The 57626-nt window shown below is 58.4% G+C and carries 52 protein-coding genes and 1 tRNA gene (1 of these 53 running past the window's edge); 31 read left to right on the top strand and 22 right to left on the bottom strand.

All coding sequences use genetic code 11. The annotated features are described in order from the left end of the window. A partial coding sequence (locus G1C95_RS12770; RefSeq protein ID WP_169171528.1) for an IS3 family transposase occupies positions 1–88 on the top strand: 88 nt, incomplete at its 5' end. 208 nt (positions 89–296) lie between these two features. Continuing rightward, positions 297–548 (top strand): hypothetical protein, encoded by a 252-nt coding sequence (locus G1C95_RS03210; protein WP_169171461.1) that lies wholly within the window; start codon positions 297–299, stop codon positions 546–548. A 135-nt stretch (positions 549–683) separates the two neighbouring features. Here G1C95_RS03210 and G1C95_RS03205 read toward each other — a convergent pair whose 3' ends face one another. Continuing rightward, positions 684–839: a hypothetical protein gene (locus tag G1C95_RS03205; RefSeq protein ID WP_169171460.1), complete on the bottom strand. Its 156-nt coding sequence runs from the start codon at positions 837–839 to the stop codon at positions 684–686. A 1248-nt stretch (positions 840–2087) separates the two neighbouring features. Between G1C95_RS03205 and G1C95_RS03200 the strand changes: the two genes are divergently transcribed. Both G1C95_RS03200 and G1C95_RS03195 read left to right on the top strand, forming a co-directional pair. Further along, entirely contained in the window at positions 2088–2345 is a 258-nt protein-coding gene (locus tag G1C95_RS03200) for a DUF4160 domain-containing protein (protein ID WP_169171459.1), read from the top strand. A 9-nt stretch (positions 2346–2354) separates the two neighbouring features. Next, entirely contained in the window at positions 2355–2600 is a 246-nt protein-coding gene (locus tag G1C95_RS03195; RefSeq protein ID WP_169171458.1) for a DUF2442 domain-containing protein, read from the top strand. 282 nt (positions 2601–2882) lie between these two features. On the opposite strand, the gene G1C95_RS03190 is transcribed toward G1C95_RS03195, so the two are convergent. Next, a tRNA-Ser gene (locus G1C95_RS03190) sits at positions 2883–2967 on the bottom strand. 318 nt (positions 2968–3285) lie between these two features. On the opposite strand from G1C95_RS03190, the gene G1C95_RS03185 reads away from it, so the two are divergent. From G1C95_RS03185 to G1C95_RS03155, 7 genes are all read left to right on the top strand, one after another. After that, a complete protein-coding gene (locus G1C95_RS03185; RefSeq protein ID WP_205832664.1) occupies positions 3286–5118 on the top strand; it encodes an FTR1 family iron permease in 1833 nt (610 codons plus the stop codon). A 92-nt stretch (positions 5119–5210) separates the two neighbouring features. After that, positions 5211–5876, top strand: a complete 666-nt coding sequence (locus G1C95_RS03180; protein ID WP_335341399.1) for an iron transporter — start codon at positions 5211–5213, stop codon at positions 5874–5876. A 333-nt stretch (positions 5877–6209) separates the two neighbouring features. Beyond that, a complete protein-coding gene (locus G1C95_RS03175; protein ID WP_169171526.1) occupies positions 6210–7481 on the top strand; it encodes a Fe-S-containing protein in 1272 nt (423 codons plus the stop codon). 9 nt (positions 7482–7490) lie between these two features. After that, positions 7491–8843 carry an ABC transporter permease gene (locus tag G1C95_RS03170; RefSeq protein ID WP_169171456.1) on the top strand — a complete coding sequence of 451 codons (1353 nt, stop codon included), beginning with the start codon at positions 7491–7493 and terminating at the stop codon, positions 8841–8843. Between the two features lie 123 nt (positions 8844–8966). Next, positions 8967–10196, top strand: a complete 1230-nt coding sequence (locus G1C95_RS03165; RefSeq protein ID WP_169171455.1) for an ABC transporter permease — start codon at positions 8967–8969, stop codon at positions 10194–10196. 2 nt (positions 10197–10198) lie between these two features. Next, positions 10199–10993, top strand: coding sequence for an ABC transporter ATP-binding protein (locus G1C95_RS03160; RefSeq protein WP_169171454.1), 795 nt, complete (start codon positions 10199–10201; stop codon positions 10991–10993). An 8-nt stretch (positions 10994–11001) separates the two neighbouring features. Further along, complete coding sequence (locus tag G1C95_RS03155) at positions 11002–11562, top strand: FMN-binding protein (RefSeq protein WP_169171525.1); 561 nt, start codon at positions 11002–11004, stop codon at positions 11560–11562. Positions 11563–11663: 101 nt separating this feature from the next. On the opposite strand, the gene G1C95_RS03150 is transcribed toward G1C95_RS03155, so the two are convergent. From G1C95_RS03150 to G1C95_RS03135, 4 genes are all read right to left on the bottom strand, one after another. Continuing rightward, a complete protein-coding gene (locus G1C95_RS03150) occupies positions 11664–13853 on the bottom strand; it encodes a YhgE/Pip domain-containing protein (RefSeq protein ID WP_169171453.1) in 2190 nt (729 codons plus the stop codon). A gap of 1 nt (position 13854) precedes the next feature. Next, the gene (locus G1C95_RS03145) at positions 13855–16488 is read right to left on the bottom strand and encodes a YhgE/Pip domain-containing protein (RefSeq protein ID WP_169171452.1); all 2634 of its coding nucleotides are present in this window, start codon (positions 16486–16488) and stop codon (positions 13855–13857) included. Positions 16489–16727: 239 nt separating this feature from the next. Then, positions 16728–17387: a hypothetical protein gene (locus G1C95_RS03140; RefSeq protein ID WP_169171451.1), complete on the bottom strand. Its 660-nt coding sequence runs from the start codon at positions 17385–17387 to the stop codon at positions 16728–16730. 92 nt (positions 17388–17479) lie between these two features. Next, entirely contained in the window at positions 17480–19132 is a 1653-nt protein-coding gene (locus tag G1C95_RS03135) for an adhesin (protein ID WP_240947381.1), read from the bottom strand. A gap of 284 nt (positions 19133–19416) precedes the next feature. Between G1C95_RS03135 and G1C95_RS03130 the strand changes: the two genes are divergently transcribed. Continuing rightward, positions 19417–20637, top strand: coding sequence for a putative ABC transporter permease (locus tag G1C95_RS03130; protein WP_240947380.1), 1221 nt, complete (start codon positions 19417–19419; stop codon positions 20635–20637). A gap of 165 nt (positions 20638–20802) precedes the next feature. Here the strand turns inward: G1C95_RS03130 and G1C95_RS03125 are convergent, their stop codons facing one another. After that, positions 20803–21993 carry a pyridoxal phosphate-dependent aminotransferase gene (locus G1C95_RS03125; protein ID WP_169171449.1) on the bottom strand — a complete coding sequence of 397 codons (1191 nt, stop codon included), beginning with the start codon at positions 21991–21993 and terminating at the stop codon, positions 20803–20805. Positions 21994–22121: 128 nt separating this feature from the next. Between G1C95_RS03125 and G1C95_RS03120 the strand changes: the two genes are divergently transcribed. Further along, positions 22122–22406: an Lrp/AsnC family transcriptional regulator gene (locus G1C95_RS03120; protein WP_240947379.1), complete on the top strand. Its 285-nt coding sequence runs from the start codon at positions 22122–22124 to the stop codon at positions 22404–22406. Between the two features lie 47 nt (positions 22407–22453). On the opposite strand, the gene G1C95_RS03115 is transcribed toward G1C95_RS03120, so the two are convergent. The 6 genes from G1C95_RS03115 to G1C95_RS03090 all read right to left on the bottom strand — a co-directional run bounded on the left by G1C95_RS03115 (position 22454) and on the right by G1C95_RS03090 (position 28847). Further along, a complete protein-coding gene (locus tag G1C95_RS03115; RefSeq protein WP_169171448.1) occupies positions 22454–23476 on the bottom strand; it encodes a hypothetical protein in 1023 nt (340 codons plus the stop codon). Positions 23477–23519: 43 nt separating this feature from the next. Beyond that, positions 23520–24638: a peptidoglycan-binding domain-containing protein gene (locus G1C95_RS03110; RefSeq protein WP_169171447.1), complete on the bottom strand. Its 1119-nt coding sequence runs from the start codon at positions 24636–24638 to the stop codon at positions 23520–23522. Positions 24639–24655: 17 nt separating this feature from the next. Further along, entirely contained in the window at positions 24656–25408 is a 753-nt protein-coding gene (locus tag G1C95_RS03105) for a hypothetical protein (protein WP_169171446.1), read from the bottom strand. Positions 25409–26009: 601 nt separating this feature from the next. After that, on the bottom strand, positions 26010–26654 hold the full coding sequence (locus G1C95_RS03100; protein ID WP_169171445.1) for a hypothetical protein: 645 nt from the start codon (positions 26652–26654) through the stop codon (positions 26010–26012). A 373-nt stretch (positions 26655–27027) separates the two neighbouring features. Beyond that, positions 27028–28173: a sensor histidine kinase gene (locus tag G1C95_RS03095; protein ID WP_169171444.1), complete on the bottom strand. Its 1146-nt coding sequence runs from the start codon at positions 28171–28173 to the stop codon at positions 27028–27030. An 11-nt stretch (positions 28174–28184) separates the two neighbouring features. Continuing rightward, positions 28185–28847, bottom strand: a complete 663-nt coding sequence (locus G1C95_RS03090) for a response regulator transcription factor (RefSeq protein ID WP_169171443.1) — start codon at positions 28845–28847, stop codon at positions 28185–28187. Positions 28848–28949: 102 nt separating this feature from the next. Between G1C95_RS03090 and G1C95_RS03085 the strand changes: the two genes are divergently transcribed. Continuing rightward, complete coding sequence (locus G1C95_RS03085) at positions 28950–29393, top strand: hypothetical protein (RefSeq protein ID WP_169171442.1); 444 nt, start codon at positions 28950–28952, stop codon at positions 29391–29393. Positions 29394–29758: 365 nt separating this feature from the next. Here G1C95_RS03085 and G1C95_RS03080 read toward each other — a convergent pair whose 3' ends face one another. Next, entirely contained in the window at positions 29759–30040 is a 282-nt protein-coding gene (locus G1C95_RS03080) for a helix-turn-helix domain-containing protein (protein ID WP_169171441.1), read from the bottom strand. A 112-nt stretch (positions 30041–30152) separates the two neighbouring features. On the opposite strand from G1C95_RS03080, the gene G1C95_RS03075 reads away from it, so the two are divergent. Further along, on the top strand, positions 30153–33404 hold the full coding sequence (locus G1C95_RS03075) for a CAP domain-containing protein (RefSeq protein ID WP_169171440.1): 3252 nt from the start codon (positions 30153–30155) through the stop codon (positions 33402–33404). A gap of 208 nt (positions 33405–33612) precedes the next feature. Here G1C95_RS03075 and G1C95_RS03070 read toward each other — a convergent pair whose 3' ends face one another. The 4 genes from G1C95_RS03070 to G1C95_RS03055 all read right to left on the bottom strand — a co-directional run bounded on the left by G1C95_RS03070 (position 33613) and on the right by G1C95_RS03055 (position 36454). Continuing rightward, positions 33613–34899, bottom strand: coding sequence for a rep family protein (locus tag G1C95_RS03070; protein ID WP_169171439.1), 1287 nt, complete (start codon positions 34897–34899; stop codon positions 33613–33615). A gap of 247 nt (positions 34900–35146) precedes the next feature. After that, a complete protein-coding gene (locus G1C95_RS03065; protein ID WP_169171438.1) occupies positions 35147–35704 on the bottom strand; it encodes a hypothetical protein in 558 nt (185 codons plus the stop codon). 23 nt (positions 35705–35727) lie between these two features. Further along, positions 35728–36180: a hypothetical protein gene (locus tag G1C95_RS03060; RefSeq protein WP_169171437.1), complete on the bottom strand. Its 453-nt coding sequence runs from the start codon at positions 36178–36180 to the stop codon at positions 35728–35730. Between the two features lie 13 nt (positions 36181–36193). Further along, complete coding sequence (locus tag G1C95_RS03055) at positions 36194–36454, bottom strand: helix-turn-helix domain-containing protein (RefSeq protein WP_169171436.1); 261 nt, start codon at positions 36452–36454, stop codon at positions 36194–36196. 179 nt (positions 36455–36633) lie between these two features. Here G1C95_RS03055 and G1C95_RS03050 point away from each other — a divergent pair, with 179 nt between their 5' ends. After that, positions 36634–37407, top strand: a complete 774-nt coding sequence (locus G1C95_RS03050; RefSeq protein WP_169171435.1) for a helix-turn-helix domain-containing protein — start codon at positions 36634–36636, stop codon at positions 37405–37407. Here G1C95_RS03050 and G1C95_RS03045 read toward each other — a convergent pair. Beyond that, positions 37361–38689, bottom strand: a complete 1329-nt coding sequence (locus tag G1C95_RS03045) for a tyrosine-type recombinase/integrase (protein WP_169171434.1) — start codon at positions 38687–38689, stop codon at positions 37361–37363. The two genes, G1C95_RS03050 and G1C95_RS03045, sit on opposite strands and share 47 nt — an antisense overlap. Before the next feature lie 498 nt (positions 38690–39187). Between G1C95_RS03045 and G1C95_RS03040 the strand changes: the two genes are divergently transcribed. The 7 genes from G1C95_RS03040 to G1C95_RS03010 all read left to right on the top strand — a co-directional run bounded on the left by G1C95_RS03040 (position 39188) and on the right by G1C95_RS03010 (position 46584). Further along, positions 39188–40081: a tyrosine-type recombinase/integrase gene (locus G1C95_RS03040; protein ID WP_169171433.1), complete on the top strand. Its 894-nt coding sequence runs from the start codon at positions 39188–39190 to the stop codon at positions 40079–40081. 214 nt (positions 40082–40295) lie between these two features. After that, a complete protein-coding gene (locus G1C95_RS03035) occupies positions 40296–41273 on the top strand; it encodes a tyrosine-type recombinase/integrase (protein ID WP_169171432.1) in 978 nt (325 codons plus the stop codon). Positions 41274–41471: 198 nt separating this feature from the next. Continuing rightward, the gene (locus G1C95_RS03030; protein WP_169171431.1) at positions 41472–43535 is read left to right on the top strand and encodes a hypothetical protein; all 2064 of its coding nucleotides are present in this window, start codon (positions 41472–41474) and stop codon (positions 43533–43535) included. 3 nt (positions 43536–43538) lie between these two features. Then, a complete protein-coding gene (locus tag G1C95_RS03025) occupies positions 43539–44201 on the top strand; it encodes an ATP-binding cassette domain-containing protein (protein ID WP_169171430.1) in 663 nt (220 codons plus the stop codon). Positions 44202–44339: 138 nt separating this feature from the next. Continuing rightward, on the top strand, positions 44340–44864 hold the full coding sequence (locus tag G1C95_RS03020; protein WP_236036894.1) for a hypothetical protein: 525 nt from the start codon (positions 44340–44342) through the stop codon (positions 44862–44864). Then, a complete protein-coding gene (locus tag G1C95_RS03015) occupies positions 44861–45802 on the top strand; it encodes an ABC transporter ATP-binding protein (protein ID WP_169171429.1) in 942 nt (313 codons plus the stop codon). Before G1C95_RS03020 ends, G1C95_RS03015 begins: the two co-directional genes overlap by 4 nt. Continuing rightward, positions 45799–46584: a hypothetical protein gene (locus tag G1C95_RS03010; RefSeq protein WP_169171428.1), complete on the top strand. Its 786-nt coding sequence runs from the start codon at positions 45799–45801 to the stop codon at positions 46582–46584. Before G1C95_RS03015 ends, G1C95_RS03010 begins: the two co-directional genes overlap by 4 nt. A gap of 441 nt (positions 46585–47025) precedes the next feature. On the opposite strand, the gene G1C95_RS03005 is transcribed toward G1C95_RS03010, so the two are convergent. Then, positions 47026–48222: a histidine kinase gene (locus G1C95_RS03005; protein WP_236036893.1), complete on the bottom strand. Its 1197-nt coding sequence runs from the start codon at positions 48220–48222 to the stop codon at positions 47026–47028. After that, on the bottom strand, positions 48198–48956 hold the full coding sequence (locus G1C95_RS03000) for a response regulator (protein WP_240947378.1): 759 nt from the start codon (positions 48954–48956) through the stop codon (positions 48198–48200). Before G1C95_RS03000 ends, G1C95_RS03005 begins: the two co-directional genes overlap by 25 nt. 265 nt (positions 48957–49221) lie before the next feature. On the opposite strand from G1C95_RS03000, the gene G1C95_RS02995 reads away from it, so the two are divergent. From G1C95_RS02995 to G1C95_RS02970, 6 genes are all read left to right on the top strand, one after another. Continuing rightward, entirely contained in the window at positions 49222–50109 is an 888-nt protein-coding gene (locus G1C95_RS02995; protein ID WP_169171427.1) for an ABC transporter permease, read from the top strand. Beyond that, complete coding sequence (locus G1C95_RS02990; RefSeq protein ID WP_169171426.1) at positions 50106–51176, top strand: hypothetical protein; 1071 nt, start codon at positions 50106–50108, stop codon at positions 51174–51176. Before G1C95_RS02995 ends, G1C95_RS02990 begins: the two co-directional genes overlap by 4 nt. Before the next feature lie 14 nt (positions 51177–51190). Continuing rightward, positions 51191–51865 carry an ABC transporter ATP-binding protein gene (locus G1C95_RS02985; protein WP_169171425.1) on the top strand — a complete coding sequence of 225 codons (675 nt, stop codon included), beginning with the start codon at positions 51191–51193 and terminating at the stop codon, positions 51863–51865. Between the two features lie 97 nt (positions 51866–51962). Beyond that, on the top strand, positions 51963–52337 hold the full coding sequence (locus tag G1C95_RS02980; protein WP_169171424.1) for a hypothetical protein: 375 nt from the start codon (positions 51963–51965) through the stop codon (positions 52335–52337). 246 nt (positions 52338–52583) lie between these two features. Beyond that, on the top strand, positions 52584–53717 hold the full coding sequence (locus tag G1C95_RS02975) for a glycosyltransferase family 2 protein (protein WP_169171423.1): 1134 nt from the start codon (positions 52584–52586) through the stop codon (positions 53715–53717). Then, positions 53714–55420 (top strand): glycosyltransferase family 39 protein, encoded by a 1707-nt coding sequence (locus tag G1C95_RS02970; protein ID WP_169171422.1) that lies wholly within the window; start codon positions 53714–53716, stop codon positions 55418–55420. Before G1C95_RS02975 ends, G1C95_RS02970 begins: the two co-directional genes overlap by 4 nt. Before the next feature lie 160 nt (positions 55421–55580). Here G1C95_RS02970 and G1C95_RS02965 read toward each other — a convergent pair whose 3' ends face one another. Continuing rightward, positions 55581–56012, bottom strand: coding sequence for a hypothetical protein (locus tag G1C95_RS02965; RefSeq protein ID WP_169171421.1), 432 nt, complete (start codon positions 56010–56012; stop codon positions 55581–55583). Between the two features lie 255 nt (positions 56013–56267). On the opposite strand from G1C95_RS02965, the gene G1C95_RS02960 reads away from it, so the two are divergent. Together G1C95_RS02960 and G1C95_RS02955 are read left to right on the top strand one after the other, a co-directional pair. Further along, positions 56268–56663 carry a MobC family plasmid mobilization relaxosome protein gene (locus G1C95_RS02960; RefSeq protein ID WP_169171420.1) on the top strand — a complete coding sequence of 132 codons (396 nt, stop codon included), beginning with the start codon at positions 56268–56270 and terminating at the stop codon, positions 56661–56663. Continuing rightward, a protein-coding gene (locus tag G1C95_RS02955; RefSeq protein WP_169171419.1) for a relaxase/mobilization nuclease domain-containing protein crosses the window boundary here: on the top strand, positions 56645–57626 show its 5' portion. Its footprint extends 452 nt past the window's final position; only the first 982 of its 1434 coding nucleotides appear in the window; the start codon lies at positions 56645–56647; its stop codon lies beyond the right edge, outside the window. The genes G1C95_RS02960 and G1C95_RS02955 overlap by 19 nt, the downstream gene beginning before the upstream one ends.

Genomic DNA, 57626 nt, shown 5'->3' with positions numbered 1-57626 from the left:
CGTCCACTGGAACACGAAAAGGAGGCAGGTTAAACTGAAGGGACTGACCCCGGAGGAATTCCGGAATCAGTCCCTACATGCGGCCTAGGCCGCTTATTAGCCCGTCCAAGAACTGGGATGCAGTTCACAATGCCGGGCCTTTTTCATCGGCTTTCGCCGACTGACCCGCCATATCAAAGCAGGAATGCCGCATGTAACGACATTGCGTACCCGCATAGCAGCAGCTTCCCCGTGAACTCGGTGTGCGATGGTAGTCGTGGTTTGTGTGTTTTATGCTCTGCAAGGCGTCTGGCTGTATGCAGGTTCTTGAGTATGGGGAATATGCTTCCGGCATGATGGTTGGGGAGTGTGGAGGCATTCTGATGAACAAGAATGTGAAGAGTGCGGTGGTTGGCGCGGTGCTGTTTGTTGTGCTGTTTATGGTTGCCAAGTGTGTAGTGGATGGTGTCGGAAGCGCATTCAGTGTGCCGAATGTTATCGGTGCGGTGGTCTCCGGTCTGATCTATTTCGCGCTGATGTTCATGTGGGGCACCAACCCCAAACAGTAAACGGCCGGATTTCAGCGTCCACCTACACGTGCTATTGGTAATTGCCACGAACGCTCGTCGCCGCAACCTCATATCAGGTTTCAGGCTGCGGGGTGCGACACCCATAAAAGAGTGCCACACCCTTTTAGTGAAACGCTACACGAGCAGCCTCAGCAGCTGGTAGAGCTGCCACAGTCCGCGCACATTGAAGCGCGTCCCGTCAACCGTGGCGAACGCCTCGCCATCGCCCACATGGACGATCACACTGCGTCCGTTCACGGTCAGGCTCCCGTGCATCGTGATATGATTCATATCGCAACCTTAGTGATTGGGGCGCAAGCCGACAATCACGCGAAGGCCCGGTATTGCAAGTGCCGGGCCTTTTGCTTATCGGCTCACGCCGGTAAACGGCCCGTCATATCAACGGGGATGCCGCATGTGACGGTATCGCATATCAGCATAGCAACAGTCTTCCCGCGCTCACGGGTGAAGCGTGACGCAATTCAGTCGTTTAGTTCCTGTGGCCCACGATTTGGCCTATAATCTACGCTTCAATAACCAATGGGGCGTGCTACGAGAGCGCCGCCCCATCTGGTAGGACCCTTGATAGGAAATCAAGGCCTTTTGTTCAGGTAATGACTGAACGTACAGTGCGGGGGATGACGTATGTCAAATGACAGGAGCCACCAGACACACATTTTGGCCTATAACCCCAATAATCGCACTGAGGTTGCACCGCGTGGGTTAGCTTGAAAAACAGAAATCCCGAAAACTGCATGATTTCAACAGTTTCCGGGATCATCTTCCGGGCGGAGGATACGAGATGCTAACCTCAACTACTGTTAACCCTTACTGTCGTAAGGCTTTTGGGCTTGTCAAAATTTCTGCGCGCCCGATAAAACACCCGATAACTCCCGTGTCTCAGCGTGTCGTAACGGTACTGGAGCCTACCCACACATATTACTAATGAATGTTGCGAGCGCTCGCCGACTTTCGCTCTATATATTGGAGGAAAATCTTGAACTATCTGCGAGTTTGCGATTCGCTTCGCTGGCGGTGCCGCGAAGGCTATTGAGGATTCGTCCCCTGCCTCTGTGGGAATGCCACTGTCGTGGCATGCAGGGTGACGTTCATTTGGATAATGCGATATCCGGGTCTGGCGTGTGGCTGGAGCGACCTGATGATTTATATTGGCGGTGGTTGGCACAGAATGTGGTGCGTCGTTTGACCTGGAAGAGTCGGTGGCACTATTGGCAGCGGCCTATGTGTGTATCATGCGGAGTCTGGATTCATTGGTTTTCCTTGTTCCGGTGCGGTTTTGGGGTGCTGTTCGCGGGTGTGTTACGGTTAGCTCAAAAAATGCCGGGCGTGGCATTCACGTCTGAAACCATTGGGCGAGCGGCCCCGCGAAACCCTCCGGGGGAGATCCCCTAGCCCTCGTGCTCAGTATGTCGAACGCCTATTGAATAGGTTGTGTGTGCCCTGTGGCGCTTCGGGTCTCTTTACGGGACGTGGGGCGCACGATTAGTTTATTGGCTCTACATGAAAGGAGATCGCGTCATGCCGACTATTAGCATGTTTTTCGGCATCATCATTTCGATGAACTATGATGACCACAATCCGCCGCATATTCATGCGCGCTATCAGGATTATGAAGCGTCCTTCACGCTTGACGGCGAGTTGGACAAGGGTGATATGCCGAGCAAGCAGCGTAAGCTTGTCGCGGCTTGGATTGTGTTGCACGCCGAGGAGCTTGAGGCCAATTGGTCTCTTGCGTCCAATGGTGAGGCACCGTTTAAGATTGAGCCTTTGAGGTAGGTGGTTGTCATGGCTGGCGTGCTTGTGAAGGTTACCGAGTGTGAGCCGTTGCCGGATTATCGGTTGCGTGTGAAGTGCTCCGACGGTGCGGTTGGCGTGTTCGACATGTCGGGTTATTTGAATCGCGGCGTGTTTCGCGCGTTGCGTTCGCCGGGCGTGTTCAATAGCGTTCGGCTTGTGTTCGGCGTGCCGACATGGCCGGGTGATATCGATATCGCGGCCGAACGCGTGCGTTCGGATATGATGCCACTCTGACGACATATGAAAGGGCAATGAAAGAACGCGGCTGGAGATTAGGCCCTCTATCCGCGTTTGAACTGCCTCCCATTTCTCGTGTCCAAGGAACGGGAGGCAGTTCACAATGCCGGGCCCTTTTGTTTTTGGCTGCTACGCCGAACGGTCCGCCATATCAATGGGGATGCCGCACGTGACGGCATCGCCACGTATCGCACCGAGGTTGCATCGCGTGGGTTAGCTTGAGAAACAGAAATCCCGGAAACCGCATGATTTCAACGGTTTCCGGGATTATCTTCCGGGCGGAGGATACGAGATTCGAACTCGTGAGGCTGTTACACCAACACGCTTTCCAAGCGTGCGCCATAGACCACTAGGCGAATCCTCCATGCGTAACGTTGCTCACCCGAAGGTGTGCTCCGTAGGCAACTCGAATAACCTACCACAGGTGGAGGATTTTCGCATGTTCGGCGTGGCGCGCCACTGCGCATACCGCAAAATGCGAATGCAAACGCGTGCCGCATTACGGGATATGAAGCAGTAATGTTCGCATATTGAGACATTCCAACGACTAAATGCCACGGTTTTCCGGGCAAATCGATCACGCAATACCGCAGATCGATGAAAAAAACAAGACTGTTGTTCCATAAATTTTTTCTCTACCGTGGAATTCCGGTTGTGTCCCAGGTGAGAGAGAGGAAATGGGATGTCTGCACGCGTGTCATCACGGAGCCATCAGTCACTTGTTCGTGCACTGATGGTGTTGGCCGCGTTCATCGTTACGTTGATGACGGTGGCGGCGCTCGCCATTGCGCCGACCTCGTTCGGCCCGTCCGCTGCATCTGTTGCATTCGCTGACGAAGCCAGCAGTTCCGAAAGCACCGACACTGCCACCGATTACGACACATGGACCGCCGTCGCGGACGCGATCAACAGCCAGCTGACTGACGCCCAGCAGCTCTACAACGACGGTAACCGCTCCGGTGCCGCTTCCGGCTTCTCCAAAGCGCAGAACATTACTTGGAACGCCTCGAACTTCTCGAAGGTCGTCTCCGACACCATTGGTCAGGATAAGTACACTGCCCAGCTCCAGCAGTTCCAGCAGCTCACCCGTTTGGCCTACAACCAAGACAAGACCGCTGATATTCAATCCACTGTGGATGCCTTGACCGCCGATCTGACGGCAAGTGCGCAAACGCTCGATGCCACCGCCGACCTTGCCAAGCCGCGCGACTACGCCAAGGCCCGCACCGAAAAAACGCAGGCCGAGCGCAAGGTACTCGATGCCAATAAGGTGAACAAGGCCACTGGCAAGGGCGACAAAACGTGGACCGACGTGGCCAATGAAATGGTGCCGATCCTTGAGCAGGCGCTCAAGGACTCTCAAGCTGGCGACGGCCGCAAAGGCGCGGACGGTGTCAATAACGCCTACTACCAGTATTACGAAAAGCTCGGTTTCGAGAAGAACGTGATGAACGCCATCGGCGGCGATCGTGTCTCCAAAGTGGAATCCACGTTCAAGAAGGCGCGCTACGCCATGGTGGACGGCAACAACGATGAAGCCGCACAGCATGTCGCGGATCTGAAGACCATGCTCGTCGAGGACGGCAACACGCTCGACGGCGGTGCCGGAGACAACGTGAACGGTTTCACCAAGTTCGTCACCAGCTCCATCGGTCAGGCCTTCCTTGTACTCATCCGCGAAGGTTTGGAAGCGCTGCTGGTGGTCGCCGCCATCATCGCCTACCTGATTAAGTCCGGCAACAAGCGCTTCGTCAAGTGGATCTACGTGGGTGTGCTCGCCGGTCTCGCCGGCTCCGGCGTAATCGCCGTGATCTTCATGCTCGCATTCGGCGGCTCCGGCCCAGTGCAGGAAACCATGGAAGGCGTGTGCGCGCTCGTGGCTATGGCCATGCTGCTGTGGACCAGCAACTGGATGCTGAACAAAAGCTCCGTCGAATCGTGGAACCGCTACATTCGCACCAAAACCGAGGCTGCTGTGGCCGCCGCTTCCGAGAAGACTACCGGCGATGCCACCACATCGGCTGCAACAACCGCTTTCGGTACGGTGGTTTCGCTCGCGCTGCTAAGCTTCCTTGCCGTGTTCCGCGAAGGTGCTGAAACCGTGATCTTCTACGAGTCGATTTATTCGATGAGCCAGGATGCGCACGGCATGTGGATCGGTGGCCTTGCCGCCGCCGCGGTGCTGGTGGTCGTATTCCTGCTTATCCGCTTCACCTCGGTGAAGATTCCGATCGGCCCGTTCTTCCTCGTCACCTCGATTCTGATGTCGGTGCTGGTCGTGATCTTCGCGGGCGGCGGCGTGCATTCGCTGATCGAAGGCGACGTGCTGCCAGGCCTCTACCTTGACGGCATGCCCACCAACGATTGGCTCGGCATCTACCCCTACACCGAAACTTTGGTGGCCCAGGCTCTGGCAGCCGTGGCGGTAATCGCGCTGTTCGCAGTCGGATTCGTCAAGCAGCGTCGTGCCAAAGCCAAGGTTGAGGCTACGACCAAGGCTGAAGCCAACGCATAATCCGCAAGGTACCAGCCCCACGCTGGAACCCTGCATAACTCCAAGATTTGGTGTTCATTGCAACACCCATAGAAAAACAAGAAAAAGGAACCATTATGAAGAAGAACAAGCTCGCCGCTCTGCTGGCGATGATTGCCGCCGGCTCCATGGCCTTCACGCTGTCCGCTTGCGGCAACACCAACAACGCTTCTGATGATACGAAGTCCGACAACAGCACCTCCGAGACCAAGACCGATGACAGCGGCTCCGATGATTCCGCCGATTCTGGTGCCGCCTTCGAAGAGATCCCGATCCCGGGCGCCGATGGCAAGGAAGATCAGCACGTCGGCCCGCTGAACGTGGCCGCCGTCTACTTCCAGCCTGTGGATATGGAGCCGGCTGGCATGGGTCTGTCCGCCGCTGAATCCAACCTGCACTTGGAAGCCGATATCCACGCCCTGGCAGACAACAACCTCGGCTACGCCGAAGGCGACTTCATTCCGAAGCTGACCGTGGACTATGTGATCCAGGACAAGAACGACGCCTCCAACAAGCAGGAGGGTACGTTCATGGAGATGAACGCCTCCGACGGCCCGCACTATGGTGCGAACCTCAAGCTGGACAAGGACGGCGAGTACACGCTGACCTTCAAGATTCACTCCCCGGCTGAGAACGGCTGGATGCTGCACGTCGATAAGGAAACCGGTGTGACAGGCCACTTCTGGACCGAACCGCTCGAAGCCACCTTCGACTGGGACTACACCGTACATCAATGGTGACGACGTTAAGCAAACAGCCCAGTGGGCTGTTTGTAGTCGTCAGCGAGCCGGCTATGCCGGTGAGCCAACATAGGGTCTGTGCGTAGCACAGTCCTTAGTTGCTGGGGAGCGCGTAAAGCGGGAAGCCCGGTGGGCTTCCCGTAGGGTTTCAGCGAAGTCGCGACAGCGGCTGAGCCAATGCTGAGTCTGCCGTTAGGCAGTCCTTAATTGCTGGAGAGCGCGTTAAGCAAATAGCCCACTGCTTCCCCGCAAAAAACATCGTGGAATGACATCCATACAGGGAGAGGATGCCGCATAGCGGTCACCTCTCCCATTCGCGTGTAAGGAGATATGATGCTGGGCCAATACGTACAGGCATTGCCGGGCATGCTTGCCCCGTGCCTGACGGTGATGTGCCTGAGTGTGCTGCTCACCGTGGGAGAGGGGCGCGATAAGCCCATCAGCGCCAACTGGCGGCTATATGGTCTGCTGTTGGGTCTCGTTGGCGCATTCATATTCGCGGGCCTGCGCGCCACGGCCATCGTAGATCGTCGCTCCACCGTTAATTTTCCGACGCTGATTGCCTGCGTGGTTCTCGACGTGCTCACCATCGCCGTGGTGCTCGCCGCCCGCAAGCTTACGCGCGACTGGCATAATCATCGAGATGCCTTGCACGTGGCCAATGCCATCGCAGGACTGGCCATTGCGGCAACCGTGTTCTATGCCACGCCCGATGTGATCCTGCAGCTGACCAACTTCGTGCAGCCGGGCGATTCCCCATTCACCTCCGACATGCTGCTGCGCGCGCTCGGTTTCGGCTTGGGCGTCGGCACAGCGGTTATCGTTGCCGCCATCTTCCGCACTCTGCGCTCCACGGCCGTGCGCTGGTCCTTTACGCTCGCCGCCCTGCTGGTTATCGTGCTGAATCTGGTGCATCATGCCACCGAACTGTTCTCGCTGATGATGAACATGCTGATTCTGGTGCTGCATGGACCGGCTTTCCGTGCGCTGATCCTGTTCCACAACCACACGCTTGAGGTGGCCATCGCGCAGGCCGTAGTGTTTGTGATTCCTGCCGTGGCATCGCTGGTCGCAGGGTTCCGTATGACCAAAACCGGCGAGAACGCCGCTATCGCTCGTTCTCATATCGCTTTCAAGCGTCGTTCCAAAACTACTACGGCGTTCTCTGTGCTGGCCATCGCCGCTGTGGCCGTCAGCTTGGTATGGGGCACCGCTGAAGTCAACAAAGTGCCCGAACTATCTCCGCCGGAAGCGTATTCATTGAAGGACGGCGTCGCAACCATCACGTTCGCCCAGGTGTCCGACGGCCATCTGCATCGTTTTGAATACAAGGCCGAAGACGGCACGGTGATGCGCTTCATCATCATCAAGAAGAATGGTGGTGCCTACGGCATTGGCCTTGACGCCTGCGAAACCTGCGGTGACGCCGGCTATTACGAGAAGGACGGCAAGATCATCTGCAAGCGTTGCGACGTGGCCATCAACCTTGCCACCATCGGTTTCAAGGGCGGCTGCAACCCGGTGCCATTGCCATACAAGGTGAGCCAGGGCGAAATCACCATCCAGACCGCCGATCTTGACGCGCTGAGCGCCCACTTTAAGTAAGGGGTGACCATGTTCTTTCTAAGAATGATTGCGCGATCGTTTTCGCGCCAGTTGCGCCGGCGACTGCTGATCGCGCTAACCGTGTGCCTGTCCGCCACTGTATCCGTGGCGATGCTTGGTGTGGTGTTCGACGTGGGTGACAAGCTCAACGCCGAACTGTCCACCTACGGTTCGAATATCATCGTGCAGCCCAAGTCGGATGCGGTGGTGAACGATCTGTATTCGACCACCGGCTCCGCGTCCGGCACGTCAAGCAACGATCCGACTGCATTCCTGAACGAATCCGATGCGGCTAAGATCAAAACGATTTTCTGGGCGTTCAACATCACCAATTTCGCGCCGCAGCTCAACGTGCATATGACATTGAGCACCGATTGCGAGAACGTGGCCGACGACCAGGTCGGTTCCTGCCCCGGTGTGGACGTGCCGACCGTGGGCACGTGGTTCAACAAAACGCTGCACCTTGAAACCGGCGAATCAACCGTAGCCGGTGTGGAAGGCATGCGCTCGTGGTGGACAGTCGAAGGCAAATGGCCCAAGGACGACAGCGCCGAGGTTATGATCGGCAAGAGCCTGGCGGACAGCCAGCATATTGCCATCGGCGACACCATCACCATGACCAAAGTGGTTGGGGGCGATAAGCAAACCCGTCAGGATATGACCGTCACGGGTATTTTCGATTCTGGCGACGACGAGAACGGCTCTGTTTACATGTCATCATCCGTGGCACAGGTGCTGGCGAATCTGCCCGGCAAAGTCGACAAAATCGAAGTCAAAGCCCTGACCACGCCTGAAAACGATCTGGCCAAGCGTGCCGCCAAGAACCCGGCCGCACTGAGCCAGGAGGATTGGGAAACTTGGTATTGCACGGCGTATGCCTCGTCCATCGCCTATCAGATCGAAGAGGTGATTCCGGGGGCCGTGGCCAAGCAGGTGCGTCAGGTGTCGGCCCTGCAAGGTGACGTGATGAATAAGACGCGTGCGGTGATGATTGTGATGACCGCACTGTCGCTGGTCGCCGCCGCCATCGCCGTGGCCAATCTGATGGCCGCATCGATCGCCGAACGTTCGGCCGAGCTGGCGCTGCTGAAGGCCATCGGTGCCACTGATGGTGCGGTAAGCCGCTTGATGATCGCTGAAACCGCTGCAATTTCGCTGATTGGTGCGCTGCTCGGTGCGCTGCTTGGTTCAGGCGTGGCGCAGATTGTGGGGCAAGTGGTGTTCGGCTCCGGCATCACGATGCGCCCGATGGTGTTCGTGTTGGTGTTTGTGCTGCTGGCCCTCACCGTGCTCGTCGCGTCCGTATCGTCGATCCGTTCGATTCTGCGACTGCGCCCCGCAGAAGTATTGCACGGCAGGTGATCGAGCGATGCAGACGATACAACACATGCGACAGACGCGACAGGTGCTACAGACGTTACAGACGTTATTGATGCGTAGGCAAGAATCCGAATGCACAAGTGCTTCATGGCAGGTGAGTTGCATATGACCAATCGCAAAATGTTTTGGGCGATGATCGTGGGCGCGGTGTTCCGCCGTCGCTCGCGCGCCGTCATGGCCGTAATCGCCTCGATGGTGGGTGCGGCCACGCTGTTCTGCCTTGCCGCAATCTCCATCGCCGTGCCGCAGCAGATGAACGACGAATTACGTTCCTATGGCGCGAACCTTATCGTCACCTCCACCTCCGGCATGAACAAAGAGACCATCGATTCGATCGAATCGACGGTCAGTCAGGCGGGGGAGGCCAAGGCCGCCACCTACCGGTATGAATCCGTGCGTATCAATGCTGCACCCTATGTGATGGCCGGCATCGATGTGAACGAGGTGCGCAACCTCAACCGCCATTGGAATGTGGACGGCGACTGGCCCAGCGAAGGCCGTGTGCTGGTCGGACGTGACGTGGCCGACGCGTTGGGTGTTGAAATCGGATCCACTGTGACCATTGGATATCGTGGTGGCGAGAGCAAGGCATCAGAAGATGCTGCGAACAACTCCGATTCGATCGGCGGTCAGATGCGCGACGGGCGTGTGTCCACGGATATTCTCGACACCTCCGGCACCAGATTCCAGGTCGCCGGCATCGTCGATACCGGTGGTTCGGAAGACGAACTCGTCTACGCCACCAACGCCGACCTGACCAGCATCGCCGGCGAACGCGGCCCCGACGTCATCGAATTCAGCTCCCAGGCCGGCGAACAGCAGCTCACCCAGCTGGTCACCCTGCTCAACGACCAAGGCAGCAAGGCCTCGCAAGATTCCGGCGCGGCCACCTATCAGGCGCAGCAGGTCACCAAAATGACCGCCTCGAACCAGCGCATCATCACCATGCTGCAAACCCTGTTCTGGATCGTCTCGCTGGTGGTGCTCACACTAACCTTGGTGGGCGTCTCCACCACGATGGCCTCCATCGTTTCCCAGCGCCGCAACGAAATCGGCCTGCGCAAGGCCCTCGGTGCCAGCTCGGCCTCCGTAGCCATCGAATTCTTCGTGGAATCGGCCCTCTACGGTCTGGTCGGCGGCCTGATCGGCATGGGCCTGGGCTACGCGCTCGCCCGCGTGCTGTGCGCCCAAGTATTCGAACGTACGCTCGCCTTCAGTGCAGGCCTCGGTGCAGCCTCGGTGCTGCTCTCCGTAGCGCTCGCCATCATCGCCTCAATCCCGCCGGTGCGCCGCGCCACCCGCATCGACCCCGCCATCGTTTTAAGGGAGGAATAATCATGCTGCTTGAACTGGATCACATCTCCAAGATCTACGGCGATCTGCACGCCGTGGACGATCTGACCCTCACCGTGCCCGAAGGCCAGTGGCTTGCCATCGTCGGCTCCTCCGGCTCTGGCAAAACCACGCTGATGAACATGATCGGCTGCATGGACACGCCCTCGCGCGGTTCCGTAAGCCTCGAAGGCCGCAAACTTGAGGATCTCAACGCCTCGCAGCTGGCCGACGTGCGCAAAAACATGATCGGTCTGGTGTTCCAGAAGTTCTATCTTGTGCCGCATCTGACGGCCGTGGAAAACGTGATGGTCGCGCAGTATTACCACTCCGTTGTGGATGAGAAGGAGGCGCTCGCCGCCCTCGACCGCGTGGGTTTGAAGGATCGCGCCCACCATCTGCCCGGGCAGCTGTCCGGCGGCGAACAGCAGCGCGTGTGCATCGCCCGCGCGCTTATCAACTGCCCGAAGTTGATTCTGGCTGACGAGCCCACCGGTAACTTGGATGAGAAGAACGAGAAAATCGTGCTCGACCTGTTCCGCCAGCTGCATGAGCAGGGCACCACGATTATTGTGGTCACGCACGATGCGCTGGTGGCTTCTTGCGCCCAGCGTGAGATCATGCTCAACCATGGTGTGCTCGTCGGCGAACAGTGGAATGATGAAGAGGCTCGTGCGGCCTATGAGGCGGCAGGTGGCAAGCCTGCTTTCACCGGCGCGCAGGCCGAAGGCGCACAGCGCGAGGGCGATCTGCCGGTCGGATTCGCCGATCCCACCAAGGCGGCAAAGACAGGAGCGTGACAGCAGAGATGACCACGGCAACAACCGCGATAACAAAGAAGACGATGGCATTGTCGGCGGCCGGCCTTGTGGTCGCCGGCGCGCTGCTGGCCGGTTGCGGTGAGCCCAAAGCCACGCCGATGGATGACGAATACTCCGGCAATTCCGGCGAAACCGCCCAGTCGCAGGAGCAGCAAAGCCAGTCCGACAGCGATTCCGATTCGGCTGCCTCCGAGGATAATGGTTCCTCTGACACCACCACATCCGACAAGCAGGACACTGGCAACTACGCCGATGGCACGTATTCGATCAACGGCCAGTATGGTCCGATTGGCGAAGACACCATCGACGTGCATATCACCATCAAAGACGGCAACGTCGATAACGTGGAAGTGATCGGGCATCCGTTCACCACGATCTCCAAAGGCCATCAGGACGCCTTTGCCGAGGCGATTAACGGCGTGGTGGATGGCAAGCCGCTCAAAGGCCTTTCGGTGGATAAGGTCGCTGGCGCATCCTGGACCTCCGACGCCTTCAACAAGGCGCTTGAAGTGGCACGACAGGAAGCGTCGATTCCCGCAGGCTCCTGATCTGGCTGATTAAGCCATAAAGCTGGCAAGCCGTCGGGACGCCGGGACGTCGGGAATCCGGGAATCCATGACGTCGGTGCTCCGGTACTTTGGTTATTCGATTATCCGATCAGCTTGGTGCGTTCCAACTGGTTGGTGATCCAGCGATTGAACCCGAGCAGTGGCTTGTACAGTACCAATGCCAGCAGCAATAACGGTGGTACGAACATCAGCAGTTTGCCCAGTTCGATCCAATAATCGTTGTTGTAGATGCCGGCAATGGCCGCACGCATGGCGTTAATAGCATGGGTGATCGGCAGAAACGGATTAATCGCCTGCATGAATCCGGGCAGCACCTGCAACGGGTATGATCCAGCCGAACCAGACACCTGGAACACCAGCATCAGCATGCCGATGGCCTTGCCCACATTGCCAAAACTCATCACCATGGTGTAGATGAACAGGGCGAACACCAATCCGCCCACCCATCCGGACAGCATGAACAGCAACGGATGAACGGCCTGCACGCGTAGGAACAGCAGGCTGCCGGCGCAGCTTACCGTGCTTTGCAACAGTGAGATCACGGCGAATACGCCGAAGCGTCCCAAGAACATCTGGTAGGGCTTAGGGTCGCCGAGCTCTGCCCGGCGTTTGCGCGACACCGAAGTGCGCACAGCCAAAGCAATCAGAATCGAAGCAGTCCACAGCGGGATGAAGGTGTAATACGGTGCCATGGAGGAGCCGAAATTCTCCACGGGGAACACGGCCTTGCGCTTCAACGTGACTGGTGCTGCCAGTGCGGAAGACAATGACTCGGCATTAGCGCCCAGCACCTCCTGCACCATGCTCATGTCGCCGCTGTTCAGCGCTTGACTGAGCTTGCCGTTGAACGCGGCGAGCGAATCGCCTGCATCATGCAGTTTCGAGGCGGTGCTGCTGAGCATCGTGCGCACCTCATCAACGGTTTTTCCAGCCTTATCAGCCGCATTATCCAGTTCGTCGACCGTGGTGTCGAGCTGGTCGGCATTCTGCGCAAGCAGCGTGGAAACGTCGCCGACCGCCGTAGTAATCTGCTGGATACTCGGCGCAAGATCAGCGTCCACATTGGTGGCGATATCGCTGATGCTGGTCTTAGCCTGATCGATGAGCTCCGCGATTTCCTTGCGTTGCGCAGCAGCGTCGTTCACTTTGGCATCCAAGCTATCAGCGGCATTGTTCAGCTTGGTTTGTAGCGCAGTGAGCTGGTTAATAGTGCGCTGCAATGAGTTTGCGATTGCGCTGATACTTTTGCCGATAGCGGTATCGCTGCCAGCGCCGGGCAGCGAGTTCACCGCATTCAGTATCGACTGATAATGCTCAATTTGCTGGCCCACGGCAGTGGCCTGATTACGCAGCGCTGTGCTGGTATCGCTGGCATTCTGCGCGGCGCTGCCCAAGAGCCTATCCGCATCCTTACCAGCTTGCTCGAAACTGTCAGCGCTGCTGGTCAACGCTTGCTTGAGTGTATCCACGCTGGTATTGAGCGCATCGGTAACATCACCGGCCGAGTTTTTGGCCTCATCCAACTGATCGCCGGCCTTATCCGTGGCCGCAGCGCCTTGTTTGATAAGCGCCGTGGAGCTGGTGAGCAGCGCCTGCGCCGAATCGGTGATGGTGCCAAAGGATTCCAACGTATCGCCGGCTTCGGTAAGCTGAGTGGCGAAATCGGCGACATTGCTGTTGAACCGGCCCATCGCATCCTGCGCTTCGGGCTGATTTAGCTGATCAATAATTGAGGATGCGATATTGAGTGCTGTGGAAGTCAACGTTTCCACAAAAGTCTGATTGACCTGCGTGGATACTTCGTCCGCGCCCTTGCTGGTAATGGTCGGGGCCACGGCGTTCTTTTTCTCGTTGCTGTAGTACTCGATTGAAGCGTGTTTCGCATCGTCGGAGAAGAAGGTCATCATTGTGGCGCTGAAATCCTTCGGAATAACAATCGCCGCATAATATTTGCCGGATTTGGTACCTTCGATGGCTTCTTGTTTGGTGGTGAACGTCCAATCCAGCTCCGTATTGGCGCGCAGCGTATTCACCACTTCCGCGCCGATGGTTACCTTCATCGGAATGAGGTCGGATTTGTAGCCCTCGTCCGTGTTCGCCACGGCGAATTTCAGACTGCTCATATTGCCGAAGGGATCCCAGCTCGCCGCGATATTGAACCATGCGAAAAGGCTGGGAATGGCCACCAAACCGATCACGATGATCACGGACACCACGTTGCTGAACAGTCGGCGTACATCGCCGATGAACAATCGCCAGATGGTTGTCATATCAAGCCTCTCTGTGTGTCGTCGTCCGCGTCGCTCGTGCGTTATGCGCGCCGCGCGCCCGCTTATTTGCCCGTGCAAGCCGGCGGCGGCGTCTGTTCATGCGCTTGTCCAATTGACGCAGAGCCAGTTGTGCACGAATGGTTTCATCGTCGAGCTTGCCAAGCGCCACCTGCCGCTCCAGGCTGTCGCGCATCAGTTCGATGGTCATCAGGAATGCGATGATCAACAGCACGCATATGGTCCAAGTGCCCAGCATGATGAGCTTTGTATTGGTGGTCAGCGAGAAGGTGATGGACAATGCCGTGGGCACAAGAATGCCGGCGATGAGCGCGCCACGTTTGAGCTTGGGATACATGGCCGTGAACCAAGCGGCACGCTCTTCGATGACGGCACGGTAGTCCTCTCGGTCGCTTAAAGCCTGCAGCGCCTGGGCCACGCGGAAATCGTGCGCCTTCAGTGTCACCGGTTCGCCGTTGAGCAGATCGGTTCGGGCGATTTCGCGCGCAAACAGCCGGTTGACATTCGCCATCAAGGGGCGCACCAGCAGGCCTATGGCGAATCCCAATGCTGCAAATCCCAGAAGATGGGCGATATTGCGCAGCCATGTGGTGCCGTAGAAGCCGCCGATGGTTTCGCGCAGCGCGTCGATGGCGTAGGTGAAGGGGAAGTAGGGGTGCAGGTTGCGGAAGAACGCCGGCATCATTTCGATGGGGTACATGCCTCCTGCGCCGGGGATCTGGATGATGATCATCACCATGATCAGCGCTTTGCCTACATGCTGGAATGTGGTGGCCAGCATGTAGGCCACCGAACTGTAAACCAGCGAAGCGATCAGACCGGTGAGCACGAACATCAAGGGGTTCACCGATTGCACGCCGATAATCAGATCGCCGATGGTCACGATTACGCCCTGCGCGCCGGCCAGTATGGCCAGCAGCATCCAGCGGCCCAGATAGCCCTGCGAGACGGTCATGCCTTCAATGCCCTCGTTGTCGGTTTCCAGCCGGAGCAGGGCGACCAGCATGAACGCGCCGGCCCACATCGCCAGATTGGTGAACAGTGGTGCCATGCCGGAGCCATATGAATTCACCGGATACACGGTTTTCTGTTCGAGCACGGTGGGCGACAGCATGAAATCGGCGACCTTGTCCACATCCAGCTTGCCGTTGGTGCCAAACAGATTCTGCAAGGCGCTGGACATGGACAGCGTGGTCAGATCCGTGCGCATGGTGGACAATCTCGTCTCAAGATTCGCCAGCGCACCATCCGTGTCTTTGAGTGCGGATTTGGTCTGATCGATCGCTTGCTCGACCTGGTCGAGAATCAGCCCAGCCTGATCCGCCAATCCGCCTTGGCTGGCGATATGGCCGCTGAGGGTACCGGTGGCCGTTGCGATTCCGCCGAGCCCATCGTTGAGCTGGGGCAGTGCGCCGCTGGTGAGATTCTTGCGCGCGCTGGACAGCGTATCCAAGGACTGTTGCGTAGCGGTGTTGAGATCGTCGGCCAAAGTGCCGGTAGCGTCGACGGTGTTCCCGATGCTGGTGTTGAGATTGGACAGGTCGGTGATGGTGCCGCCCAGCGTATTGTTGGCGTTCGTCAGCCGGTTGATGGTCTGCGTGAGCAAGGTTTGCGACCCTGGTATGCGGTCGAGTAGATCATTGAGGTCCTGCAGCAGCGCGGCGTTGCGATCGTTGATGTCTTGCAGGGTGCCGAGTGCGCCGTCCACACGTCCGTTGGCGGTGGTCAGGCCGCTGGTAATCGACGAGATGGTGCCGTTGGCTTGGCTTGATGCCTGCGAAAGCAAGGTGTTGCCTTTATCCAACGAGGTTGATGCGGAGTCGGATAGAGCGTTAAGCCCGGTGCGTGACGTGTCGATCAGCCCGGAGACACCTGACAAGCCGTTGCTGGCGTCTGTGCCGAGACGGCGTGCTGTGGCAAGCGCATTGCGCGCCTTGTCCAGATTGCTCCCGGTGTCGTCGTTAAGAAAATCAGCAATACGAGAGCGAGCGTTCGTCACAGTGCTCTGAGCCTGTTCCAGCGTCGCGTCCGTTTTGGCCTTGGCGTTGGCGCTGGAAGTCTCGATGGTGTCGCCGGCCTGGTTGACGGCTTCGCTCACTACCTTGCTGACCGTGGAAACGAAGGTTTCGTTGACTTGGGTATCCACCGTACTGGCTGCGGTATCAGTGACTTTCGGGGCTATAGGGCTGGTTTTTTCGTTGACGTAGTATTCCAACTGCGGACGGTTGCCGCCGCCGGTGGTCAGCAGATTGCCCAGCGTATCGGAGAAGTCTTTGGGAATGATGATGGCTGCGTAGCTTTCGCCAGATTCCACAGAGTCCAGTGCGCCGGCTGCATCGGTGAAGGCCCAGCCGATATCATGATTGGTTTTCAGTGAAGCGACGATCTGATCGCCGAGATTCATCGTGCCCATCAGGGCGTTGTCGGTGCCAGCATCCTCATTGGCTACGGATACGCGCACATTGGCGGTGTTGCCATAAGGATCCCAGAAGCCGATGATATTCACCCACGCGTAGAACGCCGGCAACACGGTGAGACCGAGGATGATGATCCAAGCCGTCGGCACCATGATCAAGCGCTTGAGGTCACGGCGCAGAATGCTCAGGATGTTGCTCATATTGCCATAAGTCTATACCCGAGGGGGTGCGTCGGCTTTTGCTTATTTTGCGTATGGAGAACCCCTGCAAGACATATGGGCATCGGCCCGCAGAGTGCCCAATGATGTGGGCCAGTGCAATACGTTGACGCTCAGCATCCGGAGTTCGGAGCGCTGAGCGTCGGTTGAGGTTGAGGGTAAGGCTTGGACTCAGTATCAGGTCTGGGCTCAGGTTCCAGGCCGAAGTTTTCAGGTCAGATTCAGGCGGTGATGGTGCCGGTGCTATCGGCGTACGTACCGGTGTCGGAGCTGCTATCGGTGGAACCATTGCTGGATTCGCCGTTGCTGCCGGAGCCAGAGTCTTCAGAGCCGGATCCCTCAGAGGACTGGCCCGGCATCGACGGCGGGGTGCTGCCCTGTGCGTCGGAGCCGGACTGCGAATCGGAGGAGCCGCCGGGCATGCCCGTCATATCACCGGGCGCTTGCATTTGCTGGCTGGAACCGGTGCCCGAGCCGGCATTGCCGGCGATGGCACCATATGCCAATCCGCCACCGAGACCGCCGATCAGGCCGCAAGCCAGGCTGATGCCGGCGATGATCACAATGGCCTTGCTGGAGAATCCGCCGGCTGTTGCGCCCTTGGCGTTCACTCCGGCAAACGTCGGATAAGCGGACGTGGATGCTTGCGGCTGCGTGCCCGACGCAGTCCAATCCTGGTAATTCGTATATGGTGCGTTGCCGCTGCTGGTTCCGGTGCTATTGCCGTTGGCGTAGCTATTCGCGCCGGCTTTGGAAGCTGCAGTGAATATCGGCACGGGCGAAGGCTGCGCGGACTGCTGGAATGCAGTGGTGTTAGTGGAATCGTCAGTGTTCTGGTTGGTGGGGACGTTGGTGTTCGGGGTGACGTTTGCGTTGGTCATGATGAATCCTTTACTGGGAAAGTGATTGGTGAATTGGTGAATGTGCGAACGATGATGTACGTCGCGCTCGCCGATTGCGGCGGTAGCGGCGCTCAGGCCATGGTGTAGGTGGTGGAAGTGCCGAATGTGCTGTCGAAGTCGGAGCGATCGATCAGATCTTCGGACAGGGTGGTGCCTTCGGCTTCGGTTTCAACGGTGGTGCCGTAGGAGCCAGTGACAGTGACGGTTAGGTCGCTGTCACCCTCGACCACAGTGCTACCGTCGGCAACGATGGTCACGGTATTGCCATCGGAGTCGAGCACCTTGCCGCCGTCGGCCACATTCAGCGCGCTGATAGTGGTGTCGTCGGTCACAATCCAAGTGGAGGTGCCGTCCACATTCACACTGATCGGCGCGTCGGAAGTAGAGCCGTTCGTATTCTCGGTGATGGCGGCCGAGCCGGTCCATTCAGTGCCGTCGAACAGGTTGAGTGTGACCGAAGAGATCGTATCGGCGCTCACATTGCCGGTCAGGGTTTGCGCGCGGCCGGTAAAGGTCACAGTCGCACCGTTCTGGCCGGCCGAACCCCAGTTATTCGCATCGTTGCCCGCTGCGATGATGAGATTCGCCGCGTCCGCATCGAAATCGAGTGTGGTGTTCGAAAGCACCACGTTGGCTGTGGTGTTGGTGAAGTAGAACATCGAGCCGGATTCGATGGAGGATTTCAGCGTGGAATCAGCTGCCTGGAAGGTGGCATGCTCGCCGGTGGAGGCTTCAGCATCACCCGAGGTGGACTGGTAGATGATCACACCGTTGGCCACCGGATCAGAGGCGGTTTTGCTGGTGATGGTGCTTTCTAGCGTTGAATCCTTGATCAGGATGGTGTTCAGGCCCTCCATGCCGGCAATCTGCGAGCCGGTCGCCGTGCCGGTCACATTATTGACCTGCACGTTGCCGGTGGAATACAACAGCGGCGAGCCGGAACCAGCCGTGTTCAGCGTGCCGTCGGTGAGTGAAATCGAGCCGCCGCCACGATCGGTGGCCACGGTGGCGCTGTGGTCGCCTTGGGTATCGGCGGTAATTTCATTGGCCAGGATCAGGCCGGAATAGGTGGCATCCAACGCACGTGAATTATCAGAGGTGGTATTGATGGTCACGTTATTGGCAAGTACGGTGCCTGAATCGGTGGCAAAGATGGCGTTCGATCCGGAGCTGGAAGCAGTGAGCGAAGAATCGGCAATGGTGGTTTTCGATTCTTCTCCCACGGTCAGAACGATGGAGTTCGTACCGTAGAAGTTGTTGTTGTCGGCATTATCGGAGTCGCCGGATTTGGTCAGGGTGGCGTCCGTGAGGGTCAGTGTGCCGCCGTTTTCGGCTAGTGCGGCGTTCTGATCCGCGTCTGTAGCCTCGATGGTTTCGCCCTCGGAGTTGACTTCCTCGCCGTCGGCGGTGAGAGCTGCCGTGTAGCTGCCTGAATAATCGAAACTCATGGTGTCGGCACCGCCGGCCTGATTCATGCCGCCTTGGCCCATGCCGTTTTGGCTGGTTTGCCCGCTGGCTGAACCGGAACGTACGGCCTGAGCGATGGCGGTTCCCGCCATGCCATAGCCGAATCCAGTAACCAGCGAGATGGCGGCGGCGATGGTGGCGGCCTTTCCCAGCGGTGCTTGGGCGAACTTGCGTGCGCGGCTGGAGCTGGCAGTGCCGGAATGTACTGTAGGTGAGCCGTTCCGCCGCTTGCCGGAGGGCTGCGAATTCATGGTCATGACGATTCCTTTCGTACGCATGCCCGCTAGCTTGCGGCTTGGGCGATGCGTGGGTTGTCGTGTTTGATAGCTACTAGTACAGCGACGTTTCCATGGAGTGGGCTTGGCTGACATGGCAAGGAATCTGGAACTTGCTGGCAAGCTTTCTGGATGGTTTTTGGGCGTTTCCTGAAAGGCGAAGTCCTTTGGAAGTCCTTTGGAACGGAGCTATCTGCTGGCCCTTCTGCGGTGCCCTGTCAAACGGTAACTGATAGCGTTGGGCTATGAGTGAAACGATGAGAGGTATGGTCATTGAACCATCCGGCTACCGGGTGGATGATGTGAACGGCGACGGCAAAGTAGACATCGACGATAAGCGACTGCCGCTGATTGTGCGCATTTATGGCGCATTGGTGCTGCTGGATGGTCTGATGTCACTACCGCTGATTGTGCTGTCGGCGCTTTACGCAGTTCGTGAGATTATGGCTGGCCGCGTGCACGTGGATGCCCTGAATCTGAACTTCCTGCTGTCCGTGGCCGATACCGCGGTGCTGACGGTGAACGCGGCGCTGCTGATTATCTTCGGTGTCCTGTTGCTGCGCAACCGTCGCCGCCACGCCGCGCGCTGGGCGTATACGCTAATCCCGCTCACCTCGTTGGAAGCCATGCTATCCATGGCTTTGCTGGGGATTGGCGCGAACCTTATCGCGCCGCTGGTGCAGGTGTGTATTTTGATCACGCTTTCGGTGTTCGTGGACCCGGCGCTGTTGGAGGAGCGACGTCTCAAACACGCCTTGCGTCGCTTAGATGAGCGCGAATCTTACTGGGATGCGGTAAAAAAAGGCATGCTCGGCCGTGATCAGTCCGGCAAAGGCTATATTTCGCTGGACTTCTTCAACATGTTCTGGCTGTTCGTGATCGGCTGCGTGTTCGGGCTGGCAATCGAAAGCGTCTACCATGTGGCGATCTACCACGAATGGCAGGATCGCGCCGGTCTGTTGTTTGGCCCGTTCTCGCCGATCTATGGGTTCGGCGCGGTGATTCTGACCGCCTGCCTCAACCGATTGTGGCGTTCGAACTGGCTGCTGATTTTCTGCTCATCGGCCGTTATCGGCGGCACCTTCGAATACATCGTCAGCTGGCTGATGGAAACCACCTTCGGTATCAAAGCGTGGGATTACACCGGCCAATGGCTGTCGATTGACGGGCGCACCTCTGGCAAATACATGTTCTTCTGGGGGTTGCTGGGCCTTATGTGGATCAAGGTGATTCTGCCATGGCTGCTGTGGCTGATCAACAAAATCCCGTGGAAGGTGCGCTACTCGCTGACCGCCGTCTGCTTCGCACTGATGGTCGCCAACTGTGTGATGACGCTGATGGCCGTGGACTGCTGGTTCATGCGCGTGGGCGGCAACGTGCCCGATTCGCCCGTGACCCACTGGTTCGCCACATATTTCGACAACGACTACATGGCCAACAGGTTCCAAACCATGAACCTGGATCCGTCGCGAGCAGGAACGCTGTAGTCAGCTGTAATCGGTGACCTTCTGGGCCGCTGTGATCATGGATGCGATAGTGACATGGTCACAGCGGCTTTTTGATACAGCCGTTGGTGTCACGGCTGGATTGTGACACCAACGGCGACTGCCGTGACTATGGCAGTCTTCCTTGCGATTATTGACTTACTTGGATTACTTGCCGTACACCTCGTGCGCGAAGCGTTCGAGCGCGGGAATGGAACGCTTGACTTTGTCGGTGTCGATGCAGTAGGCCATGCGGAAGTAGCCGGGCACGCCGAAGCTTTCGGAAGGAACCAGAATCAGATCGTATTCCTTCGCCTTCATGCAGAAGGCGGTGGCGTTCTCTTCCAAGGCTTTCGGGAAGATATAGAACGTGCCGCCGGGGCGCACCACGTCGAAACCGATGGAGGTCAGCGCATCGTAGAGCAGATTCATGTTCGTCTCGTACACGCTCAAATCACTGGTTTCGTCGAGTACCTTGGCCACACCCAGCTGAATTGAGCTTGCTGGGCAGTTGTGGCCGGTGCCGCGGCTAATCTGGCCCATCATCGGCACCAGCAGATCGGCGTCGGTGGCCTTTGGATTCACGGCGACATAGCCGATGCGCTCGCCGGGCAGCGAAAGCGACTTCGACCAGGAATAGCAGGACAGCGTATTGTCGTAGAACGTGCTGGGGTAGGGCTGCTTGCCGCCATCGAACAGGATCTCACGGTAGGGTTCGTCGCTGATCAGGAAGATATCGTGACCGTACTCGGCCTGCTTGGCTGTGAGGATGCTGGCGAGCTTTTCGAGGGTTGCTGCCGAGTACACCGCGCCCGAAGGATTGTTCGGCGTATTGATAAGCACGGCGGTCACGTTCGGGTTCAGGGCCTGCTCGAACGCGGCGAAATCAATCTGCCAAGCGGTGGTATCAGCGGGAACCACCGTGAGCTTCAGACCGGCGCCGGCGGTGTAGGGGCCGTATTCGGGGAAATACGGGGCGAAAGTGACGATTTCATCGTCCGGCTTAGTCACCGCGCGGAATGCGTGAGACAGTGCGCCGGCCGCACCCGTGGTCGGGAAAATATGGTTCGCCGTGTATGCCATGGCGAATTTACGGTTGAGATAATCGGCCACAGCCTGCTTGAACTCGGGATTGCCAAGCGAGGGGGAGTAGCCGTGGAGGGCCACCGGGTCGCCGTGAGCATACAGGTCGGTCATCGCTGCGGTGAAGCTGGCGGGAGCGGGCACCGAGGGATTGCCGAGCGAATAGTCGAATACATTGTCGTAGCCGATTTCCTTGCCACGGGCCGTGGCGTATTCCGCCAGTTCGCGGATCACGGACTTGCCGCCCAGCATTGCCTTGTATTCCTCGTTGATCATGGCCGCTCCTCAAAACGTGGGATTGCTTTTGTTTGCTTCACTTCTACCACGTTTCCATGTCGCGCGCGTCAATGCGTCCAGTCCTATAATGTGAGTCAACGTATCAAACCTGGAACAAAGGAGTTGTCATGGCTATGACCAACGCAATCGTACTTATTGATGTGGCAAGCGGCATGGTGAATGAGGCGGCGCAGGCGATCACCGAAATCGCGGGCGTGCGCGAAGTGTATTCGGTGGCCGGTGACGTGGATTTGGTGGCGGTTGTGGCCGCCGATGACCATGATGGCCTGACGCAAATCATTCCCGGCGGCATTGCCAAGGTTGCTGGCGTGACCCGCACCCGCACGCTGATGGCGTTCAAGGCGTATTCCGGCAAGGAGCTTAACGCCGCCTACGAGCTTGGTCTCGACTAGGCCGTCTTGCTTAGCACGCGAGGCGGTATGAGGCAGTGCAAGCTGCCTTAACGTGTTTTGAAGTGCGTGAACAGGTCGCGTTCTTTAATGGTCAATGCAGCGGCTGTGCTTCCAATCCATGCGCCGATGGGCACCCATAGGCCTTCCTTGAGTTCGAGTATGAACACGTCGGAAACGCTGGTGGTGCCCTGCAGGCGAATCATGACATAGAGCGCGCTGTACGCGCAAACCCAGCCGATCATAACGGGAACTAGATGCTCCACCGCCATCTGCAACACCACAGCCGACCGGCTCGCACCCGCATGCATATTGCCCGACAATTCCAGCTTTCTTCTTCGGCAGAACGCGGCGACGACCAATGCCACCAGCGCGCCGGCTGCGGGCACAGCGAATCTGGTCAGGCGGGTCGAGAACATCCCATACGCATCCATCGTGTCTCCGAAGGCATAGTTCACCCGGCCGGTTTGGGAATTCGACGGATCCATGGTGTAGAACACGCTCAGACGCAAGGTGTCGGTCATATCCGAAGATGGCCAGACTGACGCCCAACATTCGTCGAACGCGCCATACGATGCCACCGGCATCAACACTGCATAGCCGATGCGGGAGTCTCGTCCATCCTCGGCCCAGTCACATACGCCGGCTACCCGTATCTCGCCCTGCGTTGTTTCCAATGTTGCGCCGGATGCCACCGCTAGCTTCTCGGCTACCGTTCGCGGCAACCACACGCCTTGATGATCGCTGTTGCTGCTATCCACCACGTTGAGCAGACCATCCGTGACCTCATAGATGACGAAACGATTGTCAGGCAATGCGTGCAACGTCATATCGCCGGATTGACGTAGCGCACCAGCCGCTTCAATGCCACGTTGCGCGGTCAACTGTGCGCAGGCCCGCCCGTCAACGCCGTTTTCGTTCTTGAGCAGCAGAACGTTCCCCTTGGCGTTCCGGTATTCAATCGCCTGTCTTTCCACGGCAAGTATCTGCCAGACATCTAATCCTGCGCAGCACAACACCAGAACACACGTCAACAATGCCAACGGCACGGCACCGGCTGTGCCGGCTACCATATCTCTCCATGCCTCACGCGCGATTTCTTTGAGCCGCATTGTCTCACTCCGATACGGCTGATGCAGGGCACGATATATCGGAGCTCCCGTCGGCTACATCCACCGACTGCAACTTGGCTGTACCGGAGTTATCCAACAGCCCAACCATCGCATATCCGTTCTGCGAACCATACAGGCGAACGGGCACCGCGTCGCCATCGTGCCTGACGCAACCGACCCCATCGAGAATCGAAAACACTGAACCTGCCGGAACCTTCAGTGCTGTTATCGGCTCTTTGAGCCGAATCGTGGCGTCCAATCCAGAACGCTGCTCCTCAGCGGTCATCAGCCATACGGCAAACTGCGAGGTGCCTTCGACCTGGTCAAGGAATGCCTCATCTGTGATATGGCCGTCTTCAGGCAGCGTGGTTTCAACCCCCGCAATCGTGACAGTACGTTCTCCCTGTGCTAGTGCGTCTGGCAGCGTGAGGTCAATGGATTGAATGGATGACGCCATAGTGCCGATTGCCTGTGGTGCTAGCTGGCCTCGCACCAATGTGCAATCCTCCAGCACCACGGATTGCCGCGGCAGCCACAGCACGTCCTGCATCGATAGCACGCCGGTTTGTTCCAGACCATAGGCCTGCTGCAACGCTGCCATCGCCCACCATAGTGACGAATCGAATATGTCGTGCAACGTATCGCCAGTTTGCGCTGCATAGCCCAAACGAACCAATTCGTCACGCAGCGCACCGACATCCTTGCCAGATATGCCGACCTGCAGATCGCGGTATAGCGGCGCTTCGGTATACAGTGCGATTACCGGCTTCTCATCGACCGCGAATGGCGATGAGCCTGATTCGATCGTCGACCCATCAGCCACGGCAAGCGATGTCACAGTGCCGCCGCCCTGCCAGACCAGACTCTGCCCCTGATCCACCTGTGGCGTTGCCACAACTGTGCGCTCGTCATTAAACGACTCTTCCACCACCGGCACGCTCCCTGACATTGATGGAGCGCGCAGCGCGTCCGGCACCGGAGAAGGAACCAGCGCATAGCCAACCGCCAGCCCGATCATCAGGCACGCTATGCACAACAACGCCAGAAAAGCCGGACGATTCCGGCTTCTGGTTTTTGCGGACGTTCTGAATTGTGCGAACCGTCCGTTCTTCTTCCCCGCCATGGCTGTCCCTCTACCCTCTACTCGTCGGAGTTGAAATCACCGCCGAGGTTTAATCCGCCTAACGAAATACAGAACAGTGTCTGTTCGTCACCTGGGTTCACCGGGAAACCGAACGCCGACGATGGGGTTACGTCTTCTTCTGCTGCTCCTGAAGAGCGGGTTTTAGACAAACGATCCAAACCGTTGTTGAATTGGGCTGCGGTATAGGAATCATCCACAACGCCGGCCTCGCGCAGACACTGCACTGCCACGATTCCGTTGTCTTTGTAGCGCTTAGGATTATCCTGCTGGGCGCGATACTCCGCCTCGATAACGGATGTAGTGCCTTGCGAGCACGTCACCATCGCATCGAAATATCCGTCATCGGTCTGCGATTCGTCGGACAGTGAATACAGCCCATTAGGCAGCTTGTCGAATACCAGCCGATCGTAGCCGCTAGTTTCCATGCACCGCACGTACAACGCTTGCGCCTGCTCGTAATCATCCTGCGTAATTCGACCGGTCTCAACCGCTTGCTGCAATACCCCACGTTCGAAGTCGCTCAAATCATCCGACTCAAGTTCTGCCTTCCAATCATCGACCAGCGGGCCGTATCGCTCCGCAGAGGCCGCTTCTTCCTCGAACGATTCCCCAACAGAGCTCGCGGCACCATCGCCGCCACCGCAACCGGACAACACCGCGACCATCCACAGAACCGCCAATACAGCGGCGCTTCCTTTGAACACAATGCGGTACAAGCTACGTTGTGCATTTGCGGTGGCACCGTACATGCTCACGCCTTGAATCGGGCCATACTTCGGGACCATTGGTGCGGAAGACTCTATCGGCGTGATAGCCGAACTGTTGTGCTTTTGGCCCCGATTCATCTCCCCCCCCCTGAAATTTTTATGCCCCGAATAACGCACCCGGCACCAGTGCCGTACTGCATCATTCTTGATAGCGCCGCTCTTCAGCGACTGAGTCAACAACCTGTATTGATTATCCCCTCTTCGGCAAGACTGCCGCCAGTGCTGTCCCCTGTTTGGGGGACAGCACTTGAACGCGTTACTACTGTGTCACTGTCTAAATGGCTGTGTGTCTGGTGGTTTGCTTTTCATCCTCAAGAATCCGCACTTGAGGAGTTGCTCAGCGTGGTTCTGAATCCACGTGTGGTGTTAATGCCACGCTGAGGGGTCTCTCACCGTGGTTTTCAGTCCACATGTGGCGTATTTGCCACGCTGAGACGCTATCCGTGGTCTTCGCGCCATGCCATGGCGTATGAACCACGCTGAGAAGCATGTCAGCGTGGCATCCACTCCACACGTGGACTAAAAACCACGCTGAGACGCGCCAGATGGCAGACGACTTACGCTCCGCCTCGAGCGGAGATATTTATGGATGCGTGAACATGTATCCGTTGGCGGCCATGCAGGCCAGTACGTCGGGATTATCCATATCAAGACCGGTTTCTGGATCCTTCCCATCGCTTTTATGTGCCATCTTGTCTTGGTCTTCGCGATAGTCCTCAAGCGTGTACGATTTCGGCACTAAACCGCCACGACGTAGGCAGTCCACGGCACCTTCGTCATGGTTGGCGTACAAGTTCGGATTGGCGACCTGCGCCATATACAAGGCGTTTATCCCGTCCACATGTGCAATCATGCACGCATCGTAATCCTTGGCCATTTTCTCTGCATACGTAAGATCGGCGGCCTGCTCGGCAGTCATCGTCTCTGAATTTGCCTGATGAATGCCGTTGGAGTAGGTAAGCAACTGCGGACGATTGTACCCCTTGTCAACCACACAGGTCTGATACCGCTGCCATGCCGCCTCGTAATCAGACACGGATACTTCACCCGTCTCAGCTACCCGCTGCAGAATATCCCGCTGCTCCGTGTCCATCGAACCGTTATCCGCTTCCAATAGTTGTGTTGCATAGGCTTGTAATGAAGACGCCAGCTTCGCGCCGCCCAAACCATCATCACTATCCGTGCCATCGGATGATGTCGTGCAGCCGCACAATCCCACTGACAGCATTGCCGCACAAACCATTACAGTCGCACGACGAGTCAAACTGCGATTACTGTTTCGGGAATTTATCGGGTTCTGCTTCGAACTACGCATGGCGCATCTCTCCTTCGAGATAGTGAACAACTGCGGAACAATGTGCTGACGTCAATGACGTAGCGTGCTATTCCTGATGCTAGTTGGCGAGCAATCGCTGGATTGAAAACCTTACTTATTATCTAAATTCGGTAAGTTTGCCGCTATTGTTGTCCTCCGTTTGGGTGACGGTGCTGAGTGCTTCAATGGCTGGACTGTTACGTGCTTGGTAATTTGCATTTCTCTCAAGAATCCGCACTTGAGAGGCATCTAAACGTGGCGTCAAACCACGCTGATGGGCGGTCATCTATGCTAGAGGCAGTTGGCAGAATACGTGCCATTGGTCGTTGTCTCGGTTTGTTCGCATTTCGCCCCCGAGGGCCTCGATTCGAGCGCGATGCAACTTCAGACCTTTGCCTGAAACCATGGAAAAAGAACGTTGCAGTGCCGTTTTGGGGCAGTCATTGCTTTGCGCAATGGTTACCGCTTTCGGCTGGAGATTGATGTGCATGCGGTACGTCGTGTTGGCGGGATCGCAATGCCGTTCGATATTGGCATAGAGCTCTCGCAGCACCGCAATAATCTCATCTGTTCGTTCGCTAAGTACGGCAGGGCTTTCTCCTCGAATTTGTGTCTCGCCGGTGTAGCCCAACTTCTTCAGCCTTTTGTCGTATGCTGCTGTGACGGATTCAAGGGCTTCGGCCAATGTGAGGGGAAGTTCATCTCCAGCGGATGGCGAGTCTTGATTCATCACGTCAATCGCACGGTGCATCTCATGTAAAGCGTCGGACGCTTCCTGGGCCACTTCCTGCCAGCCCATTTGGTCGTATTCGTCGGGATGCTTCTGTTTGACCATTTCAGTCGTCACAAGAATATGCGTCAACTTGCCTGAAACCGCATCATGGAAGCATGAAGCCATGGCAATCTCTCGACGTGCCTGAGCAAGCAGCTGTTCCATCTCGCGACGTTTCCGCTTGTCATCGGATCGGCGGATCGCCACCCCGGTCAAGTAGGTGGCGAGCAAGCCGATGGCGAAGTTCACGACTCCATTGGGCAGGCTGAATTTCATAACGTCGGGAAACTGAATTGTGGCGACGGTTATGCTGGTGATAATGGACGCGATTGAAACCACGCCTTCCCAATAGCGTGCGTTTCTTCCCAATGCCACAATCGCCAGCAGCAGACCCCATGTGCTGCTAGGTCCGGACGAGTCGATACCTGCGCCAAAATTGCTGATCGTCACCAGAACAATAATCACCCAAGCCGATTTGAACCCATAGCGTGGCAGAAGCGCCACGGCGATGCAATATCCCAGCCCAGTTGCCACACCGAACCAAGTGTGGGGAGGATTGAGCCACCAATCGGCAATTGCTAAGCACAGCACAGCTATTGTTAAGCAGACGATGACCCAGTCCGCGACTGAACTCGGGCCATGGATTCTCAAATGTTTCATGTGAGCCCCCATCACGAACGCTGCCACCAATATTCCACAAGATCAGCTCGTGACGACAGCCCCAGATTGGTTTGCGCCCTATCGAGATAGGTTTTGACCGAATTCACCGAAATGCCAAGATTTCGCGCAATGACGGCGGGTTTGTTCGCTTGAGCATACTGTTCGACTATCTCCCTTTCACGCGCGGAAAGTCGGGCAATAGTCGGTTCTGCCTCCCCGCCCAGCCGAAGGCTCGCCTGCTGTGCGGAGTCAAACGTGACGGTTTCAGACGCGCTCACATGAACGGTCATTGCATGATTGTGGAGAATATCGACGATTGCCGTGGCCATGCCATTGAAATCGCTTTTGCCTACAATGCCCTGCGCGCCGGCTTCGGCAGCACGGCGTGCATAGTATGTCAGCGAAAATGCCGTAACAGCCAATATCGGAAGGCACGCGTTGCGTGATCTGATCGCTCGGCAGGCCATCAGCCCCGACATATCCTCCATTCGCATATCCATCAGCAGGATATTGGCATTACTTGTTGGATCCAAAGCGTGCTGAATCGCATCATGCCCTGTTGTCTCTGACCATACGACTGTGATCTGCGGCAGCCTTTGCTTCAAAATTGCTGCCAGCCCCATCAATGCGCAACTGTCATTGTCCGCTATTGCCATCAGGATTCGTTCGGCCATATGTGCCAGTATAAAACGCCACGAACATCCCTCGGCAGTTTGTGACCTAACCAGCTAAGCAGTATCCTGATATAAAGCAATGGCGCTATTTGGAGGGGCAAAATGAAACACAAGCGAGGATTGGTGTTTATCTGCATGGCTGCGGGAATCGTTATCGTTGCCTGCCTTGCGTTGCTGTTTTCTCGCAATGCCACGCTGTCAACCATGTCGACCAATTGGGGCGTCACGTTCCCAGAGAAGACGCGTGTTGTGGAACACAGCGAAGAGAAAAGCTTTCATGGAGATGGGTACCGGTGCACAATCTTACGTACCGATGCTGGGGCGTCGGCTGAAAATACCACGTTGGACTCCCGCAATTTCACGACCGATACTTTATCGGAAGCATCAATCGACATCATAGAGAATGCTCAGTCTCTTTGTTCTGCATCACAGTTCAATACAGACGATACATATGCGCATCAAATAATCAGCAATGTCAATGGCGTATTGCTCATTGTGCAGGGCCAAGATAAAACCACGTATTACTGCTTCGAAAGCATTGTGTAGCCAGTTGCCGCCATCGGTTCATGAACCGGGGCTTGTTTGTAACCTAACTTGTGACCTAAGTGGTGCTGAAATGGGGTGTATTTGGGCATCACTGGGAGGCAGAGATCAAAATCAGTAACGGTTCGGCTTGATATGAGGAATACCAATGATTCCAACTGTTTTGTGAGGAAGAAAAACATAAAGGCATCGCCTGATGACGATGCCTTTTGATGTTTGTGCCCCCCGTGGGATTCGAAGATAGCCGTGATAATCGTTGAAATTATTAGCTTTTCTTCACATCGGATACCATTTGTAACCTTTGGTGTAACCTATCTTGGTAGCTTAGAGACCGTGCTAGACAATGCCGCTGTTGGTGTCAGTACCTATTAACGAGCATGTAGATCAGGCCACGGCCTAGGGAGAATTTCCTCTAGATCGGCTTCGAGTACTTGGGCTATTGCCATGATGTTGTGCAGGCTGGGGTTAGCCGGGGTGCCGGGCATGGATTCGCCCTTTTCGAATTTCTGATAGGTGTATCTGCTCAGTCCGGCATCGTAGGCGGTTCTTTCCTGAGATAGTCCCTTGGAGATCCTCAGCCGCTGAAGGTTGAGGCCGACCTCCTTGATGTACGCGCTCCATGGTTCGTCAATCGGTGTATTCCTCGGCATGAAAGACAAGGTATGGGTGTAGTTTACTGCATATGGCCTCCTATATATGGCAATATGGTTTAGCCATATGAGGGAGTCAGTGATTGATTGCCTTCGAGAAAGTGGTAGGGATATGCAGTACAGGCCGAAGCATGCTGCGCCGGCAAAGCGCAAGGATCCGCTGGTGACCCCGGCTGGGGCGGCAAGGATGGCCGTGGCGGCTGGTTTGGTGGTTTCCATGGGGGTGGTCGGCACGCCATCCATCGCTATGGCGAACGGTATCGCGCCTTCCGGCGCTTCCGTTCGCTCCGCCTCCAGTGGTACCTCGGCGGACATCCAGCAGGCGCAGCAGGCGGTGGATGATGCCAAGGATAAGGTGGCCGAGGCACAGAAGAACGTTGAGTCCACTAAGTCTGATCTGGATAAGGCCAAGGAAGCGAAGACGCAGGCCGACAAGAATGTTCAGACCAAGCAGGGCGAGTACGAGCAGGCGAAGAAGGATCATCCCGTCGATACCTCCAAGGAGCAGGCGGCGCTGGAGCAGGCCAAGGAGAAGCAGACCCAAGCAGAGAAGGATCAGCAGACCGCCCAGAACAACCTCGACAACGCCAATGCCGAGTTGCAGTCCAAGCAGGACGAGCTTCAGAAGGCTCAGGACGCCCTGAACAACGGCACGACCGATCAGGTCACGCAGGAGGACGTCAACAAGGCCGAGCAGGACAAGAACACCGCCGAGCAGAATAAGAACAACGCGAACACGGATTACAACACCGCGCTCGACAACAAGAACAATTCCGCCGACGCCCTTGACAAGGCGAATACCGATGTGACTGCCCAGCAGGGCAAGGTCGATGATGCGCAGAAGGCCTATGACTCCGCGGTGCAGGCCAAGGCCGACGCGGATCAGAAGGTCAAGGAAGCCGAAGAGGCTCTGAAGAAGGCTCAGGAGGGTGGCGCTTCCGCCGAGGAGATCGCTCAGGCGAAGACCAAGCTGGCTGAGGCCCAGAAGAACCTTGAGGGTATTCAGTCCCAGCTGGCCGACGCTCAGACCGCCCTGACCAATGCTAAGGCCGACCTTCAGAAGGCGCAGGACGCTAAGAAGCAGGCCGACGCTGATAAGCAGGAGGCTGATAAGAAGGTCACGGATAAGCAGACCGAGTTGACCGCCGCCGAGCAGGCCGTCAAGGACGCTCAGAAGAAGGTTGACGATCTCAGCAACTCCACGACCCCGTCCACTCCGCAGTACAAGGAGTCCGCCGCCGACTTCTACCAGTGGCTCCAGAAGCAGGGTGCTACACTGCCGTCCTACGCCCGTGATGATGCCGGAGAGGCCTATAAGGTTATCACTGGCACCTCCACGAAGAACACGAAGCCGTCTTGGTACGATCAGTACGTCCACCTCGGTGACGCTCAGGACGCGACCAGCATTCAGAACATGCTGTACGCGCTGAACTACCTTGAGGAACTTAACCAGCTGCGCACCGCCGATGGTCTGAAGGAATACAAGGTTTCCTTCATCACGCTGGCCTACGCTCAGCTGAACGCGGACGCCGTTCGCTGGCACTACAACCACGACATCACCGTTGGATCCTACGCGGAGAACCTCAATGAGGCCAAGGATCCCACTGATTCCCCGTGGACCGGCAACACCAGCTGGTGGGAGTCCGAGAAGGCCCTGTTCGACAGCTGGGTGAAGAAGGACCCCTCCCTTGAGGAGTACCGTCACGGTGGCATGATGAACTTCTACTCCTACAACGGAGTCCTTGGCAACGGCACTCAGCTCGCCGCTCAGGTGGGTCATTACCTCAACGCCGCCACTGATGGCTCCAAGGGTATGGGTATTGGCGTGTCCAACTACGCCTCTCAGGGCAACCCGGGTGATGACGGATTCAATTACTTCCCGGCTCGATTCGTGTATGAGGCCGGTGGCAGCTTGGATGTTTCCGTGTCTGAGTACCGCACTCTGCTTGAGCAGTACATCAAGACTCTCACCCCCACCACGAACGGCAACGCCGCAGAGCTGGAGGCCGCTAAGAAGGAGCTTGCCGAGGCCACCGCGAAGCGTGACGCCTTGAAGAACGAGCTCGACCGGCTGAAGTCCGACCAGACCGCCAAGGCCAACGCCGTGACCGAGGCTCAGACCAAGCTGGACAATGCGAACAAGGCCGTGTCCGACGCCAACACCAAGGTGTCCGATCTGACCAAGCAGCAGACCGACCTGAACAACACCATCGCGAACCTTCAGGCGATCATCAACAACGACAACTCCGCCGCCGTGGAGGCTGCTCAGAAGGCCCTGACCAATGCTCAGACCGCTCAGTCCGACGCCCAGACCAAGGTCGATCAGACCAAGTCCGCTCTGGATGCCGCGAAGGATGAGCTGACCCGCCTTCAGGGTATTGCCTCCGAGAAGAAGACCGCCGACGATGCCAACGCCAAGGCAGTTGCCGAGGCGAAGGATAAGCTGGACAAGGCTACTCAGGCGTACAACGAGGCGCTCAAGAAGTTCACCGATATCAAGGGCGACTTCGAGAACCAGACCGCGAACAAAGAAGAGCTTCAGCAGAAGATCGACCAGCTCACTCAGGACATTGAGGGTATTAAGAACACCCTTACCGACCTGACCAACAAGAAGGCCGACGCCGATGCGAACAAGCAGGCGGCTGATGATGCGGTGAAGGCCGCTCAGCAGGCTTTGGATGAGGCCGCTTCCAAGAACTCTCCCGAAGTGCAGGACGCGCTCGACCAGCTCAACGAGGCGAAGGCAGATCAGGAGAAGGCCGGAAGCGAACTGGACAAGGCCCAGAAGGCATACGACAAGGCGGTGGCCGACAAGAAGACCGCCGATGACAACCTGACCACAGCCCAGAAGCATCTCAATGATCTCCTCGCAGGAGGCGGCAGCACCGGTGGCAACTCCGGTAACTCGGGCAATTCAGGCAACTCCGGTAACAATGGAGGCTCCGGGAATACTCAGGCGACCCCGGTTCCCGTGCACAGGCTCTACAACCCGTATTCCGGGCTGCACATGTGGACGACGAACGAGATCGAATACACCAGTCTGAAGACCTCGGGCTGGAGGGACGAGGGTATTGCGTTCAACGCGGTATCCGAAGGCGTTGCCGTGCATAGGCTCTACAACCAGTACGACGGCCAGCATCTGTGGACGGTCAGCGAAACGGAATACAAGGTGCTCAAGGCCGCAGGCTGGAGGGATGAGGGTATTGCCTTCCATGTGAACGATAAGCAGGGCTCCACGCTTGTGCATCGCCTCTACAACAAGTTCACCGGCGAGCATCTATGGACAACCGGCCAGACGGAATACACAACCCTGAAGGCCGCAGGCTGGAGGGACGAAGGCATTGCCTTCACCGCCCTCTCCTGACCCTGCCCACGCCCGTTAAGACAACCGCCGGAAACGCAACCAACGCCCGGCGGTTCGCCATATTCCCGGTGATTTCTCTCGCGGGGATAAGGACGGATTGTCATAGACAATCCGGCAGTATTTCCTTATATAATAAGGGAAGCGGAGGCAAGCCGCCAGAAGGATCAATAGCCAATGCCGGCAGAGGGCACCATAGCAATCACCAAGATCACTTGAAAAGATCATCAGCAGTAAACTCAGGATCGTGGTTGTAAAGCCGAACCAATTCGAAAATCTTTTCGGGATTCCTGACATACGTGTGATACCAATCATCAGCGGAGATCAGCTGTGAATAATACGAATGCGTATCCCGGCGATCCGCGATTTGCTCGTCAGTGAGTTCCTCCATACGAGTACGATCCAGAAATTCATTCCATAGCGTGTCAAGCTCGCAGGCCGGCTTCGTGGAACGCTTGCTGAAGGTCATCAAGCGACGGCCTTTGAGAGCCTGTTCAATCTCATGCACTACCCTCAGCAGTTTCAGGTTCCCCGCAACCGGGTATTCACGGACAACTTCACCGCTTTCAGCGTTGACTATTGCAAGGGTGGAATCGTCCAGCCATAAAGGACGAGTTTGTTTTGTTAGGGGGAACCAGAAACGTTGCGTACCATCATCAAGAGCCAAGCGAGCAAGAATCTGAAACATGGTCATTGAACCATGGCGTCCATGCTTGCCCTGACCATTCAACAGCTCGAAGGCTGCACGTTCGGCGGTATCCTTGGTCACATACTCCGCCAGTTTGGTGGCTGCTGTATGCGAATCGCTGACGAATTCCACGGAATAGCCCTTGTTGAAATCGCAGGTATACCCGTCCTTCTCCAGACTCCGCTCCCAGCGGGTGAACAGCCTGATGACCAGCTGCTGGTACTCATCCACCGTGGGTGCCCTATCCAGAAGGACAATCGAATGCAGGTGAACGTGATGCCCATTCACCGGGTTCCATGTGTTCTCGATGGTATGCACCCACCCGGCAATGCCAAAGCGTTTCCGATCGCCGATGAAGTGGCTATTGCCACGATAGGCCGCACCAGCAGTCAATGCGGTACGCCCGTGGCTTACCGCATCCATCAAGGACTGGGCATCATCCTGCATCGAATGCTGCACAGTGAATGTGATGAACAGCGCACAACGCATAGGGCGAGATTCCTCCCTCCCCGGGTATTCCAGCCACCAGCGTAGCCCCCGAGCCAATTCCTCCGACCTTTCATGGGCAATGACCCCCGCACAACGGGGGCAGCTTCTGCTTTTGCAGGCAACAAGGTTCCCCAGTGATACACCTGCGGCAGTCAGATCCTGATGCACAATCATGCGCACCATAACGGCTCCCCCTCCATTCATGTTTGAATCCCGCAGTACCCTTCCGCATGCGCGAACGCTTCTCAGGGAACTGATGCGCCATCCCCCGGCCCTCATTCGCCATGTCATTTCCTGAGTTGAACAATCCTCATCAACCATTGGTGTCGATTTATTCTCCTTCTTATTCAACCATTGGTGTCGATTTATTCTCCTTCTTATCGAGAGGGTCGGCGGCCAAGCCGCCTCCCGCCGCTACGGCCTCCGGGCTCCTCGCGCTATCGCGCTTCGTCGCCTCTACGGCTCGTAACGCGGCCTGTACGCTCTGTTCGCTCGGTTCCTCTGTGCAAGTACGGGAACGCCCCGATGCGCGCAACACCGGGGCGTTAATGCTGACTGGTTCCATGCCCTATGCCTTGGTGAATCGGTCGCAGGCCGCGACGTACCCCTGCGCAACGCTCCACGGAACAATGCCGGTGGCCGTACACAACCCAATGCGATTGGGATTGGAATATGGATCCTCGTACAGACGTAAATCAAGCGAGGGATCGAGTTGGGGCAGTACGCGATCAACTATGCGGTTGAACTCGGCGATGGAATGAAGCCAATCGGGTTTCACCGAAATGAAAAGACGTCCCTGCCGGTTCAGGTCGATGGTCTCCACGCGCCAATACGCATCAAGCGGAATGTCCTCGGGCAGCATCCCAGTGGCGGCAATGGTCGGAGCAAGTGACCATGACAGGTACTGACAGAACGGTGCCAACACCTGATTCAACCTCGACATCACCTCGTTGTCCCAGTACAGCACGAGCGCATCGGCAGCCTGTACGCGCTTACGACCGGACTTGGTAAGCCAGTTCAGCGCCATATCCCGTGCCAATGAAGCATCGGAAACGACCGGGGGCATGGGAAACTCGCATAAACGAACCCGCCCATCGGCAACCATGATTTTCGAAATGTTATCCATGTCGAACCTTTCTTGACTATTGCTCAGCCTTCGTGCTTGGCAGTCGATGCCGTAGCTGCGGGACGAACCGTATTGGACGTGAACCCGGGCTGTTGCAGACCCGGCGAGATGATCTCGATATCGTCGGCGCTCAGAGATTCAAAATGACCGTTGAACTTGCCATCTGCACCGCGAAGATCCCCAACTGTCAGCGTCAGATTGACGAAACGCACCGTGGCGAACTTGCCGATTTTGGAACTCCACTCGCCATCAGGAACCTTGACTGAACGAGCCTCGCACCGATCCTCACCGAACGAATTGACCGTTGTGAGGAACTCGACTTTTCGTATGATGCGACCCTGCGCGTCATGCTGGACTGGTGCCTGCTCACTTGTGTGGGAATCCCACCATTCCTTGGTCATGCGTTCGCGTGCTGAGTTGATATTGCCGGACAACACCACCGGGTCAGAAGACAGTTTGTAAACAGAGTTTGCCATAATAGGGCCTTTCTTACTGTGCAAGGGCGTGAGTGATGCCCGCTCGTTGGCTGATCGCAACTGCATTCGCCGGTTCCTGGAAATATTGCAGAACCGAACGCTTGTCGATGACCTGCTTGCGATGACTGCCGATCCAGTAGGCGGTCAGCTCGCCTTCAGCAACCATGCGATTGAACGTGGATCGTGAGATATGCAACGCCGACATGACCTCCTCGCGGGTCATTGTCGGAGGGATCTCAGTCACCTCGTTGATGCGCCTTGTGCTGCGTGCCATCGTCGTCAACCTCCACGGGATCAACCCGCCCTTGTTACCTACCTCGACTTGTTCGTCGATTAATTACAATCATGCGGGAGAGCCCCATGAAAACTATTAAAAATAGGGATTTCCCCATTTTCTTTTGTTATTATGAAAACGAGAAGATATAATTCAGCGACCCAGAAAGGGAATCCGAGATGAGATCAAAGGCGCATAACAACGCAATAAAGTTCGGCGAAAGGATGAGCACATACCGGGCCAATGGCGACAGAGATAACGACCGACGGAAAATGAGCAGACGGGAATTTGTTGAAAGATCCCAAAAGATCGGCTTTCCGGTATCGGTCGATTGGCTGGCATCAATAGAATTGGGGCAGAGGAAAAACCTATCCCTACAAGATGTCATAACACTCAGCAGGGTATTGGAACGACCGCTCGTGTCGATATTATGTGATTTGCGTCAGCCTTTTCAGGAGGCGGATTTACCAATGTTTGCCGGCATGGCAAACATTGAGGTAATAGACGAATTTTTTGGTGCTATCAGCGACGGGCTAAGCAGCTATGCGAGTTTGGGAACCATCGTTTACAATGCCCGCAAATTAGAACTATCCATGCAGGTGTACGAAGAAGCATTTAAGGCGCTATCTGACTACGAGATCCCCGAGGAACCGGAAGTAACTGACGAGGAAGGCCATGTGTCGGGCAAGACGTTCCTGAAAGTTCTCGAATGGGGCGGTCGGCGACACAACGTTGCCGTCATCGATGGCTTTCTCCAAGAGATCGTCCCGTTGCGTGAATCCTTGAGAAAGGAAGGCGTAATGTTCCATTCGTGCACGACGCGGTTTCAAAAACTGTCTGATGACCAGTTCAACAAGTACCTAAACATCATTGCGAAACAGAATCTCTACGATCGCAGACAGATCGTTAAGCCGATTTACGTAAAGCCCTCATCTCCAGACGAAGAGCAGTAAGGCGTTCCTTGGTTTCCCTGAGCTGGCGCTTGGCGGTCTTGTATTCGGCCTCCACAATTTCAGGAGTGCGTTTGCTCGGAAGCATATGCTCGGCAAGGGTATTCGCGGCGATCTTGGTATGCGCATCTACCGCACGCTGATAATGCTTGATGGCGACCTCCGTGGACGTGTGTCCCAATTGGTTCATGGCCTCGCGAAGTGTGCCGCCAGACAGAATAAGCATCGTCGCATGGGTGGCTCGTAACGCATGAAACGTAACGTCATCACGACCGGCCTTGCTTCTGGCATCATTGAAGTGCTTGCGCAGGGTATTCTGGGAAAGCACCTTCACATGCTTGGGACGAAACAGCATCGCCTCCGGATCATCGTCACAATAACGTTTGATATGTGCTTCGACCAATGGCACCAACTCATCGGGAAGCACGACAGTCCTCATGGACGAAGAGGTTTTCGTCTTGGCAAGCCTCGTGTCCCCACGATCAGTCTCTCCTCGATTGACGCTATGACGTACCGTCAACATGCGATTCTTCAAATCGATATCACGTACCTGCAATGCGCAAACCTCTCCGATTCGCAGCCCACCAGCCAATGCCGATAGATAGACAGACAGCCGTGTATACCCCGGCATGGTCTCATATATGATTTGCAGCTGCTCAGGTGTCAGGGGAGGGATCTTGGAACGACCAGAATCAGGAACCGGGGGAATCGGGAAAATGAATGGATTATCCATACGCAAAGGGGCGGATCCATCCAACCCCTCAGTGCTCGCTGCTTTCATAATCGCTTTGAAGCGCTGACAGGATCGATGGAACGCATAAGCGCCTTCCGGATGGGGCTTGTCGTACCACGCTTTGATTTTCTCCGGAGTAATTTCCTGCACGGTCATGTCCTTGAAATCAGTAAGGAAATGAGACACGTCCGCACGTATGTTGCGTTTTGAGGAACCAGATAACTCGGAGCCGTCTTTAGTCCTGTAATTCTGAAGCCACTGCTCCACAAAATCCCCGAACCTCATGGAGTGCTTTTGTTCCAACGTTTCGCGTTGACGGGGAGTGAGCCAAGCACTATGGGTGCGTTCGCATGTTTCCAAATACGTCAACTCGGCATCGAGCCACGCATTGGCACCGGCGAAATCTTGTGGTTCAAAACTCTTTGTTATACGCCCAGTGCCGAACGGGTGTTGGTATCGGGCCTGCAATGAAGTAACCTCGCCATTGGCGTTAACTCTTTCAAGAATATTGCCCCATTGCCGGCGTTTGTCTTTTTTCCTCACACGTCTCATGATATTCCCCGTCGGCTTGTAACCTAACTTGTAACCTAAGTGGTGCCGAAACAGATACATTTGGACATGACTAGAAGGCAGGGCCCAAAGCGGTAGCGATTCGGTTTACACGAGGAAACACCAATGATTCCAACGGTTTTGTGGGGGAGAAAACAAAAAAGCACCGCCATCAAAGGCGGTGCTAAATTACTATCCGTGCCCCCCGTGGGATTCGAACCCACAACCCACGAATTAAACGAATCGGATTCCGGTCATTCGATAGGGGCTTTCTTATGTTGTGAGACCAGTGTACAGCACTTGGAACCGTTGGGGTTTCAGCGGGACTGACCGGTCCCTTGAAAGCCCATACGGCCGTAGGCGACACGCCCGTCCTTTTAAGCTTTTATTTAAGCGGATTGGACGAGGGGCCGCCGCGGCGCCTTCTCGGGGCGGTCCGGCATGGTGTCGTTCCCCGCGTCCGGCGCGGTTTGCCGGGGTCGCAAAAGGGAGAACGCGATCATGGAGTTCAAAGATCGCCGGCAGCCGCCGGACAGTTGGATACCGTGGCTCGACCAGTGGGTCGCGGATATGCGCTTCCGCAATCTGAGCGAGCGGAGCATCGGATACTACTGGTACAAGATCACCGATCTTGCCAGGCTGACGAACAAGCCGCCGTGGCAGATCGTCCAGGCGGATCTCAAGTCGTACATCGTGCGCCCGCCGTCGAACGCGGCCCGCCGCTCGACGATGAACGCGGTGCGCAACTTCTTCGGCTGGGCCAAGAAGGCCGGCCTGCGCGCCGACAATCCCGCCGAAGACCTGCCGCCCATCAAGCGCGAGACCCGTCACAAGGTGCCGGCCCCGGAGACCGCCGTCGGCCAGGGGCTGCATGACGCCGACCGGCAGACCCGGCTCATGGTCATGCTCGCCGCCGAGGCCGGTCTGCGCCGCGCGGAGATCGCGATCGTGCGCCGCGAGGACGTGACCGAGGACCTGTCCGGGCGCAGCCTGATCGTGCACGGCAAGGGCGCGAAGGACAGGATCGTACCGCTGACCGACGAGCTGGCCGACGCGATCCTCGCCTCGCCCAAGGGCTGGCTGTTCCCGCACGCCAGCGGCAAGGGGCCGGTGTGCGGCGACACCGTGTACCGCAGGATACAGAGCGCGACCGGCTGCTCTCCGCACACGCTGCGCCACCGATTCGCGACCGCCGCGTACATCAGCTCCGGCGGCGACATCCGCGCCGTGCAGGAACTGCTCGGCCACGAAAGTCTTGCCACCACGCAGGCGTACGTGACCGTCACCCCGCTCAACCTGCGTTCCGTGGTCAACTCCGTCAAGAAGTACGGCGAGGGCATGAACGTCGGGCAGGTCGTGTCCACCAGTGGCAGAATGATGCCGGCGACGGAATGACAACGTAAGCACAGGCGGTCTCTCCAAGTTATTGAAAGAGACTTGGAGAGACCAACGTTTCGTTAAACGATTAGATTTACAGATATTGTAAATGAACGGTAAACGTAGTCTAAACTTCCCGTGCAGGTGTGCAGATGGAATGGCTGTTAACGTTGTCATAAATGCGGTTCTACGCTACCGTCTTGTGCTTCGGGCTTGACGGAAAGGGAAGAGTATGGCCAGCAATGGCCGGCCCGCTTCAAGGACGAATCACCACACGCGCCGCAGCGTCGGCGACGACCAGATACCCGCACGTCTCTCCCTGGCCGTGCCGGCGTATCGGAAAGCAAGACGAGAGAACATGAGCAAGAAGAACATGATGCCCGAACCGTGGAACGACTGGGTCGACGAATGGTCCGCCGACATGCGGCTGCGCAGCCTGAGCGAGAACACCATCAACCTGCGCCGCTACCAGATCGGCGCGTTCGCCCGGCACACCGGTAAGCATCCCGGCGAGGTCACGGCCAGCGACATCCGAAAATGGCTCGGCCGCAAGGGACTGGGCAATGCGGCCAAACGCGGCGACCGATGCATGTTCTCCATATTCTACGGCTGGGCGCAGCGCAACGGGAAGCGCCTCGACAACCCCGTGGAAGGCATGCCGACCATCAAACGCGAACAACGCAAGAAGCGAGCCGCGCCAGAACAGGCAGTCCTCATCGGCCGCGACAGCAGCGACCCGCGCACCCGGCTGATCATCATGCTCGCCGCCGACGCCGGCCTGCGCCGAGCCGAAATCGCCCAAGTGCGCGGAGACGACCTGATCGACGACGAACTCGGCTGGAGCCTGATCGTCCACGGCAAAGGAGCCAAGGACCGCATCGTGCCGCTAAGCGACGAACTCGCTCGGGAAATTCGCCGCCGCGGACCGGGCTGGCTGTTCCCCGGCGAGAAGGGCTGCGACCACATCTGCGGCGACACCGTATACCGCCTCGTCAAGGACGCCACCGGGTATCCACCCCACTCCCTGCGCCGCAGGTTCGCCACAGCCGCGTACATCACCTCCAACGGCAACGTCATGGCCATCAAGGAACTGCTCGGCCATGAAAGCCTCGCCACCACGCAGAGCTACATCACCGTCAGCGGCCGCATGCTGCGCACCGTCATCGAGCAGGCCCGCGGATACGAGGCGCGCGGAACTGGCGACGGATAAAGAACCTTCGCTGGCAGTTATGCCGCAAGATCACAAGCGTAGAAACGCAGACTGACGGACGATGAGACTATACGGCTGTCATGCGATTGCATGACAGCATGTTGTCCGGCTTACGTGACGGCGCTATATATCGACTTATCACATGATTGTCGAAGGGGATTCATCTTATCCAAACGTTTCTAGAAAGGGGGAGGGGCTATGCGGAGTGGTTCCATTCGTCTTGCGTTGTGGATTGCGGCTTTCGTCGCGGTCCTGGGATCGTTTCTGATCCTGAATGCGTTGGATTTGTCGGCGCCTCTTGCGGTGCGGGCCACCGTGCAGGTGTCTGGGTCGTCCCCTCGGGTCAGGAGCGAGGAGACGATCGACGTGATATCCGAGGTGGCGCAGGCGAACAGGGTCAATATCGCCAAGAATGTCGCCGATGTGCAGGACCCCGGCGGGGCCAGGCATGTATATGTCGCCGTGGGCAATCCTGCTGGCGGGGCCGCGTCATGGATCAATCATGGTTATCCGTCGTTCAATACCTCGATGCGGACCACGGTCGGCCGGATGGGCGACTTGGCCGGCTCCGATCCCCGTGGCACGTACTACGTGTTCGACGGGTCGGCCACGTCGGCGGTAGACATGCAGCGTGAACTGCGAGATCAGGGGTACAGCGTTCTGGTCAAGACGAGCTTCCTCGGCTCGTATGCGCAATGGGTCATCGGCAGGCCCGTCGGGGTGAGTTTGGTCGTCGCGCTGCTGCTGTGCGCGACGCTCGCGGGCGGTTTCTCCTTGATGAACGCGAAGGGATACGCCGTACAGAGGCTCCACGGGGCGGGTCCGCTGGTGTTGATGGGGCGGGATGTCAAGGCCAATGCGGCCGCCTGCCTGCTGGGAATGTGCGTCGTGGCCACTGTCGTATGTGGGCCGGTGATGGCGTACAACCACGGGGCCCAGTGGAGTTTGTTCGGTATGCTGTCGGCCGTGATCTTCCTGGCCGTATGTGTGGTCATGGCGGCCGCCTATGGCGTGGGTTTCGCGATCGCATCCGCGGAACCGTTGCTGTCCGCGGTCAAGGGGCGGCTGCCCCGCAGGCTGCCTTCCATCATGGTGTATTGCGTCCGCGTGCCGGCCGTGTTCATCACCATATGGGCGGTGACCCTTCTCTTCACGGCCCTGGGCGACCTGCACAACCAGTATCAGGCCCAGGAGGCATGGCGGGACGCTGGCGGGGTTGCACAGGTGCATCTCAATCCGAACTTGTCGCCGGAGGAACAGGACGAATACAGCCGCAAAACCGGTGAATGGCTGGAACGGGCCGAGGACGAAGGACGGATGGTCCTGGCCCATGAAGACGATCTTCGGTTCATGGCATCCCCGGCGGACGACGGGCAAACGGTATCAGGCACGGTGCTGCTGGTCAACGGCAACTATTTGCGGCACCAGACGGTCAAAGACGATGACGGGCATCGCATGACGGCCGGCGGCGACGGTGTCACGGTGGTGATACCGTATGCCGCGGATGCGGCGACCACGAAAACATACGAGAATGCGATCGGCAGCTGGGTGCAATCCCGGACATCCGCCCGCGGCATCGCCGTCCCCGAGATCGATTACGTGCGCGGCGACAGGGGCCAGCAGCTGTTCGGCTACGGATCCGCCCTGCCCGACACCCCGGCCCTGTTCGACGACGCGCTGCTCGTCGTGGCCGACAATGATAGCGGACTGTTGTCCGCCGACGATTACGCCGCGTATGCCAGCCAGGGCGACGCGCTGCTGGAAAGCACACGATACGCGCTCGTCTCCTCGCGACAGGCCGGCTTGAAGGACTTCATCTTCGCCGTGAACGATGCCGGGCAAAGCGCCGCAGCGCATTACGCGCAGCTCAGGTCGGACCTGATCGTCCACGTATACAACGTCGCGATGTCCGTCATCGTCCTTATCGCCTCGGCCGTGGCCATCGCCCAGATCAGGGTCCGTGAACGCGCCCAGACCATCTTCGCCCGCTACATTCACGGATGGTCCTTCACGAGAACCCATCTGAGTCTGGTCATGGTCGAATCGGCGCTGATGGCCGCCCCGTGCGTATGGTTCGCGGCGCAGGCCGTTCGGGCCGCCGGGCGGACCGTAGTCTCATACGCCCAGAACGATCCGTCGCTGCTCGACGGATACCAGCCGCTCCTTGCCATGCTCATCGCCGTGACGAGTTTCGCGGTCTGCATGCTGTCCACCGCCATATACGTGCGCAGAAACGTCCAGGCCCACACCCGGGAGGAGTAACCGATGACCACCGCACCATCCGATCACACGCCGTCCACAACGCGGCTCGACATCAGGGATCTCTCCAAATCCTTCGGCAGCCACCTGCTGTGGAAGGATCTCACGTTCTCGGTCCGTCCGAAACAGATGATTGCCCTCACCGGACCATCGGGATCAGGGAAAAGCACCCTGCTGAACTGCATCGGACTACTGGAGAAACCGGACAATGGCGTGATCGAGGTCAACGGGCGAGATATCACCCGATACCGTTCCCGCGCCACGCGCCTGTTCCGGGAAAAGACGCTCGGCTATCTGTTCCAGGATTACGCGCTCATCGACAACGCCACCATCGAGGAGAACCTGAACGTCGCCCTGCTTCACCGTTCGGCGCAAGCAAGGAGAACCGCCATATCCCAAGCCCTGCGGCAAGTCGGCCTGGCCGACCGCGAAAAGGAGCCGGTCTACCAGCTTTCCGGAGGCGAGCAGCAAAGAGTGGCGCTGGCACGTCTTATCGTGAAAAACCCAGCGATAATACTCGCCGACGAACCCACCGGCGCCCTCGACCACGACAACGCCGACATGGTCATCCACACCCTGCGCGACATGGCCGAGCACGGCGGCGTCGTCATCATCGCCACCCACTCCGACCACGTCGCCAACGCTTGTGACGGCACCATCCAACTGTAATGTGCCGGCACAAGGGGATATCGCATGAGCAAGTTCCGCGATTGGGATTGATGTCATGCGATTGCTTGACAGCATGTTGTCCCGTCTGGCATGGCGATGCTATAGATCGATGTATTAGGTTGTCGAAGGGGATTCGTCATGGATGGTCGCACGATATCGGTCAGGCTTTCAGTCTGGTTCGAGGGCGTCAAGTGGCGTATCGCCAGTGGCCGGCGGGCGACGTTGCATTGGTGGTATCTGGTGTTGGCCGGCGTGCTGATCGCATGGCTGGGAGTCGCGGAGGTCGTGGCGTTGCCTTCGTATGGCGGGTATGCGCGGGAGGTGTTCTCGAACCTGTTGGCTGGAGTGCCGTCCGCGCCGCCCGCCGCCGTGCAGGTGACGGTGTTCCAGTGGTCGTGTTCGGCGGCCTGGCTGGTGTCGGCGTATCGGCAGTGGGCTCGTCGCCAGTTCGCGTGGATGATCGTGACGATGGTGTGCAGTCTGTTGTATGTGCCGTTCGTGGTTTATCTGGTGCATGAGGTGATGGACCAGCGTAAGGGGGTCGTCCGTTTGGAGGAGAAGCCGGCGGAACCGGATACCGTTGACGACGATGGGATGGCCGACGACGAGGCGGATGTGCAAGATTCGGAGCCGACGGTTCGTCACGACGAGGTTTTCTCATGAACGCCGCGGTCGAGGCCCGTGGTTTGGTCAAACGGTATGCGTCCGGTCCGACGGTAGGTCCGATCGATTTCGAGGCTTGGCCGGGTCAGGTGCTGGCGGTGGCCGGGTCGAATGGTGCGGGCAAGTCCACCACGCTGCGCATGGTGCTCGGCCTGTCCGCTCCCAGTCAGGGCCGAGCGTTGATTATGGAACGCCCGTACCGGCTGCTGGAACAGCCCGGATTGCATGTGGGCGTGTTTCTGGGTGGGCGTCTGGGTGACGAGTCGATGACGGGCGGCGAGTATCTGACGTTCATGGCCGGCATGATGGGATTGCCCGACGTGCGTCGTCGTGTGCGCCGCGTGATGCACGATTGCGGATTGGATCGCTGGCCGAAGGCCCGGATCAAGGGGTATTCCACGGGCATGCGCCAACGGTTGGGAGTGGCCGGGGCGATGCTCGCCGACGCGCCGATCATCGTGTTGGACGAGCCGTTCAACGGACTGGACATCGCCGGCAGGCTCTGGCTGCACGATTTGCTGCAACGATGGGCCTCTGCCGGCAGGACTGTTATTCTGGCCGCCCATGAGATCGACGAACTGCAACGCATGGCCACTCACGTGCTGATCATCATGCACGGCAGGCAGATGGCCTACGGTCCACTCGAACAGGTCATTGCCAATGGTGGTGGCGAGTCGGGAACCGTGTTCCGGTTCGCTCCCGATGTGAACGAAACCGGAAAAGCCCTGGTGCTGGATGATCTGACCGCGATGGGAGCCGACGTTCGCTCCTTGGAGAATGGCCTGTATTTGGCCCGACGGATGGATGCGGCCGACGTGTTCTCCGTCTCGGCCAGACACGACGTTCCACTGGTTCGACTCGACCACGTCGAGCCGACGCTGCGCGATGTGATGATTGGCATGATTTGCCGGTCGTCGGAAAAGGAAGGCACATCATGAACGGGTGCGGACAGTGTTTGCGACGCATGATACTGCTCATGCGTTACGTGGTATGCCGCCCTGCGCCGCTCATGGCATGGGCCGGGCTGCCGGTGGCGTTCACCGCGTTCGCCGCATTGACCAGCGCCTCCGTCCGGCTCATGTTCTCCTCCGATTCCAGACTCGATGGCCTTGCCACGCTCACGGGATTGGGGCCAAGCATCGCCGGGGCGGTCATGCCCATGAGCGAACCCGTGGCGATCATCGCGGCGCTGCTATCCGTCCGCGTCCTGATCAACACGGCCACGGCCATGCCATTGTTCCTGAGCGAACCGAAACGGACGCGACTGTTCCTGATCCTGTGTACCGCCATCGTCGCCGCCGGTTTCCTTGCATCTATAGTCGGAGGGCTTGCCGCGACCGGCGCTTCCCGTCTCATCCTCGGCTCCGTCGTACCGGCGCAGGCATGGCCCGCGCCGCTGTCCGTATCGTTGCTCCTCTGCCTCCCCGTGGCGCTGATACTTACAGGGCGCATGCTTGTCGCCGCCTCACTGTGCGTGGCCTTCAATTCGACTGGCAAGGGCGCGATCGCCTACATCGCCTTGTACTATCTGCTGCCCATCATCGCAGCGAACCTGCCGAACCCTCAGACATTGCACGAGTGGCTGCCTTCTATCGCCGGCACCGCCATACTGGACAAGTCTCCCGGCATGAATCCGACGCTGAGCGGGCTGATCGCATTGGCATACGTCATCATCGCGGTCATCGCCGCATGCACGGCCCAGACGCAAAGGGACGTCTAAAACCATGCAGAAGGAATCTGCCTATGTCTACGAAGATTCCTGTCATGCGATCGCTTGACATGATGTTGTGCTGTCGGCCGTTCCCTGATTGAATGGAAATCGCAAGAGAACCGAGTCCCAACGAAGGGAAGTGATCGCAATGGGAAAGTCCACTCCTAACACGTCGGTACAAGACGGCAACGCCAGACGATTGGTCGTTATCCTGCTGTGCGCATCCATAGCATTGCAGGCTCTCGCGTTTGCGATCCCGGGAGACGTCTTGAGTCTGCTCTGCCGAGCCGTCGGAGTGTTACTACTGGTCATGTCGTTACTTGCCGCTGTGAAAAGCAATGCTCGACAAAAGCCTCTCCTTGCGATAGGGATTGGTGTAGCTGCGGGTTTGGCGGCTATTGCGTTGGTGATTATGCTTCTGTAACCCAAGTTGCTGAACCTGCCGATGGTTCATGCCCTGTTGGGGATGGCGGCATCCAGCTGCCAGTGCCGCTGTTCCGTGCGGATGGTGAAGCTGCCGCCGGCTTTTTCGATGATGGTGCGGTAACGGTTGAGGCCGCTGCCCGATCCAAGTTTCCCGTCATGTTCGGAGGTGGTGTCGCTGACGGAGATGTGGAGTTCTTCAGTGTCGAAGCCGATGGAGACGGCGTACCATTCGGCCGGGTCGGCGTGCTTGGCGATGTTCGCGTAGAGTTCCGTCAGCAATCCTGTGAGCAGTCGCATCATGCCGGGGGAGAGCGGATGATGGAACTCGCCGAGCAGGTTGTCGCCGGTGAAGCCGAGCGATTCGAGTTTTGTCTCCTCGTCGTCGATTAGGGATTGCAGCTCTGCCTGTTGTACGGTAACGGGATCGTCAGATGGAATTGGTGCTGGTGTTCCGTCTTGCGATTCCGACGGTTCCAGCGGCGAATGCTGTTCTGGCTGTGTTTCCAGTGAGTCGATGACTGCGTGCGTGTGGGTCATGGCGCGATCGGCCGCGTCGCGCAGTTCCCGAAGTTGCCGACGGTATTCATGTTCGCCGGCGGGCATGCCGCTGGTCTCGGTGTGGTCGATGCGCAGGATGAGATAGGCGAGGTCGTTGCTTATGGTGTCATGCAAATTGCGGGCCGTGTCCTCGCGTTCCTGCTGGCGACGCAGCAGATACGAGTCATGATCGCGCTGGCGCATCATGTGCAGCAACAGACCGGTCACTAGCGGGAAGCAATAGAACGCGAGATTCTGCAATGTCGCCACCAGAAGACGGCCGCTGCTCGGTTCGACGCCGAACGTGGTGGAGATGAGCAGTATGCCGGTGGCGATCGCGCCCGACCAGGTGTCCAGATAGGCGAGGAATCCCGTGCAGGTGATGATGACGGCAAGCGGTGTGATCATCGGCATCGCCAGCATGAGTATCTCTCCGGCCACGAGCGCCGCCCACAGGAACCATTGCGGGCGGAACATGCTGCCGAGCAGACCGACGAGCGTCACCAGGACCAGTGCAAGATGCTGCACGTTCACCGTTGCGGCGGCATCCGTCGCGGCCCGGGTCATGTATTCCGCGATGAGGGCCGCAGCCAGCAGCACGCATGACGCCGCGATGACCGGATGGCTGTTATCCGAGCCCAGCCGTCCAATAAATCGACTTACAGCAGATCGTATCTGGCGCATGCCTCCAGCACCTCCTTGCGGCTGGTCACGCCGAGCTTGTCGGCCGCGCGATGCACGTACGTGAACACGCTGCCCTTGGCAATGCCCAACCGCTGTGCGATCTCGTCGGTGGTGAGGCGCTGCGCGTACAGGCGCAGGATGTCCTTCTCACGAGACGACAATGAGTCTTTCATGTCCTCGGACATCTTCGCCGGCACCGTACTGGACAGCAGCGCATGCGCCGATGCCGCGTCACTGAAGCCCGCCTCGGCCTGCGTGGCGGTCGGTTCCCCTGCAGCCGCCTGACGCACGGCGTCGGCGATGTCGGTCTTGAGTCGTTCCTTGGCGAGCAGCCCCTGCGCGCCTGCTTTGATCGCCTCATCCCGGTAGACGTCCGTCGAATACGAGGTGACGCAGATGACGCCCACCTCGCCCGTCCTGCGCCGGATGCGCCGGCACACGTCCGCGCCCGTGATGCCACCCAACGCCATGTCCAATACGAGCACGTCCGGCCGTGTATGCGCGTTGTGGCAGTGTTCGATCGCCACCGCCGGCGACTCCGTGCTCCACACGACGTGAAAATCCCGAGTCATGGCCGCGATCATCGCGCACATCGCATCCAATGCGAACGGATCATTATCCAACACGCCGATGCGGATCGCGTTCGCCGCGTCCGGTTTGTTCCCAAGTCCCATGACACCCACTGTACCGCCGGCGGCCATCGGCTCCCCGGTATGAAACGGCACCGCTGTCATGCGTTTGCTTGACATGATGTTGCGGGTGCGATGCGCAGGGGTATGTAATGCATTGAGCTGGCCGGATCGGTCGCTTCGGTATCGATCGTCAGGACGGCTGTCATGTTCCCGGCACAAAGTTGGAGGGCGTCGTATGGGTAGGTCATCTCCGAATGGGTTCCGTGTCTCCATTGTCGTGGTGTCGTTGCTGTTGGGTGTGTTGTCTTCGTTTCTTGCGTGGGCTGTGTATTGGAGCGTTCTTGATTGGCGTGGATCGCAATGGGGCATGTCCGATGCGAAGACGCAACTGGTGTTGACCGCCTCGGCGGATGCCGGGCACGACGACGGGAAGAGTCTTGAGGCGACTCGTGATCTGGCCGAGTATCTTTCCGGTCATGGTATTTCCTTGGTGGAGGGTTCCGTGGGGGACGGTTGGCCGGCGATCGTGTTCCAGTCGTCGGGGTCCTCCATCGGATGGGCCGATGCGCTTCCGCAAGAATGCCGGAACATGAACAGTCGCGTGGCCTGTGTGATCGAGTCGTCGTTCTCGGCCGGGCAATGGCGTGAGCATGGGGATGCACCGCTATTGCCCGCCGGGTTTTCCGTCGGCGGTGTCGTCAGGGTTCCGGGGGTGAACGTCGGCGGCAACCTGCAGTATGTGCTCCCGTTGGGGGCGGTCTCCCTGTTTCCCGGCAGCGTGTATGTGAACACGAGCGACCCGCAGCGGCTCCGGGAGATCTCGGACCTGTTCGCGCGCTGCGGCATGGACGTGACCCGGCCGCAGGAGCAGTCGTTGCGGTCGTCCCTCGCCGGTGACTCCTTCGTGGGCATCACCTTGCTGTTTCTGGCACTGGCGTTGGTCTGCGCCTGCGTGTGCGTCATGACGATGGAGACGGCGAGGAAGGCGGACCTGCATGTCAGGCGGCTGTTCGGCGCCACTGGCAGGCAGGTGTGGGCGGGCCGGGTGCGTGAGGCCGTTGTCCCGATCGTGGCCGGCGTGTTGGCGGGAACCGCGTTGAGCGCCGTGCTCATCACCGTGGTGTCGGGCAGGACCGGCATCGGCCCGGCGGCCGCGTTCGCCGCAGCTTTTATCAGCGGCACGGTCCTGACGGCGCTTGTGACGGCGTTGGCTGAATGGCTCGGCATACGATCGAATGACGAGGTGGAACGATGATCCATGAACTGATGACCGGCGTCCGCATGGGATTGAGGCGATGGGGGTCGATCCTCGGCATCACGCTCCTCGTCGTTTTTGCGGGCAGCGTGTTCACGATGACGCTCAGCGATGTGCTGACCGAGTCCAGCGTGATCGGCGGCGAGGCTCGTCTGCGGGCCGTCGACGCGGTCACGTTCTCCCCGCAATACCTCCTGCAGTCCCCGAGCAAGACGAGCCCCAAAGTGGCGGATGGCCTGCGGGACATGCTGGAACAGGGCAGGGGGTACGCCGCGATCGTCAACAACGTCGAGATCGACGATCCCGGGTTCGCCAACGGCATACCGGCCATCGTCCTGATGGGCAACGTCGATGACGTGTTCCCCCGGCTGGGTTTGTGCGCCCATGCGCCCTGCGCGTCCGTCGGCTACCGGGTGGACCGGGCGCAGGCGCCAGACATCGTGCATATCGCCGGCGTCGACGTCAAGGTATCCGGCACGCTGCCGGCCTCGGCGGCCATATTCGACCCGAACACCGCCGGCATCAACCTGGACCGGACCATCGTCATCCGCCTCGACCCGGGCTCATTGAACCGGCTCAACGACATCGAACTCGAGGAGGCGGTGACCAAAACGGTCATGTTCAACCCGTCCCGGACCCAGCTCGACGGTTTCATCGCGGGAAGCCGCGACGCCGGCCTGATACTCGTGCCGCACCGATTGAACACGGAACAGCCCCAACGGGACAGGGACCTCATCGTGCGCGCGCTGATGTACCTGCTTGGACTGTCCGCCTTCCTCGCGCTCACCGTCATCGTGATCATCCAATCATTGTCCGTGACCCTCGCACGGGAGCGGCCGGCGATGCTCGTCCGCCGGCTCTACGGCGCCGCCGCCGTAGGCGAGGCGGTCCGAGTCGCCGGACTCATCCTCAGCATGCTGCTGCCCGCCGCCGTGGCATTGGCATGCTTCCAGCTGATAGGGGAACCGGTGGCCACCGCATCCCGGACGATGATCGCCGTCATCCTCGCCATGGCGATCCTGGTCTGGACGATCGCCGTGCGACGCGCAACCACACACATCCAATGAAAGAAGCAGCGACCATGCCACAGACGACCATAGACGCCAGAAACCTGACCAAACGATACACGGACGGGCAGGCGCAGCTCCTCGCCGTGCGCGACGTATCCCTGCACGCCTCGGCCGGGGAGTCGATCGCCATCATGGGACCGTCCGGATGCGGCAAATCCACCCTGCTGCGCATGATCGGACTGTCCATGAAACCCACCTCCGGCTCCCTGCTCCTGCAAGGGCACCCGGCCCCGGAAAACGACAAGGACCGGTCCGCATGGCGCAACCGCATATTCGGCTTCATCCCGCAGGACTACGCAATCCTCGAAGACGAGCCCGCATGGGCCAATGTCGCCATCCCCATGGAATACGCGAAACCCAAGATCAAGCGCGCCGAACGCAAGCAACGCGCCACGGCCGCGCTGGAACAAGTCGGGCTCGCCGGCAAGGCGCGACGCATGCCCAAGCAACTGTCCGGCGGCGAACGGCAACGCATCGCCATCGCCAGGGCGACCGTGATGCACCCGGCCATCATCATCGCCGACGAACCCACCGCAGCACTCGACACGCACACCGCCGACACCATCATGACCATGCTCCTCGCGCAATGCAGGCAAGGCGCCACGCTTATCCTCGCCACGCACGACCCACGAGTCGCAGCCCAATGCGACACCACCCTCACCATGCGAGACGGCGCGTTCCTCTGAAGAAACGGCAACGTCATGTCATGCGTTTGCTTGACATGACGTTGCGATTGCGGAGCGTGCATGGATTCAATGAATGCCTGATCTGAAAGGATCTCCCATGAAGGATCTGCTTATCATCGATATGCTGCCCACATACGGGCTACTGTGCTGCCTGCTGGTTAGCATTTGCATCACGCTGGCGTTTCGCTGGCTTGCGAATGCGTGCGAAGACCGGCGAAGACTGCGTTTCGCCGTCATCGCGCTACTGGTTGGCTCGCTATCTGTTGCCCTGCTTACCGGCTGCGTGTACACCATCGCTATGCCATACGCACAACCGGACATGGTTGATTTCTACCGCACATACCGTCCCGCTGCGTTCGTGTTCCTCATGGGACTGTTCTGCGTGCAGTCCGTGTTCGGCGTCGCCGCCGTGCAAGCGCCCCTTAACCGGCATAATGCCGGAAAAGGACCCGATCATGCCCATCATTACTGATTATCTTGCCGGCATGACGATTCACATCGTCGCGGTCGAACCACGATGGCTTACAAAGAAAGCGTAAGAGCCAACGTTCGGAATATCCCTACGTCGTCCCCTATATCCTGGAACGGTGATTAGGGGCTGAATCAGGGGCGGTACAGGCATGTTCAGTGATTCGGTGAACGCACACTGGAATCGTATTGGACGTGGGTATATGGCGGGCGCAAGGCGGCGCCTCGCCGAGGGGAAGAAGGCATGATCATGGTCAATCAACAGCATTCACGGCAGTGTCGTACCGCGTATGCCTCTGAGACACGCGAATCTTGTACTGTGGTGGATTCCGCGGGCGGCGCATGTCCCGGACGGCAGGTCACGCTGTCTATCGTCGTGCCTTGCCATAACGAGGAGGAATGCCTGCCATTATTCCTGTCGTCCGCCGCGCAGGCTGTCCGCGAGATCACAGCGGGGTATCCCGGTACGACGGTCGAACTGGTGCTGGTCGACGACGGTTCCACGGACGGCACCGCGGCGCTGCTGCAGCGTGCGGCGGAAGGCGACGACGGGCACGCCGCCTTACCGTTTGCGATTCGTTGGCTGTCATTGTCTCGTAATTTCGGCAAGGAAGGCGCGCTGCTCGCCGGACTGGATGCCGCACAAGGTGATGTCGTGGCGGTGATGGACGCCGATCTGCAGGACCCGCCGTCATTGCTGCCGCGCATGTTCGCGATGCTGGCCGACGACCCGACGCTCGACTGCGTGGCGACGCGACGCACCACACGCGCGGGCGAGCCGCCGATCCGATCCCTGTGCGCGCATGCGTTTTATCGTCTGATGAACGCCATGTCGCCGGTCGCAGTGCCTGATGGCGCGCGCGACTACCGCATGATGCGACGCCGGGTCGTCGACGCATTGACGTCGCTGACCGAACGCAACCGGTTCTCCAAGGGACTGTACGCGTGGGTGGGATTCCACACGGCGTGGATCGACTATCCGAACACGCGCCGGGCCGCGGGCAAGTCCAGCTGGAACTTCTTCGCATTGGTTCGCTATGCGATCGAGGGACTGATTTCATGCTCCACCGTACCGCTGGCCGTGGCCTCGTACATCGGATTGCTATTGTGCGTCGTCGCGTTCGGCGCGACCTGTTTCATCGCGGTTCGCGCGGCCGTGTTCGGCGACCCGGTGGCTGGCTGGCCGTCGCTTGCGTGCATCATCACGTTCATCGGCGGATTGCAGCTGATGTGCCTGGGCATCATCGGCCGGTATCTGGCGAACACGTACCTCGAATCCAAACGCCGGCCGAACTACATCGTGCGCGACGGCAACATCAACGTCCGCGATGCCGACAATACCCGTTTCGGCCGTCCGGCGCATGACGGGGAGATACCGGCATGACCAAGATGAAGGATAAAGCCGTCGCTCCGAATGCCGAACGTGCCTGTGAAAGCACCGATGATGGACATGCCGGTTGGATCGTATCCGCCATCCGCAGCTCGATCCCCGCACTGGCCGCCTGCTGCGCACTGGCGACGACCGTGTTGAGCTGGCTGATGGGCCGCAACCAGTCATTGTGGTTCGACGAACAGTATTCGCTGATCCTGGCAGATCGGCCTGTGCGGAAGCTGGTCGCGCTCACCGCCGTCGATGCGCATCCGCCGCTGTACTATTTGCTGCTCAAGGAATGGATGCCCGTCGCCGGCGGCAATATCGCGCTGCTGCGACTGCCGAATTGCGTATGTCTTGGTCTTGCCGTGTTCGTGCTGATCATGCTGATGCGCGATTTGTTCGGCGACCATGCCGCTGCGGCGTGCATGCCGATGCTGGTGTGCGGCGGATTCATGCTGCGCTACGGCTATGAACTGCGCATGTACTCGCCGGCGATGCTGCTGACCGTGGCCGGCACGGCGATGCTGATGCGCGCGGCCGGGTTGATCGAGCCGTTCAACCGTCGGCATAGCGTTGCGGATGCGGGTGAGACCGACGGGCATGATGGTCGGCAGGGAGACCGTTGCCGGTCGCACGATCGCCGTCGCCGCATCGCATGGTGGTGCGCGTATGCCGTGACCGTCGCGCTCGGCATGCTGACGTTGTATCTGACCGCATTCGTATGGCTGACGCATGCGATCTGGCTCGCCGCGAGCTCATGGCGCATGCGCCGACTGTCCGCGTGGTGTTGGCTGCTCGCCTATGCCGCATCGGCTGTGCTGTTTTTACCGTGGATGCCGGCGCTGCTGGGTCAGCTCAGCGCAAGCTCCGTGCTGCCTCCGGTTCGCCGACGCGCGAACATGTCCGGCGTGGCCAACGCGGTCGACATCATGCTGCTCGGCATGACGGAAACGGAACTGCCGTCGATCGTCTCGCTGCTGGTCGCGGCCACAATGACATCGATCGCCGGCGTGCTCATTGCGGAACAACTGCTTCACGCGCGGTCCGACAACCAATCCCCGGCATCACAGCAGTTCACTGCAGCCGCACAACTAATCGTCATGTTGTTCGCCGTGCCGGCGGCGTCGCTGATGATCTGGTCCGCCGTCAAGGAACTGTTCAGCGGCGGATACGGCATGTTCTCCGTACGCTATCTGGGTGTAGTCGCGCCGTTCTTTTATGCCGCGCTCGCGCTGGCGTGCGTGATCGCCTATCGGCTACGTGGTCGCGCCGCAATGATCTTCTATGTTGCGATGATCGCGATGCTGGCCGCCGGAACGATCGTGTACGGCGTACGCGGCAACCATAGTTTCGACCGCAACGATACGCCCGGATCGGCCGCACTCAGCCAGCAGGTTGTCTGTTCTGCCGCGCAGCCGATCGTTGCGCAGGACGAGTACACGTACATCGACGCGTACTGGTACTACCGCGACTGCCCGTACTACTACTTCCTCGACACCGACGACGTCCCCACGCGAGGCGGATACGCGCCGCTGCACGGCTCCACCGCCCAGTTAAGAACCATCGGCGATCTCAATGCGGATCAATTCACCTTGTTGTCATGGTCGACGACCCGCCACTACGACAGGCTCCTCGGCGACGCGGCAGACCAATGGACGCAAAACAGCATCATTAAGCGCGATGCGAACGCGGCCGTCACCTACCATCGATGATCCCAACAGCAAATCAACGATTCGCAACATCTGCCGATTTGATTGACATCATGGCCGGCGATCACGGAACAGTATGACGTTGATGCACACGATAAGTCCATACTGAACGAATGGCATAACAGTTGTCGCCAGTAGCTGATCCATCTAATTGTCATCGCCGTTAGCAATGCGATAAGTAGACATGCTGCGGTCGATCCGACAAATAGTCTATCTGCGTAGGCACTGGCCCAACGGAGGTAACGGACATGGAATCCAGTTGCGATGCTGAGCCAATCGAGGTCGCATTTGCTACGAGCGCCCGTGGTTCCGCGTCATCTACCGTCACATCGGCATCGGTCAACGGTTCAAACAATGCGCTGAGTTGCCGCTGCGTGAGTCCGAACTGTTCGCCGATCTCACGGCGCGATACCCCGTAGTCGCGGGTGTAGTCCTGCACGAGCGGTCGCACGGCGTCCAACGCTCTGGTGAAATCGGTGAGTGCATCGTACAGCGCCGCGGTACGATTCTCCCGTTCCTTGAGCTGAGCCCTGTATTCTTCAAGTGATTTGCGTACCCAGTCGGCGCGTTCCTTGCGACGGTTTCCGACGGCCATCCTCGCCTCCTTTGGCTGCGCGCTCGTGCCGCAACGTGATTATCCTTGCGCGACCATCAGCGCTGTAATGATGCGGTTCAATCGCCGGTGTCGGCGTTAGGAATCGAGGTTAGTCATGGCGTGTTCAGGTGGTGGTCCCGGATTGATTTTTGAGTCAGGTCGGGGAATAGCAAGCATTGCAACCGTACGCACGGTTGCGTGGATTCCCTGTAGAGCATCCGCTGCGGGACACCCGCGACCCGATAGGCGATGGCCATGAGCTGGCAGGACTCGCACCCCAATCGCTGTCGTCGCAAGACGGTCACGTTCACTCCCGACGAGTGGGCCGAGGCGAATCGTTTCTACCAGCGGGTGAAACGGTCTCGCGGCGGCGTACTGTCGTTTTCGGCCCATGCCCGCGCGCTGCTGATCGACGCGCATACGGTCATGGTCACGGTCGCATTGGATCCCGGCATGGTTCGCGCGGACATGGCGCGTATAGGCAACAACATCAACCAGATCGCCCATGTGGCGAACGCGACCGGGCTGATCACGAGCGGCGATATGACGCGCGTGCTGGACGGCCAGCGCGAGCTGACGGCGTTGCTACTGCGCATGTGCCGGGAGCGTGACGAAGCGGTGGAGGCGGCGCGATGGCGGTCGTCAACATGAGTCAGATCACCGTCACCCTGCACAAGGCAATCGCCTATATCGCCAATCCCGACAAGACCGAACATGGCGCTCTGGTCTCGGCGAACTTCAGCGACGATGCGACGAATCCCGCGGAGTTGGCGCGGCGCATGATGGCCACGGTCGAACAATCGGCCGGCGGGAATCGAGCCAACGGCGTGCTTGCGCATCATGTGATCCAATCGTTCAGCCCGGAGGACAGCCGACGCGTGACCGCGCGGGAATTGCATGAGTTGGGCATACGGTTCGCCGACGAGTTCACCGGCGGCGAATACCGGTACGTGATCGCCACGCACGTCGATCGCGGGCACACGCATAACCACATCATCATCTGCGCAGCCAGTGACGTGACATTCCATAAGATGCGAACCAAACCGGGAGCGACAATACGCAGACTGCGCGAGATCAGTGACCGGCTGTGCCGGGAATCCGGACTGAACGTGCTGCCCGAACCGAAACCGGCACGAGAGCGGCGCCGTCATGGCGTGAGCTTCGCGGAACTGTATGCGTCGGCGAAAGGCGACGCGGTCAAGGATCGGATTCGCGCCGCGATCGACACGGCCGCAGGCGCCTCCACCGATTTCGATTCGTTTGTGCGAGAGCTGAACAATGCCGGCGTGACTGTCGTCGTGCGTGGCCGGCACTTGACGTTTACGGACATGGCGAGCGGACTGCGGGTGCGCGACGTGAAACTGGGACGCGCCTACGACGAGCTGAACGTTATGGCCCGCATCGGCCGGCATACGGTCATGCCGATCAGCTTCAACCGACGGATGATCGCCGAACAAACCGACAACGCGGTACGCGTGTGGCTGCCCGGCACGAGACGACGACTGCTGATCACGATTCCGTTGACACGTATTGTGCGCGACGGGGACACGTATCGCGCGTACCTGCCGGCGGCATCGCAGCAGGTCGTCACGGGACGGCGAGGCCGTTACGCCA

This window comes from Bifidobacterium oedipodis (genome assembly GCF_012932425.1).
Classification (GTDB): Bacteria; Actinomycetota; Actinomycetes; order Actinomycetales; family Bifidobacteriaceae; genus Bifidobacterium; species Bifidobacterium oedipodis.
This window is presented reverse-complemented; position numbering and strand designations above follow the sequence as displayed.

Coding starts and splice junctions, on each gene's coding strand:
- G1C95_RS03040 (WP_169171433.1), top strand. CDS start 39,188: ATGGAGTTCAAAGATCGCCGGCAGCCGCCGGACAGTTGGATACCGTGG.
- G1C95_RS03030 (WP_169171431.1), top strand. CDS start 41,472: ATGCGGAGTGGTTCCATTCGTCTTGCGTTGTGGATTGCGGCTTTCGTC.
- G1C95_RS02985 (WP_169171425.1), top strand. CDS start 51,191: ATGCCACAGACGACCATAGACGCCAGAAACCTGACCAAACGATACACG.
- G1C95_RS03165 (WP_169171455.1), top strand. CDS start 8,967: ATGACCAATCGCAAAATGTTTTGGGCGATGATCGTGGGCGCGGTGTTC.
- G1C95_RS03015 (WP_169171429.1), top strand. CDS start 44,861: ATGAACGCCGCGGTCGAGGCCCGTGGTTTGGTCAAACGGTATGCGTCC.
- G1C95_RS02965 (WP_169171421.1), bottom strand. CDS start 56,012: ATGGCCGTCGGAAACCGTCGCAAGGAACGCGCCGACTGGGTACGCAAA.
- G1C95_RS03185 (WP_205832664.1), top strand. CDS start 3,286: ATGTCTGCACGCGTGTCATCACGGAGCCATCAGTCACTTGTTCGTGCA.
- G1C95_RS03045 (WP_169171434.1), bottom strand. CDS start 38,689: ATGAGACGTGTGAGGAAAAAAGACAAACGCCGGCAATGGGGCAATATT.
- G1C95_RS02975 (WP_169171423.1), top strand. CDS start 52,584: ATGGTCAATCAACAGCATTCACGGCAGTGTCGTACCGCGTATGCCTCT.
- G1C95_RS03125 (WP_169171449.1), bottom strand. CDS start 21,993: ATGATCAACGAGGAATACAAGGCAATGCTGGGCGGCAAGTCCGTGATC.
- G1C95_RS03120 (WP_240947379.1), top strand. CDS start 22,122: ATGGCTATGACCAACGCAATCGTACTTATTGATGTGGCAAGCGGCATG.
- G1C95_RS03000 (WP_240947378.1), bottom strand. CDS start 48,956: ATGACAGCGGTGCCGTTTCATACCGGGGAGCCGATGGCCGCCGGCGGT.
- G1C95_RS03105 (WP_169171446.1), bottom strand. CDS start 25,408: ATGTACGGTGCCACCGCAAATGCACAACGTAGCTTGTACCGCATTGTG.
- G1C95_RS03160 (WP_169171454.1), top strand. CDS start 10,199: ATGCTGCTTGAACTGGATCACATCTCCAAGATCTACGGCGATCTGCAC.
- G1C95_RS03005 (WP_236036893.1), bottom strand. CDS start 48,222: ATGCGCCAGATACGATCTGCTGTAAGTCGATTTATTGGACGGCTGGGC.
- G1C95_RS03010 (WP_169171428.1), top strand. CDS start 45,799: ATGAACGGGTGCGGACAGTGTTTGCGACGCATGATACTGCTCATGCGT.
- G1C95_RS03135 (WP_240947381.1), bottom strand. CDS start 19,132: ATGACCATGAATTCGCAGCCCTCCGGCAAGCGGCGGAACGGCTCACCT.
- G1C95_RS03080 (WP_169171441.1), bottom strand. CDS start 30,040: ATGCCGAGGAATACACCGATTGACGAACCATGGAGCGCGTACATCAAG.
- G1C95_RS03070 (WP_169171439.1), bottom strand. CDS start 34,899: ATGGTTGATGAGGATTGTTCAACTCAGGAAATGACATGGCGAATGAGG.
- G1C95_RS02960 (WP_169171420.1), top strand. CDS start 56,268: ATGAGCTGGCAGGACTCGCACCCCAATCGCTGTCGTCGCAAGACGGTC.
- G1C95_RS02970 (WP_169171422.1), top strand. CDS start 53,714: ATGACCAAGATGAAGGATAAAGCCGTCGCTCCGAATGCCGAACGTGCC.
- G1C95_RS03195 (WP_169171458.1), top strand. CDS start 2,355: ATGGCTGGCGTGCTTGTGAAGGTTACCGAGTGTGAGCCGTTGCCGGAT.
- G1C95_RS03020 (WP_236036894.1), top strand. CDS start 44,340: ATGGATGGTCGCACGATATCGGTCAGGCTTTCAGTCTGGTTCGAGGGC.
- G1C95_RS03115 (WP_169171448.1), bottom strand. CDS start 23,476: ATGGTAGCCGGCACAGCCGGTGCCGTGCCGTTGGCATTGTTGACGTGT.
- G1C95_RS03095 (WP_169171444.1), bottom strand. CDS start 28,173: ATGAAACATTTGAGAATCCATGGCCCGAGTTCAGTCGCGGACTGGGTC.
- G1C95_RS02990 (WP_169171426.1), top strand. CDS start 50,106: ATGATCCATGAACTGATGACCGGCGTCCGCATGGGATTGAGGCGATGG.
- G1C95_RS03075 (WP_169171440.1), top strand. CDS start 30,153: ATGCAGTACAGGCCGAAGCATGCTGCGCCGGCAAAGCGCAAGGATCCG.
- G1C95_RS03145 (WP_169171452.1), bottom strand. CDS start 16,488: ATGAGCAACATCCTGAGCATTCTGCGCCGTGACCTCAAGCGCTTGATC.
- G1C95_RS03060 (WP_169171437.1), bottom strand. CDS start 36,180: ATGGCAAACTCTGTTTACAAACTGTCTTCTGACCCGGTGGTGTTGTCC.
- G1C95_RS03025 (WP_169171430.1), top strand. CDS start 43,539: ATGACCACCGCACCATCCGATCACACGCCGTCCACAACGCGGCTCGAC.
- G1C95_RS03035 (WP_169171432.1), top strand. CDS start 40,296: ATGGCCAGCAATGGCCGGCCCGCTTCAAGGACGAATCACCACACGCGC.
- G1C95_RS03155 (WP_169171525.1), top strand. CDS start 11,002: ATGACCACGGCAACAACCGCGATAACAAAGAAGACGATGGCATTGTCG.
- G1C95_RS03170 (WP_169171456.1), top strand. CDS start 7,491: ATGTTCTTTCTAAGAATGATTGCGCGATCGTTTTCGCGCCAGTTGCGC.
- G1C95_RS03065 (WP_169171438.1), bottom strand. CDS start 35,704: ATGGATAACATTTCGAAAATCATGGTTGCCGATGGGCGGGTTCGTTTA.
- G1C95_RS03055 (WP_169171436.1), bottom strand. CDS start 36,454: ATGGCACGCAGCACAAGGCGCATCAACGAGGTGACTGAGATCCCTCCG.
- G1C95_RS03130 (WP_240947380.1), top strand. CDS start 19,417: ATGGTCATTGAACCATCCGGCTACCGGGTGGATGATGTGAACGGCGAC.
- G1C95_RS03210 (WP_169171461.1), top strand. CDS start 297: ATGCAGGTTCTTGAGTATGGGGAATATGCTTCCGGCATGATGGTTGGG.
- G1C95_RS03140 (WP_169171451.1), bottom strand. CDS start 17,387: ATGACCAACGCAAACGTCACCCCGAACACCAACGTCCCCACCAACCAG.
- G1C95_RS02980 (WP_169171424.1), top strand. CDS start 51,963: ATGAAGGATCTGCTTATCATCGATATGCTGCCCACATACGGGCTACTG.
- G1C95_RS03205 (WP_169171460.1), bottom strand. CDS start 839: ATGAATCATATCACGATGCACGGGAGCCTGACCGTGAACGGACGCAGT.
- G1C95_RS03050 (WP_169171435.1), top strand. CDS start 36,634: ATGAGATCAAAGGCGCATAACAACGCAATAAAGTTCGGCGAAAGGATG.
- G1C95_RS03200 (WP_169171459.1), top strand. CDS start 2,088: ATGCCGACTATTAGCATGTTTTTCGGCATCATCATTTCGATGAACTAT.
- G1C95_RS03175 (WP_169171526.1), top strand. CDS start 6,210: ATGCTGGGCCAATACGTACAGGCATTGCCGGGCATGCTTGCCCCGTGC.
- G1C95_RS03085 (WP_169171442.1), top strand. CDS start 28,950: ATGAAACACAAGCGAGGATTGGTGTTTATCTGCATGGCTGCGGGAATC.
- G1C95_RS03090 (WP_169171443.1), bottom strand. CDS start 28,847: ATGGCCGAACGAATCCTGATGGCAATAGCGGACAATGACAGTTGCGCA.
- G1C95_RS03150 (WP_169171453.1), bottom strand. CDS start 13,853: ATGACAACCATCTGGCGATTGTTCATCGGCGATGTACGCCGACTGTTC.
- G1C95_RS03110 (WP_169171447.1), bottom strand. CDS start 24,638: ATGGCGGGGAAGAAGAACGGACGGTTCGCACAATTCAGAACGTCCGCA.
- G1C95_RS02995 (WP_169171427.1), top strand. CDS start 49,222: ATGTCCGATGCGAAGACGCAACTGGTGTTGACCGCCTCGGCGGATGCC.
- G1C95_RS03100 (WP_169171445.1), bottom strand. CDS start 26,654: ATGCTGTCAGTGGGATTGTGCGGCTGCACGACATCATCCGATGGCACG.